45 protein-coding genes, 1 tRNA gene and 1 pseudogene (1 of these 47 running past the window's edge) are annotated in these 57,671 nt (G+C 36.5%); 15 read left to right on the top strand and 32 right to left on the bottom strand.

Features of this window, described 5'->3' with window-relative positions; translation table 11 throughout:
- On the top strand, window positions 1-150 hold the end of the coding sequence (locus AXA65_RS11915) for a nucleotidyl transferase AbiEii/AbiGii toxin family protein (protein WP_028123709.1). 834 nt of this gene lie to the left of the window's left edge; only the last 150 of its 984 coding nucleotides appear in the window; its start codon lies off the left edge, out of view; it ends in the stop codon at window positions 148-150.
- A 798-nt stretch (window positions 151-948) separates the two neighbouring features.
- Here AXA65_RS11915 and AXA65_RS11910 read toward each other — a convergent pair.
- The 12 genes from AXA65_RS11910 to AXA65_RS11855 all read right to left on the bottom strand — a co-directional run bounded on the left by AXA65_RS11910 (window position 949) and on the right by AXA65_RS11855 (window position 18,547).
- Entirely contained in the window at window positions 949-1,740 is a 792-nt protein-coding gene (locus AXA65_RS11910) for a phosphatase PAP2 family protein (protein WP_028123478.1), read from the bottom strand.
- Window positions 1,741-1,927: 187 nt separating this feature from the next.
- A complete protein-coding gene (locus AXA65_RS11905) occupies window positions 1,928-3,976 on the bottom strand; it encodes a heavy metal translocating P-type ATPase (protein WP_028123477.1) in 2,049 nt (682 codons plus the stop codon).
- Window positions 3,977-4,010: 34 nt separating this feature from the next.
- A complete protein-coding gene (locus tag AXA65_RS11900; protein WP_063970325.1) occupies window positions 4,011-4,463 on the bottom strand; it encodes an MgtC/SapB family protein in 453 nt (150 codons plus the stop codon).
- Window positions 4,464-4,474: 11 nt separating this feature from the next.
- Window positions 4,475-6,205, bottom strand: coding sequence for an LTA synthase family protein (locus AXA65_RS11895; protein WP_228391676.1), 1,731 nt, complete (start codon window positions 6,203-6,205; stop codon window positions 4,475-4,477).
- A 375-nt stretch (window positions 6,206-6,580) separates the two neighbouring features.
- Entirely contained in the window at window positions 6,581-7,477 is an 897-nt protein-coding gene (locus AXA65_RS11890) for a cation diffusion facilitator family transporter (RefSeq protein WP_063970324.1), read from the bottom strand.
- A gap of 26 nt (window positions 7,478-7,503) precedes the next feature.
- A complete protein-coding gene (locus AXA65_RS11885) occupies window positions 7,504-8,382 on the bottom strand; it encodes a bestrophin family protein (RefSeq protein ID WP_063970323.1) in 879 nt (292 codons plus the stop codon).
- A 129-nt stretch (window positions 8,383-8,511) separates the two neighbouring features.
- Window positions 8,512-9,789, bottom strand: coding sequence for an efflux RND transporter periplasmic adaptor subunit (locus AXA65_RS11880; protein ID WP_063970322.1), 1,278 nt, complete (start codon window positions 9,787-9,789; stop codon window positions 8,512-8,514).
- Between the two features lies 1 nt (window position 9,790).
- Window positions 9,791-14,155 carry a CusA/CzcA family heavy metal efflux RND transporter gene (locus AXA65_RS11875; protein ID WP_086048188.1) on the bottom strand — a complete coding sequence of 1,455 codons (4,365 nt, stop codon included), beginning with the start codon at window positions 14,153-14,155 and terminating at the stop codon, window positions 9,791-9,793.
- Between the two features lie 159 nt (window positions 14,156-14,314).
- Complete coding sequence (locus AXA65_RS20465; RefSeq protein ID WP_051259706.1) at window positions 14,315-14,644, bottom strand: DUF6660 family protein; 330 nt, start codon at window positions 14,642-14,644, stop codon at window positions 14,315-14,317.
- A 438-nt stretch (window positions 14,645-15,082) separates the two neighbouring features.
- Window positions 15,083-16,861, bottom strand: a complete 1,779-nt coding sequence (locus AXA65_RS11865) for an endonuclease (RefSeq protein WP_063970321.1) — start codon at window positions 16,859-16,861, stop codon at window positions 15,083-15,085.
- 56 nt (window positions 16,862-16,917) lie between these two features.
- Window positions 16,918-17,490, bottom strand: a complete 573-nt coding sequence (locus AXA65_RS11860) for an HD domain-containing protein (RefSeq protein WP_165596599.1) — start codon at window positions 17,488-17,490, stop codon at window positions 16,918-16,920.
- Between the two features lie 316 nt (window positions 17,491-17,806).
- Window positions 17,807-18,547 (bottom strand): methyltransferase family protein, encoded by a 741-nt coding sequence (locus AXA65_RS11855; RefSeq protein ID WP_063970319.1) that lies wholly within the window; start codon window positions 18,545-18,547, stop codon window positions 17,807-17,809.
- A 552-nt stretch (window positions 18,548-19,099) separates the two neighbouring features.
- Between AXA65_RS11855 and AXA65_RS11850 the strand changes: the two genes are divergently transcribed.
- Together AXA65_RS11850 and AXA65_RS11845 are read left to right on the top strand one after the other, a co-directional pair.
- Entirely contained in the window at window positions 19,100-19,762 is a 663-nt protein-coding gene (locus tag AXA65_RS11850; protein WP_063970318.1) for a response regulator transcription factor, read from the top strand.
- 3 nt (window positions 19,763-19,765) lie between these two features.
- Window positions 19,766-21,157, top strand: coding sequence for a sensor histidine kinase (locus tag AXA65_RS11845; protein WP_063970317.1), 1,392 nt, complete (start codon window positions 19,766-19,768; stop codon window positions 21,155-21,157).
- 273 nt (window positions 21,158-21,430) lie between these two features.
- On the opposite strand, the gene AXA65_RS11840 is transcribed toward AXA65_RS11845, so the two are convergent.
- A complete protein-coding gene (locus AXA65_RS11840; protein ID WP_063970316.1) occupies window positions 21,431-21,694 on the bottom strand; it encodes a hypothetical protein in 264 nt (87 codons plus the stop codon).
- Between the two features lie 5 nt (window positions 21,695-21,699).
- Window positions 21,700-21,870 (bottom strand): hypothetical protein, encoded by a 171-nt coding sequence (locus tag AXA65_RS19920; protein WP_165596598.1) that lies wholly within the window; start codon window positions 21,868-21,870, stop codon window positions 21,700-21,702.
- A gap of 205 nt (window positions 21,871-22,075) precedes the next feature.
- Here AXA65_RS19920 and AXA65_RS19570 point away from each other — a divergent pair, with 205 nt between their 5' ends.
- Window positions 22,076-23,650: a recombinase family protein gene (locus AXA65_RS19570; protein ID WP_086048187.1), complete on the top strand. Its 1,575-nt coding sequence runs from the start codon at window positions 22,076-22,078 to the stop codon at window positions 23,648-23,650.
- On the opposite strand, the gene AXA65_RS11830 is transcribed toward AXA65_RS19570, so the two are convergent.
- The 3 genes from AXA65_RS11830 to AXA65_RS11820 form a co-directional block, all read right to left on the bottom strand.
- Window positions 23,604-23,677, bottom strand: a tRNA-Arg gene (locus tag AXA65_RS11830). The genes AXA65_RS19570 and AXA65_RS11830 overlap by 47 nt on opposite strands.
- A gap of 66 nt (window positions 23,678-23,743) precedes the next feature.
- Window positions 23,744-25,522, bottom strand: coding sequence for a TonB-dependent receptor (locus tag AXA65_RS11825; RefSeq protein WP_063970314.1), 1,779 nt, complete (start codon window positions 25,520-25,522; stop codon window positions 23,744-23,746).
- A 91-nt stretch (window positions 25,523-25,613) separates the two neighbouring features.
- Complete coding sequence (locus AXA65_RS11820) at window positions 25,614-28,586, bottom strand: tetratricopeptide repeat protein (RefSeq protein WP_063970313.1); 2,973 nt, start codon at window positions 28,584-28,586, stop codon at window positions 25,614-25,616.
- Window positions 28,587-28,898: 312 nt separating this feature from the next.
- Between AXA65_RS11820 and AXA65_RS11815 the strand changes: the two genes are divergently transcribed.
- Genes AXA65_RS11815 through AXA65_RS11805 form a run of 3 tightly spaced genes read left to right on the top strand, consistent with a single transcriptional unit; the run spans window position 28,899 to window position 32,865 of the window.
- Window positions 28,899-30,584 carry an amino acid permease gene (locus AXA65_RS11815; protein ID WP_218281607.1) on the top strand — a complete coding sequence of 562 codons (1,686 nt, stop codon included), beginning with the start codon at window positions 28,899-28,901 and terminating at the stop codon, window positions 30,582-30,584.
- A 24-nt stretch (window positions 30,585-30,608) separates the two neighbouring features.
- Window positions 30,609-32,474, top strand: coding sequence for an ATP-binding protein (locus AXA65_RS11810; RefSeq protein WP_086048184.1), 1,866 nt, complete (start codon window positions 30,609-30,611; stop codon window positions 32,472-32,474).
- Between the two features lie 19 nt (window positions 32,475-32,493).
- Complete coding sequence (locus AXA65_RS11805) at window positions 32,494-32,865, top strand: response regulator transcription factor (protein ID WP_063970311.1); 372 nt, start codon at window positions 32,494-32,496, stop codon at window positions 32,863-32,865.
- Window positions 32,866-32,931: 66 nt separating this feature from the next.
- Here AXA65_RS11805 and AXA65_RS11800 read toward each other — a convergent pair.
- Window positions 32,932-33,675 (bottom strand): annotated as a pseudogene (locus AXA65_RS11800) (aldo/keto reductase); the annotation flags it as partial.
- Window positions 33,676-33,891: 216 nt separating this feature from the next.
- Between AXA65_RS11800 and AXA65_RS11795 the strand changes: the two are divergent.
- The gene (locus AXA65_RS11795; protein WP_063970310.1) at window positions 33,892-34,617 is read left to right on the top strand and encodes a shikimate dehydrogenase family protein; all 726 of its coding nucleotides are present in this window, start codon (window positions 33,892-33,894) and stop codon (window positions 34,615-34,617) included.
- Here the strand turns inward: AXA65_RS11795 and AXA65_RS11790 are convergent.
- Genes AXA65_RS11790 through dacB form a run of 3 tightly spaced genes read right to left on the bottom strand, consistent with a single transcriptional unit; the run spans window position 34,614 to window position 37,096 of the window.
- Window positions 34,614-35,240, bottom strand: coding sequence for a hypothetical protein (locus tag AXA65_RS11790; protein WP_063970309.1), 627 nt, complete (start codon window positions 35,238-35,240; stop codon window positions 34,614-34,616). The two genes, AXA65_RS11795 and AXA65_RS11790, sit on opposite strands and share 4 nt — an antisense overlap.
- Window positions 35,237-35,722 carry a DNA-deoxyinosine glycosylase gene (locus AXA65_RS11785; RefSeq protein WP_063970308.1) on the bottom strand — a complete coding sequence of 162 codons (486 nt, stop codon included), beginning with the start codon at window positions 35,720-35,722 and terminating at the stop codon, window positions 35,237-35,239. Before AXA65_RS11785 ends, AXA65_RS11790 begins: the two co-directional genes overlap by 4 nt.
- Window positions 35,723-37,096 carry a D-alanyl-D-alanine carboxypeptidase/D-alanyl-D-alanine-endopeptidase gene (gene dacB / locus AXA65_RS11780; RefSeq protein ID WP_063970307.1) on the bottom strand — a complete coding sequence of 458 codons (1,374 nt, stop codon included), beginning with the start codon at window positions 37,094-37,096 and terminating at the stop codon, window positions 35,723-35,725. It abuts the gene before it with no gap.
- 162 nt (window positions 37,097-37,258) lie between these two features.
- Between dacB and trhA the strand changes: the two genes are divergently transcribed.
- On the top strand, window positions 37,259-37,894 hold the full coding sequence (trhA, locus tag AXA65_RS11775) for a PAQR family membrane homeostasis protein TrhA (RefSeq protein ID WP_063970306.1): 636 nt from the start codon (window positions 37,259-37,261) through the stop codon (window positions 37,892-37,894).
- Between the two features lie 3 nt (window positions 37,895-37,897).
- On the opposite strand, the gene AXA65_RS11770 is transcribed toward trhA, so the two are convergent.
- On the bottom strand, window positions 37,898-38,806 hold the full coding sequence (locus AXA65_RS11770) for an AEC family transporter (protein WP_063970305.1): 909 nt from the start codon (window positions 38,804-38,806) through the stop codon (window positions 37,898-37,900).
- 88 nt (window positions 38,807-38,894) lie between these two features.
- Window positions 38,895-39,821, bottom strand: coding sequence for a T9SS-dependent choice-of-anchor J family protein (locus AXA65_RS11765; RefSeq protein ID WP_086048183.1), 927 nt, complete (start codon window positions 39,819-39,821; stop codon window positions 38,895-38,897).
- A 68-nt stretch (window positions 39,822-39,889) separates the two neighbouring features.
- Here AXA65_RS11765 and pruA point away from each other — a divergent pair, with 68 nt between their 5' ends.
- Together pruA and pncA are read left to right on the top strand one after the other, a co-directional pair.
- On the top strand, window positions 39,890-41,515 hold the full coding sequence (gene pruA, locus AXA65_RS11760) for an L-glutamate gamma-semialdehyde dehydrogenase (RefSeq protein ID WP_063970303.1): 1,626 nt from the start codon (window positions 39,890-39,892) through the stop codon (window positions 41,513-41,515).
- Between the two features lie 121 nt (window positions 41,516-41,636).
- On the top strand, window positions 41,637-42,242 hold the full coding sequence (gene pncA, locus AXA65_RS11755) for a bifunctional nicotinamidase/pyrazinamidase (RefSeq protein ID WP_063970302.1): 606 nt from the start codon (window positions 41,637-41,639) through the stop codon (window positions 42,240-42,242).
- A gap of 97 nt (window positions 42,243-42,339) precedes the next feature.
- Here the strand turns inward: pncA and AXA65_RS11750 are convergent, their stop codons facing one another.
- Window positions 42,340-42,858 (bottom strand): DUF421 domain-containing protein, encoded by a 519-nt coding sequence (locus AXA65_RS11750; protein ID WP_063970301.1) that lies wholly within the window; start codon window positions 42,856-42,858, stop codon window positions 42,340-42,342.
- A gap of 96 nt (window positions 42,859-42,954) precedes the next feature.
- Between AXA65_RS11750 and AXA65_RS11745 the strand changes: the two genes are divergently transcribed.
- Together AXA65_RS11745 and AXA65_RS11740 are read left to right on the top strand one after the other, a co-directional pair.
- Window positions 42,955-43,395, top strand: a complete 441-nt coding sequence (locus tag AXA65_RS11745; protein WP_063970300.1) for a nuclear transport factor 2 family protein — start codon at window positions 42,955-42,957, stop codon at window positions 43,393-43,395.
- A gap of 46 nt (window positions 43,396-43,441) precedes the next feature.
- A complete protein-coding gene (locus AXA65_RS11740) occupies window positions 43,442-44,209 on the top strand; it encodes a hypothetical protein (RefSeq protein WP_063970299.1) in 768 nt (255 codons plus the stop codon).
- Between the two features lie 58 nt (window positions 44,210-44,267).
- Here the strand turns inward: AXA65_RS11740 and AXA65_RS11735 are convergent, their stop codons facing one another.
- From AXA65_RS11735 to AXA65_RS11710, 6 genes are all read right to left on the bottom strand, one after another.
- Window positions 44,268-45,284 (bottom strand): T9SS type A sorting domain-containing protein, encoded by a 1,017-nt coding sequence (locus AXA65_RS11735; protein WP_063970298.1) that lies wholly within the window; start codon window positions 45,282-45,284, stop codon window positions 44,268-44,270.
- Between the two features lie 171 nt (window positions 45,285-45,455).
- Window positions 45,456-46,622 (bottom strand): proline dehydrogenase family protein, encoded by a 1,167-nt coding sequence (locus AXA65_RS11730; RefSeq protein ID WP_063970358.1) that lies wholly within the window; start codon window positions 46,620-46,622, stop codon window positions 45,456-45,458.
- Between the two features lie 466 nt (window positions 46,623-47,088).
- Window positions 47,089-48,606 carry a bifunctional phosphoribosylaminoimidazolecarboxamide formyltransferase/IMP cyclohydrolase gene (gene purH / locus AXA65_RS11725; protein WP_063970297.1) on the bottom strand — a complete coding sequence of 506 codons (1,518 nt, stop codon included), beginning with the start codon at window positions 48,604-48,606 and terminating at the stop codon, window positions 47,089-47,091.
- Between the two features lie 208 nt (window positions 48,607-48,814).
- Window positions 48,815-49,378 carry a phosphoribosylglycinamide formyltransferase gene (gene purN, locus AXA65_RS11720; RefSeq protein WP_063970296.1) on the bottom strand — a complete coding sequence of 188 codons (564 nt, stop codon included), beginning with the start codon at window positions 49,376-49,378 and terminating at the stop codon, window positions 48,815-48,817.
- A gap of 75 nt (window positions 49,379-49,453) precedes the next feature.
- Window positions 49,454-50,446, bottom strand: a complete 993-nt coding sequence (gene purM / locus AXA65_RS11715; protein WP_063970295.1) for a phosphoribosylformylglycinamidine cyclo-ligase — start codon at window positions 50,444-50,446, stop codon at window positions 49,454-49,456.
- 411 nt (window positions 50,447-50,857) lie between these two features.
- The gene (locus AXA65_RS11710; protein WP_063970294.1) at window positions 50,858-51,394 is read right to left on the bottom strand and encodes an NADPH-dependent FMN reductase; all 537 of its coding nucleotides are present in this window, start codon (window positions 51,392-51,394) and stop codon (window positions 50,858-50,860) included.
- A gap of 203 nt (window positions 51,395-51,597) precedes the next feature.
- On the opposite strand from AXA65_RS11710, the gene AXA65_RS11705 reads away from it, so the two are divergent.
- Window positions 51,598-51,981 (top strand): hypothetical protein, encoded by a 384-nt coding sequence (locus tag AXA65_RS11705; RefSeq protein ID WP_063970293.1) that lies wholly within the window; start codon window positions 51,598-51,600, stop codon window positions 51,979-51,981.
- A gap of 222 nt (window positions 51,982-52,203) precedes the next feature.
- On the top strand, window positions 52,204-54,465 hold the full coding sequence (locus AXA65_RS11700; RefSeq protein ID WP_063970292.1) for a glycoside hydrolase family 3 C-terminal domain-containing protein: 2,262 nt from the start codon (window positions 52,204-52,206) through the stop codon (window positions 54,463-54,465).
- Between the two features lie 689 nt (window positions 54,466-55,154).
- Here AXA65_RS11700 and AXA65_RS11690 read toward each other — a convergent pair.
- Window positions 55,155-56,909 carry an endonuclease gene (locus AXA65_RS11690; RefSeq protein WP_063970290.1) on the bottom strand — a complete coding sequence of 585 codons (1,755 nt, stop codon included), beginning with the start codon at window positions 56,907-56,909 and terminating at the stop codon, window positions 55,155-55,157.
- A 10-nt stretch (window positions 56,910-56,919) separates the two neighbouring features.
- The gene (locus AXA65_RS11685; protein WP_063970289.1) at window positions 56,920-57,465 is read right to left on the bottom strand and encodes a tRNA methyl transferase PRC-barrel domain-containing protein; all 546 of its coding nucleotides are present in this window, start codon (window positions 57,463-57,465) and stop codon (window positions 56,920-56,922) included.
- Window positions 57,466-57,671: the final 206 nt, after the last annotated feature.

Below are 57,671 nucleotides of genomic sequence, written 5' to 3'. Positions count from 1 at the left end.
ATCTGGAAAAAAGAACTAGTACCAACTTACGAAAATGATTTTGTCAACTTATTGTATGGTCAACTGCCTGATGAAAACGAAGTTCTGAATACTATAAAATTCTTAAAAGAAAGAATGGAAAAAATAGAATGGAATATTACTACTAAATAGTTATTAAATAGTTTCAAGAGCAACCCTAAAATACTCTATCAAAAGTAAGTCTTACCTTCTTCCATAATCAAAAAAGAATAATATAATATTACTTTAATTGTTATTGTATAATTTCAAAATATAAACTATTCTGCAACCTTTTTTCAAAAACATATAAAAGCCAAGCCCGGCAATGTTTTTGAAATGGGGTTGCTCCAAATTTCGCAAAAATGCATTTCCGACCACAGGGAGGAATTGCATTTTTGCCGCCCAATTTTCACCAATCATTCACTTTTTAAAACTTAAACAAAGCAACCTGCAAAGTCAATTGACCTTGCAGGTTACTAAAAATTATAATCAAAGTTATATACTCACTTCCTCCAGAACTCTCCAAAACATTTCACGGTCTCTTATTTCTTCTTCGGATTCTTAAAAGAAAACACAATTCCCCCTATCTTCTTATCAAAACGAATATAACCCTGATAAGTCTTGCCTTTTCTGCTCTCCTAAATAATATTAAATGTCCTTTTAAATACGTGATATATTAAAATTTTACTCTAAAAAAATATTATATTTATCTGTCCATAATTGGCTATTGATCCTTTTAGTAAATAGATTGATTTATTTTTTACTGTGATGATGAATGGAATTATGAAGTTTAGTGGGATGCAGATACCTGTGAACTCCATAAATTATCATAGAGAGAAACATAATAACTAAAACTATCAAACAGAATATATCTTCCCAAGAAAGTCTGTGTTTCCCCCTCCTTATTACTCTTCTATTGAATCTTCTTCTAAATCCCATTATAATGACATTTTAAAAAATGACCTGATAATTAAGTCCAAAACTTTTCTGCTGGTAACTCTGTTGGAAGTAAGGAGAAATCATAGATAATGTTTTTTCATTTTCACTTTTAAACAAAGTTTTGATCTTAGGATATAACCAATATGCTATTTCGGTGGAAAGAATTCCGATACCGGCACCAGACAGTACATCCGTAGCCCAATGCTTATTATTTATTATTCTATACACACTAGTAAAAATGGCAAACGGATATCCTGAGAGACTGATCCAATAATTGCTGTCCCTATATTCCCTGAACATAAACTGTGCATTTGAAAATGCGATCGCTGCATGACCTGAAGGAAATGACATATGATTTGACTGATCAGGCCTCTCCCTTCCTATCAATGATTTAGAAGGAATAACTATTGCTAAAGAAATAGCTTGCAATGTTGCAAAAATAATCGTGCGATCTTTAAAATTATTTTTACCTTGAACACCCGCTAAGTTTAATCCATAAACGATCGCAACAGGTACAAATAAAGTATAGTTGTCTAATGTTGAATTATTTAATCTGTGATCGCTTACTTCCCTTCTTAAATTATAATCAAATTTTTTGATTTCAGGAATTGCAAAACCAATTGCACCTGCAGATATTAAGCTAACCGGAACAATAAGTTTTTTATAATCTAAGCTATAACCTCTTTTCATTAAAGACTCCTTTTGAGAAGCTATTTGCAAAGACAAAATATCCTGAGCATGAATACTTACAGAAAATTTGAGTAAAATGATCAGTATTGTAGTTTTTTTTACAGAAGTCCACATAAAAATAATATTTCTAAGTTTTTAATGTCGTATCAAATACTAATAGTTTCCAACTTTATATCATACCATTTGATGTAAGTTACCTGTTCCCATAAAGTATGGGAACTCAATCTATTGATATGACTTGAGAAAAATCTTTCTTAGAAATGTAATATTCTAACGAGACAGAACACTACATTTTGCTCTTTTAAAATTTCATTCTTTGAATTCTAACTGCATTCAGTATTGCTATCAAAGCAACTCCCACATCAGCGAATACTGCTTCCCACATCGTAGCAAGGCCACCAGCTCCGAGTACAAGTACGATAGCTTTTACGACAAAGGCAAGAATGATATTCTGCCACACAATTCTTTTGGTCTTCTTCCCAATATTGATTGCCATAGGTATTTTTGATGGTTTATCGTCCTGGATCACAACATCGGCAGTTTCGATGGTTGCATCGCTACCAAGTCCACCCATTGCTATTCCAACATCACTTAATGCTACAACAGGCGCATCATTTACGCCGTCACCAACAAAAGCTACACTTTCATTTCTAGCTTTGATTTCTTTTACCTTGTTGACCTTATCCTCCGGAAGCAGGTCTCCAAAAGCATTGTCAATACCAATTTGTTCTGCCACATACTTTACAACAGTTGTTTTATCACCGCTTAACATAGTCGCTTTTACATTCAAACTATGAAGTTTTTCAACTGCTTGTTTTGCATCGTCCTTGATTCGGTCGGCAATGGTAATGAAACCTGCAAATTTCCCATCATAAGCAATTGCTATGACCGTGTATACAATTTTGGAAGGATCTACATCATAACTGATATTGAATTTATCCAGTAGTTTAAAATTACCAACCAGGATTTCTTTTCCATTAGCTCTAGCTTTAAGACCATGCCCTGCAATTTCTTCAGTATCCTCTAAATTGATTGAATTGTTGATTTCTCCTACAAACTCATGAACAGCAGTAGCAACAGGATGGGTACTTTTACTTTCAACAACATTGACCAATTGGAGAATCTCATCCTTATCAAATTCCTCTTCAATGGTAACGTCCTGAACTTTGAAAACACCCTCCGTCATAGTTCCGGTTTTATCCATTACCACATTCTGAATCTCAGCGATTTTATCCAAAAAGTTGCTTCCTTTAAATAGAATACCGTTGCGGCTCGCGGCTCCGATACCTCCAAAATAGCCAAGCGGAATAGAGATCACCAATGCACACGGACAAGAGATCACTAAGAATATCAATGCTCTGTACAACCAATCTCTGAAAACATAATCATCAACAAAGAAATAAGGTACAATGCAAATCAAAACAGCTAACGCTACTACGATCGGTGTATATATTCTCGCAAATTTTCTGATAAAAAGTTCAGTTGGAGCTTTTTGAGCTGTTGCATTCTGTACAAGTTCGAGGATCTTGCTGAGTTTGCTGTCCTCATAAGCCGTATTAACCTTAACCAAAGCTACACTGTTCATATTGATCATTCCGGCTAAAACTGTTTCCCCTTTATTTTTAGAATCAGGTTTGCTCTCTCCAGTTAATGCTGCGGTATTGAAAGACGCAGAATCGGAGATCAGTTCTCCATCCAATGCCAGTTTTTCACCTGATTTTAGCTGAATAGTATCCCCGATTTTTGCTTCGGCAGCTTTGATTTTTTTAGGCTGATTATTTTCAATAATCGTTACCTCATCAGGACGTTGATCTAAAAGAGCCTTAATATTGGTCTTAGCTCTCGACACAGCCAGAGTCTGAAAAACCTCTCCTACTGCATAGAACAACATAACCGCTACTCCTTCAGGAAATTCTCCGATAATGAATGCTCCAATTGTTGCAATGCTCATAAGGAAAAATTCTGAAAACACGTCACCTTGTTTGATACTCTCAAAAGCCTCTTTTAAAACAGGTAGACCTACCGGTAGATAAGCAACACCGTACCAGACAATTCGTACCCAGTCTTTAAACCATTCCGGTTTGATGTAATTGTCCAGTGCAATGCCAATTAATAAAAGTACCAATGAAATAATCGCAGGCAAGAACATCTGAAAAGCCGTTTTATCAGTTTCTCCATGATCATGTCCATCATCATCTGAATGTTGATGCTCTTCCTTTTTTTTCTTTGGAATGCGGTCTCCGTCTTCTTCAACTAATTTTTTTGCTCCGGCATTTTTATAGATTTTGCCTTCTTGCGGAGTACAGCACAATTGCTTACCATTCTCGTCGTAGGTGTGTTTATGTTCCATAATAATATTTATTTAATGATTGTAAGGTTACGTGTTATATATCTTTATCGGGTTGGCTTCCTAATTTTATAATGTTTTTGTACCAGCCAAATTTGTTAATACTTAAGATAAACAAGGTTAGAACGGTTGCTAAAAATGATAACAGAAACATATTCAGCGCAAGTGCAGATCCTATTGCCGATGCAGCCCATAAAGCTGTGGATGTTGTAAGCCCCTGCATACTTTTGGAACTATCTTTAAATGCCAGTCCTGCTCCGATAAATCCTAAACCGGCAGGTATCGCAGCCAACATTCTTGCTATTGCAGATTTGTCATCTGTTAAATGAGAGGCAACCGCCACAAATAGACAAGAAGCCATACACAGAACGCCAAAAGTACGAACTCCGGCATCTTTGTGAGCCGTTTCCCTTTCGAAACCTATTAATGCACCAAAAAAAAGTGCTAATAATAATTTTCCGGCAAGTAAAAGTTCAAATTTTATATCCATTTTACATCACGTTATCTAGTTGTGGTTATATTTACCTTTTTTATCTGCTTCTGTTTTAATCCGTCATTCTTGAAAAGATAGTAGGCTGACTGATAATTTGCTATTGCTTTTTTCACATACTGCTCAGATAGCATCTCTGGATTTTGTTTATTATTCTCCTTATCATACAAATACGTCTCTGTTTTTTGCTGCGGACCTAGAATAACCAATTTGTTGTTTTCCATATATCCGAGTTTCTGATAGGTACTTACAAATATTCTTGGAGTATAAGTTTCGCTTAAAACATTTTTACCATAAAGATTACTCTCATACGTCCATCCTAAAAGTGAGAAAAGTGTTGGATACAGGTCGATCTGAGAGCACATTTTTTCAATTCTGAATGGTTTCTTGTTGTTCAAGTTGACAATCATTGCTGGGATATGATATTTTGCAACATCGATGTCGTTTTTGCCGGCACTACTCGCACAGTGATCAGCAACAATGATCACAATCGTATTTTTGTACCAGGGTTTATTCTTTATCTTTTTAAAAAACTGCCCGATCGCATAATCCGTGTATTTCACGGCTCCTTCTCTTCCCGACCCTGAAGGTATATCAATTTTACCCTCAGGATATGTATAAGGTCGATGATTGGAAGTGTTCATTACAAAATCATAGAACGGTTTGCCTACTGCAAATTTTTTATCCGCCTGCTTGATCACCTGATCATAAAGATTTTCATCACTAATACCCCAGGCATTTTCAAAAGTAACCTCCTTGTCTTCTATTGGTATTCTTGGAGACTGATAATCTTCCCCTACAAAAGAATTTCTTTTCCGGTCTACAATTGTGTATCCATTATTACCGAAATAATTATTCATATTATCAAAATAACCATCACCACCATATAAGAAAGAAGTATCATATCCCTTTTGACTGAAGATCGATCCTACAGTGCTCAGATTATCATTTTCTTTCCTGCGGACAATACTATTCCCCGGTGTAGGCGGAACGGCAAGTGAAAGTGCCTCCATTCCTCGCACGGTTCTTGTTCCGGTAGCATACATATTGGTAAATAAAATGCTTTGATTCGCCAATGAGTCCAACGTAGGTGTCAGATTCTGATTGTTGCCAAATGTTTTCATAAAGTCTGCACTGAAACTTTCCAATGTGATCATAATAACATTGGGCTTCTCATAGGAGTCAGCTCCCTTAATGTTACGTAAGATTGAGAAATCATTTGATAAGTAATCTGAGTTAGATTCCTGGAGATCAGTTCTCACAATATTAAACGCCACCCTATTATCGATGAGTTTATAGAAGTGTTCATAATTGATCTCGTTATTTTTATATGCAGAAAAAAAAGAATAGATTCCTGATTTTGACAGCTCATTCCGATACCTGTTTTCGCTATTCTCTGCTAAACTGTTGTCAATAAAAAATGCATAAATGACTGAAATGAAAAGCAATCCGAAAAAGATAAAGAATCTTTGTAAAAAAGGTGTACTGCCCTTAAAATTATCTGTGAAGTAATGCCTTTTATAGAAAAGTAAAAACACCAAAGAAGTCATTATTAACATGGCTGTAATGAGCAATGGCAAAGGATATGATTCATTAATATTATTGATTACTTCATAGGTATAAACCAGATAATCAACTGCAATAAAATTAAACCGGCTTTCAAATTCCTGCCAGAATGTTACTTCAGCAAAAAATGAAAACAACAATATAAGCACAGCTACATTAAAGCAAAAAAAAGTCATAGCTCTATTGAAAAGCGAATTATTATATTTCTGAGGAAATAAAAGCAGGTACAGACTGTACGGTAGCACAAAAAACACCCCTACCCCTATATCAAATAAAAATCCCAGAGCAAATACATTCAGCAATGAAAGAAAACTAATCTCTGCCTTTTGAAGGCTGGCAATAGAAAATCCTATCCTGAGGACAAAGGAAAAAATTATATATAATAAGAAAAAATTAATGAGCAGGCTATAACTGCTTCGCTTAATTTTAATTAGTTTCATAAACAAGTTTTATAAGTGATTACATCATTAATTCTTTAGAAATCAATTTTATTTGATATAGAAATAATCATTTAGATTTCATTTCATTTTCAATCTATTCTGATCATTCATCTACAAGTGTATTTCAGTTTCATCATAACCTTCATATTCGATTTGAAAAGTGGTATGGGTTATTTTAAAATCTGTCGTTGCTTTATCTATTAATATTTGCAGGAGTTCATTGCGATTTTTGTTATCATCTGCAATCACATGTGCGCTCATGGCATTAACGCCTGATGTAAGCGACCAGACATGTAGATCGTGGATTTCCTTGATTCCCGAAAGTTCTTCCAGTGAAGATCGAAGCTTGCTGATATCTACATCTTTAGGTGTACCTTCCAGTAAGACATTAACCGCTTCCATAAGCAACTTTAAGGTTCTGGGAATAATCAATAGACCTATAGCCGCAGAAATGATCGGATCTGCATAATACCACTGTGTTGTCAGCATGATCACGCCCGCGATCATTACTCCTACCGATGTCAGCATATCCGACAAAACTTCAAAATAAGCACCTTTCATATTAAGACTTGCGTTGGAATCCTTTCTGATAATAAGGATACCGATGATATTCACCACAAGTCCAATTCCTGCAACAATCATCATGGAGCCACTTTGTACTTCAGGAGGATTTTTAAATCTCTGAAATGCCTCGTATAAAACAAATAATGAAATACCCAACAGAACAACAGCATTGATGACAGCAGCCAAAATTTCTGTTCGATAATACCCAAATGTCTTTTTAGGACTTGCCTTTCTTTCACCAATTTTGATGGCAATAAATGCTAAGAGTAAACCGACAACATCTGTCAGCATATGCGCGGCATCTGCTAGTAATGCAAGACTTTTTGTTGCAATACCTCCAATGACTTCAGCGATCAGATAAGTCCCACTAAGTGCCAGAACGATAAGTAAGTTTTTCTTATGCCTACTAGATGCTGATACAATCTGTTTATTTGTGTCGCTCATAATTTTATGTTTTTACTGGATTGACTCTACATTTCGAAGTAGGTATTATTTTCTTTTTTAATAGGAATATCTTTCTCTTTGATCATCTGCAGAATGTTGATTTCTATGGTTTGTGCGATAGAGGTCATTGGCGTATCTACAGGAGTATTCTCGAAGGGGTCCTGCATGATGATCGCTGTTTTCTCAATGGCTACAAATATCAGAGGAATAATGATCGTCGTAATTATTTCCAAAGTAAGCTGGGAATCTTCCAATCCGAAAGGAAGGATAAATGCAAAGACGTAAATCAAGGTGTGGATCAGAATACTATATGCCCTTGGAAACACCGTATTTTTCAATCGTTCACATTTTCCCATATTGTCACAAAGCCTCATGAGAACTTCATTGAGCTGAACTTCCTTAAAATCTGAAATCAGACCTTTTTCGGCTATCTGTCTTACGTGATAAGAATGTTCATCCAAAATCGCATTGGGTATATTGACTGCATTGATTTGATGTGTATGCAAATACTCAACTACTTTATTGGTAAAGGGCTGTTTCCTTAATGCTTCACCCAAGGCATAGACCCATACGATTTGTCTCTCTGCAAATATTTTAACGTCCGCACCATCTTGAGGTACGAATTGATTTATTAAACGGATAAAAGATCTTGAATCATTGACGATGGCTCCCCAAACAGTTCTCGCCTCCCACCACCTTTCATAAGACTGCGCCGTCCTGAATGCAAGAAGCAATGAGACAGCAGTTCCAAGAATTGCGGGAATACTTAGCGGAATGGTTATTTTAGTGAAGATAGGATGCAGATCCAGCAAACCTGTACCTACTGCTAATATAACAATAAGTAATATTTGACTTTTAATTTGATCAATAAAATACCAGATTGAGATTTTCTTGTTTAGTAACATAACTTTGATTTTATAGATTTAAAGATAACATTATGCTAGAGGTCGAATTAATGCATTGCTTTATCTCGTAGCATAATGATATTTTTATTGCAACTGAAAGTTTAAATAAAGGCTTCAGCTTTTAAAAATCTAATCCTCATGACCTCCGGCATTAGATAATTTAGCATTGACGAAGAATGCGCCTTTTACAACAATATTTGTATCAGGTGCAATTTTAGTCACTGTAGTGATAGCAGTATAACCTAAATCTGATGAACCTTTGACAATTTCTATTTTCTCAAAATTCAGGGTCTTCCCTTGATCTTTGGTATGAGCTCCTGTCTCTTTTGTAGCTTCTTCCTGCTCACCCTCCTTTTTCTCTTCGGCATGTTCTTCAGGCTTTTTAGAAGTCTGTACAAAAACATAGAATTTACCGTCAGCTTCTACGATCGCTTCATTAGGAACTGCAGCGGTGCTGGAATTTCCAAGGCTTACCATTCCGGTAACATTCATCCCATCAATCAGCCCTACTTTATTTCCTGTTACATTGGCATGTACAGATATCGTTTTACTCTCATTTTCGAATGATGAACCGATACTGAATACCGTAGCGTTATACAATGTTTCCGGATTATTGGTCAGCTTAAACTGTACAGTCTGTCCTACTTTCATCTTAGGTAGATCCTTTTCAAAAACCTGAAGATCTAAATGGATAGAACTATTATCAATAATATCAAGAACAGGAGATGAAACATCAACGTAACTTCCAATCTGCGCATTGATGCCACTAACGGTTCCACTGATCGGGGAGGTAATAACCAATCCTGATCTCAAATTCCCATTGCTTACCTTTCCTGGGCTTATGCCCATAAGCTGAAGTTGTCTCTGTAATGATGATCTTTGGGTTCTTAAACCTTTTAATTCAGAATCAGAGCTTTGCAGGTTTTTTTTTGCTCCGGCATCATTATCAAATAATTCACGTTGCCTTTTATATTCCTGTTCAGCAAATGCAATTCTGCTATTTACTGTAAGGTATTGCTCCTGAAGCTGAATATACTCAGGATTATTAATGGATGCAATGACCTGCCCTTTTCTGACATAGTCGCCTATTTGAACATTTAATGTCTTGATCACCCCACCATACAAAGAGGTTACTGTGGCTTTTCTATTGTTAGGAACACTCAAGACACCATTGGCTTTAACAAGTGAGGCCAAATCTTTCATCTCAATTTTACCTAAAGAGATTCCGACTGCTTTCATTTGTTCTTCAGTTAATGTGGCGATTGTTTGCGGTGCCTCTTCATGAGCCTCCTCTGCCTGTTCGGTTTTTGCTTTTACTTCCGTTTCCTCAGAAGCTTCTTTTTTTCCACAGCTTAAGGCTAAAAAAGAAATTAACAGCGCAGATATTATATTATATTTAATTTTCATTTTATTTGTTTATGATTGAATTAATGGTAATAACAGATTGATTAACCTGTTGAATGGATTCCAGATATTTTAATTGAATATTCGTGGAAGTCTGAAGCGCAAAAAGATACTCAACATAGGAAATTTCTCCTGTTTTATATCCTAATTGTCCGGCTTTAGCTATTTTCTCAGCATTGGGGATTGCCTGATTAACATAATAGTTGTACTGCTCTATATCCTGCTGATATTGATTCAAAGCATTTTGCAGTTGTGCTTCCAGCTGTTTTTGCTGCAATTTTGCATTGGATTGTGCAACCTGCTTTTGAAACTCCCAAGACTGGATTCTCGCTTTCGTAGCACCGAAAGTGAGAGGGATCGTAACGCCAATAGTTGCCGCATGAAATCTATTTCCAGCATTAAAATTCTGATCCATACCATTGATCGTCTGAGTACCAATTAAGGACTGATTGGTGTAACCGATACTGAAATCAGGTAGACCTAAAGACCTCTCAACATTTTTATTTTTTTCTGCTATAGCCATCTCCTGATAGTAAGATCTTACCGTTGGATGATTTGCTATCGCAGTGCTGTCAAGTACATAATTAGCTTTCAAAGGTTCATAATTTGTGTTGTAAGGAACTGAGATATCCCCCGAAGTATTCAATAATGTTTTTAGGTTTTTATATGCATTATTCAAATAAACTTCATTTTGTTTTAAGAGTAAATTGATCTCACCTTTCTGAGTTTCTGCAGTATTGATTTCAATCTTTTTTATATCTCCTGATTTAAATCTGACCGTCGCAATTCTTATAAAATCCTGATATAAACTATCCAGATTTTTTAATTTTGACTGGTTAAATTGCAGATACTCGATCTGATAGTAATACGTCCTTACCTGTCTTGCAAGTTCGTTGACAGAGATCTCTTTATTGATCTGCTTTCCTTTAATCTGTTCAGCAATGAGTTCTCTCCTCGCTTTGAACAATGTTGGGAATGGAATACTTTGAGATATAGAAAAGGACTGATCGAATTTTTTACTGTTATATTGCCCTAACTGAGCATCTACACTCATTTTTGGAAGTTCTTTAGCAGTAGGTTTCAGTGCTTCTGTTACTTTAATATCCAGATCTCTGGACCGCATTAAATTATTGTTGGTTAAAGCGATGTTCGTTGCTTCCGAAATTGTTAAAGGGGTACCCTGTTGTGCATTGAAGGTTTGTCCCAAGAAAAGGAAACCTAAAACTAAAACAGCAGTCAGGGGTTTATTACCTGAAATGTTTTTGATCTTTAATTTAGTACTGAAGATAATGTATAACATCGGTAAAACAAACAGAGTTAAGAAGGTTGCTGTTACCAGTCCCCCGATTACAACGGTAGCCAAAGGTTTCTGAACTTCTGCTCCGGCTCCAGTTGAAATTGCCATGGGTAAAAACCCTAATGAAGCAACTGTAGCGGTCATTAAAACAGGTCTTAAACGAGTTTTAGTTCCTTCCATCACACGCTTTAAAATATTGGTTTCACCTTCCTTCTCTAATTGGTTGAAAGTTCCGATTAAAACAATTCCATTAAGTACAGCTACTCCAAATAAGGCAATAAAGCCAATTCCTGCGCTGATACTAAAAGGCATTCCACGAAGCATTAATGCGAATACACCTCCGATCGTACTCATTGGAATTGCAGTAAAAATTAATGTAGCCTGCTTTAGTGAGCCAAAAGTAAAATACAACAGCATAAAAATAAGGAATAGAGATACCGGAACAGCTATGGTAAGTCGTTTACTGGCAGCTTTAAGATTCTCAAACTGTCCTCCATACGTAAAGTAATATCCTGCTGGTAATTTTACTTTATCCAACTTTTGCTGGATTTCTTCTACTACACTTTCTACATCTCTCCCCTTTACATTAAAACCAATAACAATCCTCCTTTTTCCTGCTTCACGACTGATCTGCGCCGGTCCCAATTTATAACTGATATTGGATACCTGTGAAAGCGGTATCTGCGCTCCTGTGTTCGTAGAGACCATCAGATTATTCACATCATCAATACTGGTTCGATGTAAACTATCCAAACGAACCACCAGATCAAATCTTCTTTCATTCTCAAATACCTGACCTGCTGCCTGACCTGCAAAAGCAGTACTTACGGCAGTATTTACGTCTTCAATATTAAGCCCGTAATTTGCCATTCTCGTACGGTCATATTCCACATTGATCTGCGGAAGTCCACTGACACGTTCTATCTGCGGAGCACTCGCCCCATTTACAGACTGAATAACTTTAGATGTTTTATCCGCATATATTGCTAAAGAATCTAAATTTTCACCGAAAATTTTAACTGCTACATCTTGTCTGATTCCTGTCATCAACTCATTGAAACGCATCTGTATAGGTTGATTTTTCTCGAAAAACACACCAGGAATAGCTTCGAGTTTTTCAGAGATCTCATCCGCTAATTCATCATACGATTTTTTTGTTTTCCATTCACTCTGCGGTTTTAAGATCACCATCATATCTGTTGCCTCAGGCGGCATCGGATCAGTAGGCACTTCAGCAGATCCTGTCTTTCCTACAACCATTTTAACTTCGTCAAATTGTTTGATCAGTCTTGATGCCTGCATTGAGGTTTCGATACTCTGGCTTAATGAACTTCCCTGCGGAAGAATACAGTGAAAAGCAAAATCACCTTCTTGCAACTGAGGTATAAACTCACCTCCCATCCTTCCGAATAAGAAGACAGTTAGAGCAAAAATAGCCACGGTGACACCGACTAACCAATATTTGATCCTCAATGCTTTCTCCAATAAAGGAGTGTAGATCTTTTGGATCCTGTTCATCATTTTATCTGAGAAATTCTCTTTATGGGAAATTTTCTTGGATAAAAACAAAGCACTCATCATAGGTATGTAGGTAACCGATAGAATTGTTGCCCCTATAATTGCAAAACCAACTGTTTTAGCCATAGGTGTAAACATCTTACCTTCAACACCAATCAACGTTAAAATAGGTATGTAAACAATTAAAATAATGATCTGTCCAAATATGGCACTATTCATCATTTTGGATGCGGCAGAACCTACCTCCTCATCCATTTGAGCCTGAGTGAGTTGGTTTTTATTTTTTTTATGCTGTAGGACATGTAGTGTTGCCTCGACAATAATCACTGCACCATCAACGATCAACCCAAAATCAATCGCCCCAAGACTCATCAAATTGGCACTGACTCCGAAAACATTCATCATTCCCAAAGCAAAGAGTAATGATAACGGAATGGCAGACGCTACGATCAATCCCGCCCTCAAGTTTCCTAAAAATAAAACCAAAACGAAAATAACGATCAAGGCACCTTCAATAAGATTTTTCTCTACTGTATCAATTGCTCTCCCTACAAGATCTGTTCTATCTAAGTAAGGCTCTATAATGATATCGCTAGGCAAAGATTTTTGGATGTTTGGTATCTTTTCCTTGATGCTCTGCACCACTTGATTGCTATTTGCTCCTTTCAGCATCATGACAACTCCACCCACGGCATCTACCTGACCATTAAATGTCATGGCACCATATCTTACTGCACTTCCCAAGCGAACTTCAGCAACATCTTTAACAAAAATGGGAACACTTCCAGTATCATTCTTAACAACTACATTACCAACGTCTTCAAGAGATGTCACCAGACCAATTCCACGAATAAAATAAGCATTAGGCTTTTTGTCAATGTAGGCTCCCCCTGTATTTTGGTTATTTTTTTCAAGAGCTGCAAAAATATCAGAAATACTCACTCCCATCGCTCGAAGACGATCAGGGTTAACAGCTACTTCATATTGTTTGAGTTCGCCTCCAAAGCTGTTGATCTCCGCAACACCAGGAGTACCGTTAAGCTGTCTTCTAACGATCCAATCCTGCATTGTACGCAGTTCTTTGGAATCGTACTTTTTTTCACTGCCTTTTTTTGGATGCAGGATGTATTGATATACCTCACCAAGTCCTGTACTTACCGGAGCTAACTCTGGTGTGCCAATTCCTATTGGAATTTCTTCAGCCGCCTGTTTCAGTTTTTCACTGATCAACTGACGGGCAAAATAAACATCGACCTCTTCTTTAAATACAACAGTTATTACAGACAAACCAAATCGTGAAATACTTCGGGTCTCCTCAATATCAGGAACATTGGCAATGCTCTGCTCTATAGGGAATGTTACCAGCTGTTCAACTTCCTGACCGGCCAATGTAGGACATACAGTAATTATTTGAACCTGATTGTTGGTGATGTCAGGTGTGGCATCGATCGGAAGTTTGGTTGCACTCCAAACTCCCCAAATAATCAACAACAAGGTCATTATCCCAATGACAATCTTGTTCTTGATGCTAAATCTTATGATTTTATCTAACATTAGAATATAATTTTTATTGAATGTCACGACTACTTTTTGGAACAACTATTTGTTCTAAAATTCTAGTGACAAAAATGAATAAGAATACAATGCATTACTATTGCAATGTTTCCATAACAGTTTGGACGAAAGACAATTCTTCCGTCAGATCAATAAAAATTATATTTTAGGGGGTTGCCATATCTGATCGTACACCAAATATGCAAAGTCATTCTTTTTAAAAAGAATTTTTTTAGAATAGTACTCTTTTATTTGCTTACGATATTCTAAAACAGGTTTTATTTTAATGGAAGTAACGCTGATTCTGCAGCAGTTACAATAACAAAAAGGAGAACAAGAATCTGTTTTTGAATGAGCATCGTTTTGCTCAGATTTTGTGTAGGAATATGATATATTTTCTGTTTTTGACTGCGCCTTTGCACCATCCATGCATGGCATTAATGACAATGCCATGAAATAGACTGTAAAAAGCAATCTTAGAAAATTCATGTTACAAAGATAAATAATTTACTTTAACAAATGTATTAATAAGGAATAATAATATTGGAGTTTTAGTTAAAAGATTACTAAAATTTTAAAAAACATTAGAATCGCAAGTTGACATAACATTTAAGATTGGGTTTATTTAAAATTTAAAGCTGAATGATACATACAAAGCTTTTTTTCTTTATCGAAACACAAATTAATAAGATCTGATAAATGCAGCGAAAATATTAAACCAACAACTTTTTTTAACACTTAAAATTTACTTTACATAATTTTAAGACATTTTGATCTGGGTTATTTAAAATCATGTTGATATTAGTTTTTAAGGATAACAATATATAATTTAAGACATGCTAACAGGCCAATATTGAATCTCTACAAGTGAACTATAATTGACAAAGACCGAATAAAATCGGTCTTTGTCATAAAGTAGTGAAGTTATTAATCTACAATAAATTTTGAATAATTACCATCTAATATCAACATATAAGTGCCTTTTGCAAAACCTGTGATGTCAATTTTGTTAGACGATTTAAATGGGTTAAGAATATTTAAAATTAGTTTACCTGAAAAATCATAAATCTTTGCATTTGTAAATTTCTTAAGATTTTCACCTCTTATAAATAATTCTTGATTCTTAGCTGGATTTGGATAAATAGTAAATATATTAGTTTTTGAAGATTCTTCAGCTGACAATGCTGCACAAGTCCAAGAAAGGTCATCAATTGCTACCCTATTCCCAGAAATAGGATTAATTAATTTGATAACAACAATTCCTAAAATATTAATGTTGTTAATTGTTGTTGTAGCCACTGTACTACTGTAAGGAATTGTCCCGATCAACACTCCGTTTATTTCTACATTTAGGTTATTTGCTGTTCCTGAATATTTTAATTGTGTCTTTACCGTAAGGCTTTGAATTCCTCCAGAAACTGCAGAACTTGTTAAACTGCCATCCTTAACGGTTATTGCCTTACCTGTAATCGTTTCGTCAATTCGAGCGTCGGTCGCAGTCCACATGATATTATTACTTGTCCATGTTTGTGTGGAGTATGTGGAAGTACTTGTAGATGGAATATTTGAAAAATCTTCGGTTCCACAAGTTACTGTTCCTCCAGTTGATCCTTCTAATGTTGTTCCTGTAGCTACATTACTTTGAGTTGAAAGATTACCGGCAGCATCTTTAGCAATAATATAGAAATTGTAAGTTGTTGCTGGATTTAAGTTTTGTATAGTAGTGTTAATTCCTGAAACAGTAGCTTTTAAGACTCCATTTACGTAGACATCATATCCGGTAACACTAATATTATCAGTAGATGCAGTCCAACCCAATGCTATCGTGTTAGCAGTTGGATTACTTGCCACCAAATTTAGAGGAGCTGAAGGTGCTTGGGTATCTATAGTCGTTGATCCCCAAACTAAGTTTACAAAACCGGGATTGTCAATGTATGGATTTCTATTGCCCTGATAAACATAGGATGCGTTGTTTCTTGCAATCTCAAATGATGAGACTGGATCTAAGGTATTCCACGATAGTAACTGATTTAGTTCCCAAACCTGAAGACCTGGATATGCAGAGTTTCCCAAAATATTCCCACTGGAGAATCCTGCAATTTGTGTTTCATATCTGGTCACAAAGTAAAAAATCATTCTCGCAACATCGCCCTTAAATTCATCTATAGGTTCAAAAACAGTTCCTGAATATCCTGATGAAACAGAACTTCCTAACTTAGATCCGTTTAAAGAGGTAAATGAGGCAGTGCCAACCTTTCCAAAAGGATAATTTGATCTCATCCCATTGACCTTGCCGTCTGTAGGTGTTACAAAATGTATATCAGATCTCATCGGTAAATTTTGATTGAAAAGGCTTTGCGGTATAATGTGCTCTCTATTATAACAATCTCCTTCATTTGAATAGGATCCACAAGTATTAGTTCCGTGATTAAAGTTATAAGGATCTGAACCGGTAGGATTTTCCGAATACATATCTAAAACTGTTCCGTCGTTTTCATAAAAATAATCTTTATCTGAACTTTGAAAACCATTTAATAATGAATTGTATCCTTTATCGATATGACCATTGGTTATAATTGATTTTAATTGACTTTTAAGTGCTGCCCCGGTAAGGCCCGTGGCACTGCTGTAATAATTTGGTGGTAACTGAGCAAAAATTGAAGAAAATGTGAAGCTCAAAAAGAAAGCGAAAATTGATTTTTTCATTTTAATGTAGTGTATAAATAATGAATGAGTTAATAATTATAAAATGGAGTTTTTAGTTAAATGTTTTCCTTAACAATTTGCATATTAATTTCTTTGGAGTGATTCAATACTTTTTGTCCATATTCTGTATGGTACTGATGATTTTTTAAAAACTCATAGTTCTGCACTTGCCATTCTTTATCACTTAGAGAAAAACCCTGATGAAGTTCAAGCTCTCTTCTCAATAATTCTTCGTAAATATGATAATTAGGTTTGCATAGATGATACATATCTGCGTCACGAATTATTTTTTCTGCCAACGTTGAGGGTATGTGAGAATATTTTGTAGCGTTGATACATTTGATTACCTGTTTGATAAATTCTCTATCACAGTTAAGACCAGTAAGAAAAAATTCTGCAATCCTACTACTCTCCTCTTCGTGTCCAATGTAATATTTTACATATCCGCAATCATGAAACCACGCCGCAACTATTAAAACATTGAGTTCATTTTCAGTCACATTAGAATGCTTGCAAATTTCATTTACAGCATTTACTACTTCTTTTGTATGACCCAAACTATGAAACAATAGATTTCTGCTTGCTGAATGATCAAGTAATTCGTTGACGTAATTTTCAACTTTATTCAAAATTTGGCACATGTATACTATGAATTGTGATTGTAGCTAAAACAGCAATGAAAATTGGTTGATTGTTTTTAATCTCCTACAGAATGTGAACTAAATAATATTTTCTTTTTTATAATCTTAGGTTATCTCTTAATCATAATTCTTTAAGCACTAACAAAAGCTCCAAACCGATAATATTTCCCGGAAGCAACAATAAAAAATGACTTATTAAGAAGTGTATAATCGCTTAATAGAAATGTAGTTTTAGAAGAATAACATTTGATCAGAAATACTGAACTGATCTCTTATTCTTGATGCATAACGTTTGTACTTTAAACTAATTCGATTTTATTTTATCGGTAAAGGGATTTTTTTTAATAACTTTAATTACTACATATAGTAACATAGTTACTATAAAACCTCCGATAAAAATCATATTGTAATGCTCATGTTGTTTTATCGTTTCAGAGAACAATTCAAAAACAGTAAAAATTAAAAAGATTGCGAATAATCCATTCTTTTCTTTTAAAAGAACTTTTTTAGTACTGAAAGTCAAATCATTATTTTTAAATAGAGAAAAATTAGGAATAAATGCGGGAACTTCAGTTGCCCAGTTAGTATATTGTGCTCCAAATTTTCTTTCTAAAAATTGCTCTTCCGCAAAAACAATCCTTTCATAATAAATCCAATAAAAAAGAATAAATGAGATAATAAACCAAACTTCTGTGGTCATCAGTGCTAAACCTAGCCACATGAAAAAATTCCCCAGATATAAAGGATTTCTCACTATACCATATATTCCGGATGTATTGAGCTGATCTGCGACCTGTCCTTGCTTTGTATTTCTTCCTGATGTATTGTTTGGAGTAAAACCAACTGTATATATTCTGACAGCTAAACCTAATAAACTTACTGAAAGACAAAAAATTTCATAATCAATAGTACATTGAGCCTCTTCCTGAAGTAATACAGTTTGTATAAAAACAACCAGCCCTATCAGTAAAATACCAATAGGCAAAAAACTTCTGTTTTTAAACAGCCAATTTCCCTGGTCTTCCAATTCTTGTTTTAAAGGCATGCTGAGAAAATTTTAAATAAAAAAAGTTAACAGATATGATCATTTTATGAGTTGTTTTTCTACTCAAACAAATAGAATTTTAACTTATCTAGATAAAATCCTGTACTAAATCGATTTATCTGCTGCAAAACTAACATATTCGACTCGTCCAAAATAACAAGAGTCGTATTCTTAAGGAAATCTTAAGAAAGCATGAAAATAATTCAATTGCATATTTTATTTATTCGTTCGATCAGTATAATACTTCTCATAAAATCAAAGAATCGAAAGTAATATTCCTTTTGGCTCTAAAAATAATTTTAAAATGAATAATGGAACTCATTTTATTTAATACTCTTTAAAAACTATAGATAATATCGTATGTAAGCTAAAAACATTGGATTTTAAATGGAGCTTTATATTCCAAACTCAAGATTACCTTAGATAATAATATTTTAAAAACAGACCACTAATTAACTTTGAAGTGTTAGAATTTATTATTTTTGTCATGAACGTCAAAGGAATTAGGTTTATTTCAAAAGCATATCTCTTTAATAGGCTATACATAAAGGAATGAAAATTTTGATAATAGAAGATGAGGAAAAATTGCTGCAACTTCTTAAGGAAGGTCTGTCGGAAGAAGGTCATCAGATAGAAACTGCAAAAGACGGAAATAATGGTTTAATTAAAGCAGTCAACAAAAGATTCGACCTGATCCTTTTGGATTGGATGCTTCCTGAAATTTCGGGCTTGCAGGTTTGTAAAAGAATTAGAAAAAATAATCAAAAGACACCTATCATTTTCCTGACATCTCGAGACACCTTGGGAGATATTATTGATGGTTTAGAATCTGGAGCAAACGATTACATTAAAAAACCTTTTAGTTTCGAAGAGCTCGTTGCGCGAATTAATGTGTATTCAAGAACAATAGAACAAGAAGATTATTACTTAGGTGATATAACCATCTTTTCTGAAAAGTTTCAGGTTTTCAGGAATAAAACTGAAATTCCTCTGACACAGACTGAATATGAACTCTTAAAATTTTTGGTTAAAAATAAAGGGCTTGTCAAATCACGTACAGAAATTCTCCACCATGTTTGGGGTATCAATTATGAATATGATGCCAATATTATTGATGTTTTTATTAACGGAATTAGAAAGAAACTTGGCATTACCCCAAGTGATGAGAGAATAAAAACAATAAGAGGACGAGGCTTCATTGCGAAAGACGAATAATTTATGCTGAATCTATCATTTAAAGACCGAATATCACTTTATAATCTATTTGGTGTTGCCGTTTTGACACTACTTATATTCTCTGCAATTTATATTACAGTAGCTTTTACTGTTAATTATGATATTAATGAGGAACTGACTCGTGAGGTAAATGTCCACCGGGAAAAAAGTGCGAAGGTAAACGGTAAGATAACACTCGTTCATAAAGAAGAATGGCAGCAATCAGAACACAACACGATGGATATGAATCCTGTGTTCATTCAAATATTCAATGAAAATGGTAAAAGTATTGATAAGTCTCCCAATCTTGAGCAAAAAGATCTTATACTACATCCAGAGGCTACCGAAGAAAAATTTATAGATTCTCAATTGGATTCGGTGCCAATCAGACAAATACAGATCAAACTTGAAGAGGATGGACAAAGTTTCGGACACACCGTTATTGCAATGTCGATAAAACCACAATACCGTGTTTTGAATAGTTTACAGTATATTTTAGTGATAACCTACATTCTCTTCCTGCTCATTCTATTTTTTCTGACTCGTTATATCGCCGGTCGAAGTATAAGTCCAGCCCTTGTCATTATGCAGACAACCAAAAATATCACTGCTCACAATCTTAAAGATAGAATCACTCTTCCTGCTAATAGAGATGAACTATATATATTATCTGATAATATTAACGAACTTCTCAATAGAATTGAAAACGCAGTTCTTCGTGAACAACAGTTTACAACTGATGCCTCTCATGAGCTTCGAACACCATTGGCAATTATACAGACAACACTTGAGTTGCTTGTTCGTAAACCGCGAGAAACTGAAGAATATGTCTTGAAAATAAAATCTTGTATTGAAGAAGTTAATAGAATAAATGGGATGGTGAGTCAGTTGCTGATGCTTGCAAGATTCGAAAATTTTGACACAAATTTCCAACTCCTCCCTATCGCAATCAACCAATTGATTGACAGAGCAATAACTAGGAGCAAAGAAAAAATAAATACCAAAAGCATCAAAATAAACAATTCAAACATGAAAGAATATTTTGTCTTATCACATGAATCAATGCTTTCAATTATCTTTGACAATATCATTTCAAACGCTGTTAAATATTCAAATAATAATGGTGAGATAAACATTCAGCTTGAAAATAAAGGAGATTGGATTTATTGTACGCTGAGTGACCATGGTATCGGAATTTTGTCTGATGATTTGGATAAAATCTACGATCAATTTTACAGATCCGAAGCCAATGATCATCGTCATATCAAAGGTAGCGGACTAGGACTTTCTATTGTAAAGAAGATTAGCTTATTACTAGGTATACAGATCGACGTACAATCAAATAAAGGAAAAGGCACCGACATTCATCTGAAAATTCCGCGATTTAAAATGTAATATTCTGGCCGAATTTTAATAATTTCAATAAAATATGTTTTTATAATCAAGTTCTATCTATGATAAAACTTGAGCGGAAATCGAACTATAAAAATTGTTATTAGAATAATTAGAGAAGGTTGAAGTTTATAAAAATTATTATGTTAAATTGCTTAATCCTATTGCTACAACCATCTTGATAATGGTGAGAGGAATATATTTTTTGCTTGATCTGCAAGATTAATATTTGTAAACATATGAAATAATAAATCAAGTATTTTATATATTAGAACTTTATGTTTCATCTTTAATGTAGCTCTGCTTAATTTTCATTAATTCATTTTTCTGTTCATTAATGAGGTTTTCTAATTCATCAAACATAAATTCTATTATTTTAATATTATCATCTGATAACTCAAAATTATTTAAATCCAACACTCCATTGGGAAACTTGTCACTCATAACTTCAAGAAAATTAATCGCATCCCCACTAAGAAATTTTTTATTTTCTTTTAGCCATTCTTTATCTTTACTTAATAAGTATTTGTACAAATTCATTTGAATTATTTTATCAAAAACTTCTTCTGAGTTGTTTTTACTAAGCCCGCAAAAGAAGCCCATTGATTTTTATAAGTTATGTTCCTATTTCTACCAAGCCAACGTGGTAAAACATTTAATTCTTGTTCTTTATTTAGAGCTTGTAATATTTCTATAATTGGTTTTAAATTTTCCAAAGGCTTTGTAATGCTTTGAATATGCACATAAAATTTCTATTTAAGCTAAATATATCTGTTTATAAATGGCGATATAACAAACTTGAACTAAAATATGTGTGCGATTTACTTACCAATTGGAATTATACCAAATATTAATTGGAATTTAAGATAAATTATACTATATTCACCTAAAAATCAAAACATTAATGTAAAAACTATCATTATGCTAATAGCAGATTTATATATAAGAGTATCAACCGATGAACAAGCAGACAAAGGTTATTCACAAAGAGATCAGCACGAAAGATTAGAAAAATATTGCAATCAAAATCAAATAACGATTGGGCAAATAATATTTGAAGATCATTCGGCAAAAAACTTTAACAGACCTGAGTGGACAAAATATATTAATTATCTAAAAAAAAGAGGTCTAAAATCAAATTTAGTTTTATTTACAAAGTGGGATCGCTTTAGCAGAAATGCTGGCGATGCTTACCAAATGATTAAGTTGCTGAACAAAAACAATATATCTCCTCAAGCTATTGAGCAACCTTTAGACATGTCTGTCCCAGAAAATAAGATGATGTTAGCAATTTACCTGGCCGCTCCCGAAGTTGAAAATGACCGCAGAGCTCTGAATACTTTTTACGGGATGAGAAGGGCACAGAAAGAAGGCAGATTAATGGGAACTGCGTCTTATGGCTACGTCAATAAGTGTACTGAAGACGGGAGAAAATATGTTGGACTTAAGGAACCAGAAGCATCAAATATGCTCTGGGCATTTAATGAGATTGCTAAGGGTAAATATACTACGAATCAAATCAGGTTAAAGATGAATGCTTTGGAAGGAGCAAACATTAGTAGTACATCATTTTACAGGGCAATCAAAAATCCAATGTATTGTGGCAAAATATTTATTAAAGCTTATAAAGATGAAGAAGCTTGCCTTGTAGATGCGACGCACGAAAGTTTAATTTCTGAGGCTTTATTCGACAAAGTTCAAAGAGTTCTAAGTGAAAAAACTTGGGAAGAAAGACCACAAGGAAAAGTAATTGCCAACAATCATTTTCCCTTAAGAGGTTTTTTGAAATGTCCAAAATGCGGAGGGCACATTACAGGTAGCGGATCAAAAGGAAAGAAAAATATTTATTACTATTATCATTGCAATTCTAAATGTGGTTACAGACACAATTCTGATTTAGTTAATTGTACGTTCGAAAGAGAGTTGAAAAAATTCGAATTTAATGTCGGATTTAGTAATTTAATAAAAGAAATTCTTCTAAGTAATTTTAAAAATATTGAGCAAAATCTCAATGCGCAGAAAAGAGAAATCTCTACTAAAATTACAAATTTGACTAATCGTTTAGAAAGTGCTCGTGAAAAATACTTGGAGGATAAATTAGATTTTGAAGATTATCAGATAATTAAAAACGAAAGTAAAAAAAAGATTGACGTACTAGAAATTGACTTGCAAAATCAAAAGTTAAACCGTACAAATACTGACATCAAAAACAAACTTCATCAGACCCTACAAATTTTACCAAATCTCTCTCAAATCTATACTAAAGGTGATGATGACACAAAAAAAACACTAATGTGTTCGATTTTTAGTGAAAAACTCGAATTTGCAGAAAATACGTTTCGAACACCCCAGCTCAACTCCGCACTATCATCTATCTTACTAATTAACAACATTTTACAAAGTAAAAAAAAAGGAAAAATCACTGATAAAAGTGACTTTTCCCTTAGAGTGACCGCGAAGGGATTCGAACCCCCAACCCTCAGAGCCGAAATCTGATATTCTATCCAGTTGAACTACGCAGCCTTTTTTATAAATGATAATCGCTAAGTGATGAATGATCATTTATCGATTATGATCTATCAATTATGCTTAGAACGTGATCTTCACACCACCCAAAAACTGTGCTCCCAAAACTTTGTAGCCTGCATAATTCTGATATTTAGCGCCAAGAAGATTATTTCCGAGTGCGAAAATACTGAAATTTTTATGAAGTTTGTACTCTGCGGATAAATTTAAATCTGCATAACCGCCAACTTTTACATCTCGATTCTCTGCAGACAAATATTGACCAGGCACAAAATCGTTAGGCGTTACTAAGAAAGCATTTGAGGTTCTGTCGGTTACGAAATATCCTTTGAAACCAAGTGCCAGTTTTTTCTCCAGCATAGTATATTTTGCACCAAGATTGAATTGAACCAAAGGCTTGTAATAAACTTCTTCCAGATTATCCAACTTATACTTCATAAAGTGTAAACCTGCATCCACTGTAAGATTTTCCATCGGGAACGCTTGCAGATCTCCCTTGATTTCCATCAAAGTTCCATTGTCATAGATTGAATTAAAAGTGTTTGCATAATCAAATCCTGGTCTGTCCACAGCAATTGAATTATTAAACAAACCGTTATTCACAAAAAACTGCGCGTTATTCACTTTGCTGAAACCTGCGTTCACATCGTATTTGAACATTTGGTTAATATCACCTTTCAAACCGAAATAGAAATGGTATTTATTTTCTGTTGGTGTCAAAAGCAAGTCTGATATCAGAAATGGATTTTCTTCCAAAAGATTCCCGTAAGTGTTCAGCTTCAAACCGCCGTCAATTCCTCCGTAAAACTTGAATTCATCTGCGGCAGCAACCAAAACTTCCGCTCTTGGAAACCAATAGAATTTGCTTCCTTTATTTTCTCCTGTAAAATCCGATAATTTAGAATTTAGAAAACTAAAATCCGACCCTATCAACAAATAGGATTCACCTTTGTAGAAAGTGACTTTTGGTGACAAAGTGAAATTAAGTTGATTGGAATTATTTTGATTCAGCAATTCAAATTTTGAATTGACTGTTTCCAAATCAACGCCCAGATCTGCGTTTGCCGTGATGTCGCTGCTAATTTCAAAATCGTGCTTCGACAAATTAAGTTCAATGTCAGCATAACTTTCTTTCGCATCAAAATGATCGCTTAGAAAATATGATCTCACTTTTACATTATTCAAGATCTCATTGGAATAATTGTCGTAAGAAGCATTCACACTGAATTTATTGACCTTTTGCTGTAGATCTAGATCAGAGTTTTCAGGCGTAAAAGCATAAATCCCGTAGTAATTATAATTATTGAAACCATAATTCGCGTCTAGATTAAACTTGCCTTTTTCTGCATAGATATTCGCATAAGCACCAATCTTTGCCTGACTGCTTTTGGAATCCCAATTGTAGTCTTTTTTAAGTCCTGTTGTTGATAAATAATGAACATCCGCTCCTACTTCCACATTCTCTTGAACTTTTCCCGAGATATTCGCATCTGCCAGGAATTTTCCATAATTACCGTAACCCAATCTAAAATAATTGGACTGAAAATCATTATTGAATTTCGGAGAAATATCTTCACTTTGGATCTCAGTCGTTTTGAAGTCAGAAACCGGCGGAACATTCACAATATCATATTTCAGATTAAGAGAATCCTCCTTCTTTTTATTTTCAGGTGGATAATTTTTCTCTTGGATGACAGACGTTTTTTTCTTCTCGATCTTCTTGACTTCTGGTTCACGTTTTCTGTTCAGGATCAATTGCTCTTCTTTGATCTGAGCTCCGATTTCCGAAATTCCGAAAGTTCCAAAAAATGCCAGAACGGCGATATATTTCAGTTTGTTCATTTTTTTATATTTAAAGATTAAATGATTAAAAATTAAAATATTAGCAGTAGTAATTTTTGAATCGTTTAATCATTTAATTTTTTAATTGTATTTACTTCTTGATCTGCGCTTTCACTTCCTTCGCTTCCGCCACAACTTCTGGGAAGTCACCGTAATTATTGATGATCTCGTCCAAGGTGTAACTCGCTTGGTAATTATCTTTCAAAGCCAAATAATTTTTAGCCATAATCACCAGAGCTTTTGCGCCCCAATATTCTTCTGAAGCGTAATTGTTTGCCAATTTGAAAATGGTTTCATTAGACGATTTAAAAGCTTTTCCTTTGTTTTGATAGAATGCTTTTGCGTAAAGAGCTTCCGCCGCAACTTCCGTATTTGAGGATTTTTCTAATGAAGAATAAGCCGTTTGCGCATCTTTGTCTTTCGATTGCTGCATCAGACTTCTTGCTTTGATTACTTTCGCCTGTTCCAACGTTGCTGCAGAGTTTTTCGAGTTTGAGATCACGGCATTGGCGAATTTTTCAGCTTCGGCAAAGTTCTTTTCGTCCGCATAGATTTTCATTAATTCAATCGCAGCGAAGTTTTTGATATTGACGTTTGTTGAGTTGGCAACTTGTTCCAGATATTTTTTCGCATCCGCAGTTTTGTCCTGCGAAATGTAGATCTGCGCTAATCGAACCTGCGCATCTTGCTGATAATCATTCTGGAAATCGGCAACATTCTGCAACGGCAACATTGCTTTGTCAATTTGTTTTAATTGATAATAACTTTCGCCCAACTCGTATTGAGATTTGAAGAGATTGTCGCCACTCGGATTTTGATCCAGATATTTCTCGTAGTAAATAATTGCTGTGCTATATTGCTTTTTTTCAAAAAGTTGCTGAGCATTTAATAAAATCACATTATTAAAGTCATCTTCCGATATTTTGACATTTAAACTCTTTGCAAAATTTTCATAAGCATTAATATCACCAATCTTTAGATACAATTCTTTTGAAGCAACAACAATTTTATCAGCGTAAGCCGTATTCTTGTATTGATTTGCCAAAAGCTGGAACTCCGCGATCGCTTTATCAGTTTGGTCCTGATCGATGTAATTCTGAGCTCTATAGATCTGGGAATTCGCTACCAGATCTTTGTCTGGACTTGAATTAATAACTTTATCGAAGTATGAATTTGAATTATTGAAATCGTCATTCTGCGCATAAGCTGTTCCGATTTCATAATTCGCGTCATCAACATATTCTGAGTTTGGATATTTTGAGATCAAGGTTTTCAATTCCGCAATTTTCGCAACCGTGTCGCCTTTGAAACCTAAAGCCAAAGATTTTTGATACAAAGTGTAATCACTGGCATTTTCGGTTTTGTTATAGATCTCTAAAGCCTCATTCAACTGATTGTTAGCATAATAAGTATCTGCCAAACGCAATTCCGCATCCGCCTTGAATTCCTGTTTCGGGAACCTCAGATATTCTTTAAAATATTCCTGCGCCGAAGCAAAATCCTTAGCCTTGAAATAAGCGTAACCCAAGTCGTAATCCAATTGCTCACGCTCTGGGAAACCTTCTGCCGTTTCATTTTCAAGTTTTGTGTAAGTCGCGATCGCTGATTTGTAATCGCCTTTTTGATAGTAAGTTTGACCCAACCAATATTGCGCTTTCTTGTAAAATTCTTTGTTTAAATTAGATTGAAGACTTTGCTTGAAATATTTTTCAGCCACATCAAAATTCCCTTTGTTGAATTCCTCAGAACCCAAAAGATAGGAAACCTCTTGCTCTATTTTCTTGGTCTCATTCGTTTTCTGGTCAAGCTTTCCGAGTGCTTCCAAAGTCGCTTTGTAATCTCCGGAATACAAATAGGATTTAACCAAAAGCGACCTCATTTCCTGAGTTTTTGCACCGCTCGGATATTTATCAATATATCTTTGGATCACTTTTGATGAATTCTCAAACGGATTTCCCAGCTCGTAACTCAATTTCGCATATTGTTCCAAAGCCAATTGCTGAACTTTCTGGTCATAATTCATTTGTGACGAATTACGATATGCCGACAAAGCTTCCTGCTTTTTCCCTGTTTCCAAATACGCATTTCCCAATTGGTAATAAGCGTTTTGCGCCAACGGAGAATTGCTGTTGATCAATTGGTTATAATATCCAACCGCTTCGTCATTTTTCTTCAGCTGAGCGGAAACAAATCCCATCTCGTAAAGGTCAGATTCTGAAGGCGTTTGTTCCTTATCCAAAAACAATTTCAAATGTGGATAAGCCGACTGATAATCGCCTTTCATAAAATAACTTTCGCCAACAATCTTATGGGTTTCTGTATCGTAACTTGTTGATTTTCCATTATTAAGAAGTTCATTTCCTTCCGAAATTGCCAGGTCATATTTTTTTTGATTATAGTGCATCTGAACATAATAAGGTTTCACAAGATGTGCATATTCCTCATTATTTTTAATTTGGTCAAAATAGATGAAGGCATTATCATTCTGTTTGTCAGCGTAATACAAATGTCCGAGCATATAAGATATTGCAGGTTTGCTAGTTTCATCCGCAGATTTGAAAGATTCTTCCAAAGCCTCTATTGCGCCAGCGGAATCGCCAGTCATAAACTTGGCGTAACCCAACTTCATAATATGTTGCGTGTTTTCCTCTTTGCTCAATTGGTATTGATTGACTTTCTGTAAAGTTTCCAACGCTTTCTCAAAATCTTTTTTTGCCAAATAATAATCAGCCAAAGGTCCATTCGCCTGAGCAAAATAAGCCGAATTCGGATATTCTTTCATAAAAGCGTTTAGGCCTTCTTCCGCGTATTGTTGCTGAAGGATCACGCCGATCACGTTGCTGAAAAATGCCGAAGCTTCCTTTCGGGAATTGCTGAGATTCTTGTTGTAAAAATATTGTTTGGAATATTCGTATTGCGAAGCGTTGTAGATCTTGGTCTGATAGAGATTATCTGCCAAACCGAAATGATAATCTTCGTTCTTTGTAAAATATTGAGATTGTTGCGCCTCGGAAATCCCGTAAAGAGAGATCATGGAAGCAAGTATTATTTTTTTTGAATTCATTTAAAATTGAATTTTCTTAAAATCTTAATTATAGTCTTCGAGAGCCTCAGACTGACAAAATCATAATTGAAGAATCGTCTGCAGCAAAGTCTATTCCTTTTCAACGAAAATAGCGAAAAGATATTATTTAGCGGGCATCAATTGGGAATTAATTACAATTTCAGAGCAACAAATAATCAAGAATTCAATCTTACAATTATTATGACAAACATCAGAGTCATTTGAACTAAAAACAACTTTAGTTTAACAATTTTTTAACGAAATCATCATTTTTCATTACATTTGTTTCTTTCATAAAAATCTTAAGCTTTGATAAACTCACTTTTCAGAAGAAAATCTACTAATGCGATTCTCAAACAAGGCGGCGACGGCGAACACGCTGCACTTAATAAAGTTCTTACAGTAAAGGATTTAACATTCTTTGGAATTGCGGCAATTATCGGTGGAGGAACATTTAGTGCCATTGGAAACGCTTGCTTTTCCGGTGGTCCTGGAGTTGTTATTCTTTATGTGATCTGCGCAATAGCCTGTGGATTTACAGCAATGTGTTACGCAGAGTTTGCATCACGTGTTCCTGTTTCTGGTAGTGCTTATACTTATGCATACGTCTCTTTTGGAGAAATTTTTGCGTGGATCATCGGCTGGGCTTTGATTATGGAATATTCTATTGGTAATATTTACATCGCCTTTTCCTGGAGCGGATATTTTACCAATTTGCTGGAGACATTTCACATTCACCTTCCCGAATGGCTCACAATCAACTACTTGTCTGCGAAGGAAGCTTTTGCAATGAACAAAGGTGCTGAAGGTCTTGCTGCCTGGAAAAATGCGCCAATCATTGGAAACCTTAGAATCATCTTCGATCTTCCGGCTGTTATCATCAATGTTTTAATTACTTATTTGGTTTACAGAGGTGCAAAGGAATCCAGAAACTTCAGCAACGTGATGGTTTACATCAAATTAGCAATTATTGCTTTGGTAATAGTTGTTGGAGCTTTTTATGTTGACATTGAAAATTGGACACCGTTTATGCCCAATGGTTTTGGTGGTGTGATGGGCGGCGTTTCGGCAGTATTCTTTGCGTATATTGGTTTCGATGCCGTTTCGACTTTGGCTGAAGAAAGTAAAAACCCGCAACGCGATCTACCAAAAGGGATGATATATTCCTTGGTGATATGTACCGTTGTTTACATTATCCTAGCTTTGGTATTAACCGGAATGGTCTCTTATCAATTACTAGGTGTGAGTGATCCTTTGGCAGAGATTTTCGCATTGAAAGGGGTGAAATGGATGCTTTTCATTGTTTCCATTGCAGCTGTAGTAGCGATGACAAGTGTGATGTTAGTTTTTCAACTCGGACAACCAAGGATTTGGATGACAATGGCAAGAGACGGATTGATGCCTAAAAAATTCGCAGAGATTCACCCAAAATTCAAGACACCTGGATTTGCAACCATTGTGACCGGACTTGTAGTTGGGCTTCCAATATTTTTTACGAATGAAAACTTAGTTTTAGATTTCACCAGTATTGGGACTTTGTTCGCATTTGTATTGGTCTGCGGTGGTGTTCTGATGCTCTCTCCACAGAGTGAAGCCGAATTGGCAGAACGTGCGACAAAAGGAAAATTCAGAATTCCTTATATTAATTCAAAATTCATATTTCCTGCTCTGTTAGTAATCTCCGCAGGATTGATCCAATATTTGTTTCCAACATTTTTCTCAGATACTTTCAGATTTTCCAAAGAGCATTTTGCGACCAACATTTCTATGGTAGTATTTTTCATCCTTTGTATCGTGATGTCGTTTCTTGCATTCGTGAAAAACCTGTCTTTGATTCCGTTGTTGGGATTGGTCTCTTGCTGTTATCTTCTTACCGGAATGGCAGTTTCAAACTGGAAATGGTTTGGTATTTGGCTTGTTATCGGATTGGTATTTTATTTCCTTTATGGTTACAAAAATAGCAAACTGAATAAAGAAGCTAGAAACTCAAATTCTTAAAAATTATTTTTCGAATTATCATCGATGAAAAACTTTCTTAAAAGTAATATTTCTCAGGAATCGCTGGCTCTGCTATTAACCCAAGCTCCTATTGCATTATCTATGTTGATGGGCGATGATTTTACAATCCAAGTAGCCAATCCACAGATCTTGGAACTTTGGGGCAAAAAGCCGGAGATCATAGGTCTAAAACTTCTAGACGCGCTTCCAGAGATCAAGGACCAACCCTTCATAGACTTGCTGAATAATGTAAAAAAAACAGGAACTCCTTACAAAGGCTACAAACAGCTGGCCTACATTGTCCGAAACGGAAATACCAAGGAATGCTATTTCGATTTTATCTATGCTCCGATCTATAATGATGACGAGAGTGAGATCATTGGAATAAGCGTCGTTGCAACGGAAACAACAGAACAGGTTCTGGCCGAAAGAAAAGTTGCGGAAACAGAATACAAATTAGAAAACCTTATCAAGGAATCAGATTACGCCATTGCAATTTACAAAGGAGAAGACCTCGTCATAGATATGGCGAATGACAAAATGCTGAAGACTTGGGGAAAAGATAGATCCATCATTGGAAAAAAAATAGAACAAGGCATTCCCGAATTGGTGGGACAATCATTTTTAGGACTTTTGAAAAAGGTTTATGAATCTGGAGAGACCTATGCTGCAAACGAGGATCGTGCAGATCTAGTGGTCGATGGGAAATTGCAGACTTTCTATTACAACTTTTCTTATCAACCGCTTAAAAATCACAATGGTGAAGTTTATGCTATTGCAAATGTTGCTGTAGACGTAACAGATGTTGTTCTAACAAAAAAGAGATTACAGGAGAACGAAGATAAATATAGAAATCTTGCCGACAGTCTCCCAATCATCATTTGGACCGCTGATAAAGATGGCAATATAGATTATTACAACAAAAAGTGGTATGATTATACTGGTTTTGAAGGCATTGACAATCGCAAAAATGCCTCCCAAAAGATCCTTCATCCCGATGACTTCCCAAAAGCAATGGCCATATGGAAAACCAGTCAAAAAAATAAAAGTGCCTACGAGATAGAATATCAATTTCGAGATAAAAGTAAGGAAAATTGTTACCGTTGGTTTCTTGGGAGAGCAGTTCCCATCAAAGATGAGAATGGCGAGGTCATCCAATGGATTGGAACTTGTACTGACATCGACGAATTCAAACAGTTCCAGCAACAAAAAGACAACTTCTTGGGAATTGCGAGTCACGAACTAAAAACACCATTAACAAGCCTAAAACTGTACTCTCAATTTCTGGAAAAAAATCTCCGGAAACAGGAAGATCATAAAAATGCAATGGTTGCGCTGAAAATGGATGATCAGATCAATAAACTTAATAATCTTATCAATGACCTGCTGGATGTCACAAAGATCCAGAATGGAAAGATCCTACTCAATCATTCGGAGTTTGATTTTGACGCTCTTGTACACGAAGTGGTGGCAGAACAGCAGATGAGTACCAAACAAAAAATAGACCTTGAAACCGAAAATATCGGAATAGTCTCTGGCGATAGAAATAGGATATCTCAAGTGATGAGCAACCTGATCAACAATGCAATAAAATATTCCCCAGAATCTGATAAAATACTAATAACAACCAAATTAAAAGAAAACAAAACCGTACTTTTCTCTGTAAAAGACTACGGGATCGGGATTCCTGAAAACAAAAAAGACAAAGTTTTTGAACAGTACTACAGAGTCAGCGGAAGCAAGGAACACACCTTTCCAGGTCTTGGCCTTGGACTTTATATCTCTTCTGAGATCATAAAAAGAAGCGGTGGCAAGATTTTTGTAAATTCAGTTGAAGGGAAAGGGTCTGATTTTTGTTTTGAGATTCCGAAAATTTATAACCTATTGTAATATTTACAAAACTTTACAAATGTCAAAAAAAATATATGTTGTGGATGATAGTCCAGCCATCTTAGATTCAGTTAAACTAATGCTAAACATGGAAGGCTATGAAGTTGATAATTACGAAAGAGGTTCCGAGATGTTCAACGCACTCTCCACTTCTTCGAAACCCGATGTGATACTGATGGATATGTGGCTTTCTGGCGAAGACGGTCGCGACATCTGCAAAATGATAAAGGCACATCAAGACTTCAAAAACATTCCAGTTGTGATCATGTCGGCCAGTCGCGGTTTGGGTGATACTGCAATAGAAAGTGGCGCTGTGGATTTTATACCTAAGCCATTTGATCTTGGCGAGATTGTCGAAAAAATAAGATACTATTCAGAAAAAGCTGGATAGAATTAGACATAAAAAAAGCAGTTTAGACTTTTACCAAACTGCTTTTTCATTTTAATATTCTGCTTATTAGAAATCAACTGTTTCGGGATCAAGTCCGGAAAAGCCTGTTTCTTTTAGAGTTTTCAAAGCTTTCATATCACTTTCTGAAATTTTAAATCTTTCAAAATGAAGATTATTCTTGATATTCTCAGGATTTTCAGATTTCGGCAAGACCACAACGCCAGATTGCAAACAAAACTGAATACAAAGAATCGCCGGAGAAACACCATACTGATCTGCAATAGTTTTCAGCTCATCATCTTTCAACAATCTTCCGGAACCGATTGGACTCCAGGCTTCGATGACAATTCCTTTTTCCTTGGAATAATTGACCGTTTCTTCCTGCGTATATCCGGGATGAAATTCAATTTGATTAACTGCTGGAATAACTTCTGCCGTTTCCAACAAAGCCTTTAATTGTGGCAGCATAAAATTGCTCACGCCAATTGTTTTCACAACGCCTGATCGATTCAATTCTTCCATTGCTTTCCACGTTTCAGCGTTGATCGCTTTCCAATTGTCTAATTGTTTCGAGTTTGCCGGCCAGTGGATTAAGAGCAGATCAAGATAATCCGTCTTTAGTTTTTTTAGAGACTGTTCCACAGATTGTTTTACACCAGCCGCATTTCTGTTGCTGTTCCATATCTTGGTCGTCAGATAAAGATCTTTTCTACCAATCCGAGATTCCGCAATCGCCTCTCCTATTTCAGCTTCGTTTCCATAAATGTCTGCGGTGTCAATATGCGTGTATCCAACTTCCAAAGCAGATTTTACAGTTTTCTGAACACCTTATGTCGTTTGCCACGTTCCAAAACCGATTTCAGGGATCTCGGTGCCATTATTTAGAATAACTTGTTTCATTTTATAATATTTTTGAATCTAAAAGCCAAAATTACGCCATCGAAATTGGTTGTGAAAATAATTCAACTGATAGAAGATTCAAAAAATAATGATGAACATTCTGATGATATTTTATAAATTTGACCTATGGAAAATCAGGAATTCGGCTTATTAGGAAAAAACATTTCTTATTCATTTTCGAAAAAATATTTTGAGGAGAAATTCAAAAAATTATTTTTAAAACATCATTCGTACAATTTTTTCGATATTCCTGAAATCGAAAGCCTGAACTCGATCACAGAAAATCCAAATCTTGTTGGGATGAATGTCACGATCCCTTACAAACAGGCCATTATTCCTTTCCTTGACGAATTGAGTGATGAAGCTTCTAAAATCGGAGCCGTGAATTGTGTGAGTTTCCAAAATGGCAAAAAGATCGGTTACAATACAGACGCTTTTGGATTCGAGAAAACACTTCTCATCAATAAAAAAGAATACCACAACAAAGCTTTGATCATAGGCGACGGCGGTGCTGCAAAAGCGGTAAGATATATTCTTGACAAACACAACATCCAGCACAAGACCGTTTCCCGGAAGTCAGAAATTAATTTCGAAAATCTTTCAGAAGACCTTGTAAAAGATTCATTATTGATCATCCAGACCACGCCGGTCGGCACTTTTCCGAATGTTGACGATTCTGTTCCATTTCCATTTGATGCGATCACGGACAAACATTACGTCATCGATTTGATCTACAATCCGTCAGAAACAACCTTCCTGAGAAAATCAGCAGAGAAAGGCGCAACTACTCTGAATGGTTTTTACATGCTGGAGCAACAGGCTGAGAAGGCCTGGGAAATCTGGAAATCTTAGTATTTTTCGTGCTTTGGAATTGTTATTCTAAGATTGATTTTTCTTATTTCTTGTACTTTTTGTTTAATAACAGTTCCATTTTCGCAATATAAAGTTGCCTCTTCTACAAAAACATTTTGAGAATAATCCAACTGAGTGAATCTCTCATATGGATGAAAGTTAGCAATTCTAAAGGCTGGAAAAAGATTAATTTCATAGGGCTTGATCTTCATCAGGTAACTCTGCTTAACTTTTGTCGCCTTCTTATTTCTGAAAATATCTAACCGGATATTGTTGTCATCAATTTTGATATATTTAAACGGAGGTGGATTAAAATTATGCTGAAGTGTTATTGTTGACAAATATGAAAAATCATAAAATACTTCTCCCTTTTTCATAGATTTCACAACATCAAATCCATAGATTTTGTTATTTTCAAAGGATAAAAGTTTAGCAGCATATTTTTCTCCATCATTGAGAATTCTAATATAATTCTGAGGATTTTGGGAATTTACATAATATAGTAAGTTGCGAATTTTCCCATTGCTTTCTGAACTGTAATGTACCAAATAATCGAACTCATATATCTTCTGCCCATAACCAAACGAGAAAAAAGTAATAAGAAACAATTGCAAAATTTTCATAGCTGTGTTTTAATTTGTTCCCAAGATAACAATTTCTCCCCAAACTTCACCGTATGAAGCGGACTCGTAGAAGGCAAAACTACAATTGGGATTTTGAAGTCTTTTCCTAATATTTTTACGAGGTTTTTATAAGACTTTTGACCGTTGCAGAATATGGTTTGGATGTTTGGATGATTGTCAATTAATTCGGGAATGTTATTATCAATTTCATCTTTGATCTCTGTATCCAGACTCCCCTTTCTTTCACAACTTTCGATGACGTCCCAAAGGGCAATTTTGTTTTGTTTTAGCAGATTAATTCTCGTTTCGTAATCTTCTGAAAACTCCGAATCAAAAAGGTGAAACAAAATTCTCCAGAACTGATTTTGTGGAAAAGCGTAGTATTGCTTCATTTCCAAAGACTTTGCTCCCGGAACAGAACCAAGTATCAGAATTTCTGAATCTTGATCTACAATTGGCGGAAAAGAATTGATCCTGTTCATCTATTTCAAATTATCTAAAACTTTGAACAGTGCATTGCTGATACTTCCGCCTTGGTAATTATTAAGAATGATAGAAAACACGTAGTTTTTCCCACTTTTGGAAGTATGATAACCTGCGAAAGATTTGCTGTCTTTTATCGTTCCACTTTTCATTTTGATGCCATTTTGCGTTGGAAAACCTTCATGAAAAACATTGAACCAATGCTGTTTTTTCGAGTATAATAATGCTTGAACCTGTGCTTTTGCCGAAACATAATTCTGAGGCGAAAGTCCACTTCCATCAGCAAAGTTGATCATATTCGGATGGATCCCTTTTGATTTCCAAAAATCCTTCAGAAAGTCAACACCAGAAGTGAAACTCGGATCGTTTCGCTTTTCTTTAGCCATTGTTTTGATCAAAGTTTCCCCATAAAGATTGATGCTTTTTCGCAAAAACCAGTACACAATTTTATCCAAAGTCGGCGATTTATACTCAAAGATTTGATTCTGATCTGGTGCTTTAGAAATTGATTTTCCGGCAACTTTTTCATTATAATAAGTAGTTGTTTTTCCTGAAATAGAAATTCCATTATCTTCAAGTATTTTTTTGATTTCTACCGCTAACTGCATTGGTGGATTGGGAGTTGCTCCAGAAACAGTAGTCACTTTTCCTGCAGGTAACATTCCATTGATCATTGCCGTTTCAGAATGTGGCGCTGTGAAGACGAGACTTTGGTCAGAGCTTCCGCCGGTTTTCAGTTCGTTGATCCAATTGACGTTTTGAAGTTCGTAGGAATAGCTCTTGACTTGATCTCCATTGATATTCATATCAAACTGATTCTCTCTCCAATTGACACCAAAGGTTCCAGCACCGTAATAATTCCCCAGATCGTTCCAGGGCCAACCACCAGGTGTACTCTGAAAATCAAAATAAGAATCGTCTATGACCAGATTTCCAGTGATCTTTTTGATGCCTGATCTCTTGATTGCTTCTAACAATTTTTGTTTAAAGTTTTCAGGTTTGTAGGCTTCATACCGCCAACTTCCCAATGTTGGATCACCGTTTGAAGTGATATAAAGGTCGCCATCCAGATTTCCGTTAGATATCTTCCCGGAATAAGAAGCTGTAGTTTTGAATTGATAATCTTTCCCCAAAGTTTCCAAAGCTGCCGCAGACGTGAAGATCTTCTGCGTGCTTGCTGTTGACAAACCTTTGTTCCCATTATATTCATAAACCAGATTTCCGCTTTCATCCGAAACGTAGAACGAAAGATTGGCTGCCAAAGCATTAGGAGCCGACATCATTTCCTTCACAGATTTGTCCAGATCAGCAGAAATGGATTGTGAATAGAAAGTCTGCGTGACTAGAAATGGAATTAAGAAAAAAGGTTTCATTGATATTTTTTATCAAAACTAAGGATTTTTAAGCTTGTTATCAAGTTTTAAAAATTCGAATCATACTATTTCCAACTATTAAACTTTGTTAAATATGATGACTTGCAACAATAATTAAAACTTCGAAAAAGTTAAATAATTAACTTTGTTAAAAATAAAGACATGCCGAAAAAGAACAGAAAAAAAGAAGAACTTTACAACGTCATCACACATGGTTTAGGCGTTATTCTTTCTGTTGTGGCTTTGATTCTGATGATCACCTACTCAGCTATCAGCGGAAACACAATTGCCATTGTATCTTCTTTGATCTTTGGTTTGAGTTTGATAACACTTTACTCAGCTTCCACGGTCTATCATGCCGTTTACAAATTGAGATGGAAAAAGATCTGCCAACGGATCGATCATCTTAGCATTTACATTTTGATTGCGGGAACATACACACCAATTGCTTTATTGGGACTGAAAGGTGCTTGGGGCTGGAGTATGTTCGGCGTGATCTGGGGAATGGCTCTGATCGGGTTTATCTTCAAATTTTCACCGCTGAGACAAAATGAAAAATTATCACTTTCACTTTACGCAATCATGGGCTGGACTGCCATCATTGCCATCAAGCCAATGATAGAGAACCTTTCTACCGGCGCACTGACATTCATTATCCTCGGTGGATTGTGCTACACTTTCGGAATCTATTTCTATGCGAAAGACAGGAAACCATTTTATCATCCGATCTGGCATTTGTTCGTTCTCGGCGGAAGTATCATGCATTTTTGTGCGGTCTTCTTTTTTATCCTTCCTTGATATTTAGAACAGTAACTCTATGATCTGAAACCAGATCGCACTCGTAACAAAACCAATAGTGATACTGATCCCAATGATCAAATTGATGAGTTTGGTATTGAGCCTAAACTGTTCCGCAATGATGCTCGCCGTAACCACAGTTGGCATCGCCGCTTCAAAAATACTGATCTTTGCAATATCACCTTTTACACCAAAAATAAGTGCTAATATCAAAATCATGATTGGTGCAAGAATCAATTTGTAAAGCAAGGATGTAGAGATCTGAGGAATCAGTTTCCGCCAACCATTTAATTTCAGCTGTAATCCGACCGAAAATAAAGCCAGCGGAATCACCGTAGCCGCTAGTTTATCAAACAATGGCGCTACAAACTCCAGATCTACAAACTCAGACAAAATCAAAGCGCTGATGCAGCCCAAAAATGGAGGAAATGTAAAAAGACGTTTTAAAATAAATGAGGCGCCTACTTTTCCAGACCGGCTTCCACCTTTCACAGCAGCAACAATTCCCATTGTAGATACCATAAAAAACATCGTCTGATCGCAAATGATGGCGATACTCAGATACTGTTCTCCATAAAATGCAGCAATCAACGGGAATCCGATGAAAGAGGTGTTGCTGTAGCCACTTGCCAGCTCCAGACTGCTTCTGGATCTCGCCGAATAGCTTTTTGACCTGCTGTAGATCTTCATAAAGATCCAACTTCCAAAAGCTATAAGTATTGTACTGAGAATAGGGAAAAGCATTTCAAAAGACCACTCCACTTTTGGCAGATATTTGAAAGAAACGGCGGGCAAACCCAAATAGATGATCCAGGTATTGATGCCTTTGTGCGCATCAGAATGAATGGACTTCGTCGATTTCAAAATCATGCCGGCGGCAATACATACAATGATGAGGACGAAATTTATCATTTGATAAAATTATAAATTACAATTTGATCTGAAAACAAAAAAAAACCTTTCAAATGAATGAAAGGTTTCAAAACGATATTTTATAATATTATTTTTTGATAAATTTGTGAGTGGTAGAACCCGCTTCGGTATTTACTTTAACTACGTAGTTTCCATTCTGTAAAGACTTAACATCGATTTTAGAATCAACTACAGCAGGAGAAGCCACTAATTTTCCAGAAAGATCATAAACATCAGCAGAAGTTACTTTCTGAGAGAATGTTAAATAATCTGCTGTAGGGTTTGGATAAACAGACATTGATGCTTTGCTGACATCCGATACAGCCATTACTGGTCTTGTAACTGAGAATGTATCTACTCCAATATAATCTGAGTTACTACCAGTGGTACCTCCGCCTGTAACATAGTAACGAAATGCCAAGTTGGCAGCAATATCACCACTTAATCCACTTACAGTATAACTATACTCAGTCCAAGTATGAGGATAACCTGTGGATGTCAACGTAGGATTTACACTTAAAAGCAATGTTGTGAAAGATCCAACACTACTAGCGCCTGCAGCACCAGTACCGGCAGGAGCAGTAAAAGTTGCACCTGTGCTCATTCTAAGTTCTAGTCTGTCTGGATAAACAGTTGCTCCCAAATCTGTGGTACGTGTGAAGAATTTAATGACATCTCCATTTTTCAAAGTAACATTAGGAGTGATCATCCAAGCACTTAAGACACTTGAACCTGTATTCAATGCATAATTTGCAGCAATATATTCTGTATCAGCATTTCCTAAAAACACGACTGGATTTCCCTGAAACCAATTTCCTGTTGAAGGAGACTGACTTTTATTAAGGAATGTCCAATCTGTTAGAGTCGTAATATCCTCAAACTCTTGAGAAATAATTGTCGTCTGTGCATTTGTTAATCCAAATGCTAAACTTGTAATAAAAAGTAATTTTCTAATCATAATCATTAAATTTAATTTGTTAATATTAAAAATTAATAATAATTTTTTAAATATCATTAAAAAACAAATAATTTTAACACTAATATTTTTGGTTGTAAATTTGTGAAAATTAAAAATTAAAATTTATGTCTAAAGCCATTTCTCAAGTGCCTTTTGCACAAAACGAACCCGTTAATTCTTATGTACCAGGTTCTGACGAGGTGAAAAGCCTTATTTCTACTTACAAAAAGATGTGGAAAGAAAAGATCGAAATACCAATGGTAATCGGTGGAAAAGATATCAAAACAGACAAAAAAATACAACTGAGCTCGCCTCAGGATCATCAGCACGATTTCGGATTCTATTACGAAGGTGATATGTCACATGTGGATCAAGCGATCGAATCTGCTCTTGCTGCAAAAAGCAAATGGAACGCATTAGGTTGGGAACACAGAGCTGCGATCTTCTTGAAGGCAGCTGACCTTTTAGCCGGACCTTACAGAGATGTCATCAACGCTGCAACCATGATCGGACAATCCAAAAACGTTCACCAGGCGGAAATAGATGCAGCTTGTGAGTTCATAGATTTCTTGCGTTTCAATGTAGAATTCATGACGGATCTTTATTCTGAGCAGCCAGTTTCTGATGCCGGAATCTGGAACCGCGTTGAATACAGACCTTTGGAAGGTTTCTGTTTTGCAGTGACGCCTTTCAACTTTACAGCAATCTCCGGAAATTTGCCTGCTTGTATGGCGATGATGGGAAATGTGGTTGTATGGAAACCATCTGACAAACAGATCTATTCTGCTAAGGTGATCATGGACGTTTTGAAAGAAGCTGGACTTCCAGACGGCGTTATCAATATGATTTTCACAGACGGAAAAGAAACCGCTGAGAAAGTTTTAGCGCATCCAGAATTTGCAGGTCTGCATTTCACAGGTTCTACAAAAGTGTTCCAAGGCATGTGGAAAATGATCGGTGACAATATTCACAACTATAAATCTTACCCAAGAATTGTTGGAGAAACTGGCGGAAAAGACTTCGTGATGGTACATCCATCTGCAAACATCGAAGCGGTGGCGACTGGTTTGGTGAGAGGTGCATTCGAATATCAAGGTCAGAAATGTTCTGCAGCTTCTAGAGCTTACGTCCCAAAATCCCTTTGGAATGAAGTAAAAGCGGTGATGGAAGCCCAAATGAAAACCATCAAGATCGGTTCTCCAGAAGATCCATCAAACTTTGTGAATGCAGTGATCGACAAGAATTCTTTCGAAAAATGCAAAGGTTATATCGACAGAGCTGAAGCAGCAAACGACGCAACAGTTGTAATCGGTGGAAAATATGACGATAAAAAAGGTTGGTTCGTACATCCAACCGTTATCGAAACCATCAATCCTTATTACGAAAGTATTGTTGAGGAGATCTTCGGCCCGATCCTTACCGTTTTTGTTTACGAAGATGAAAACTGGGAAGATACTCTGAAGTTGGTTGACACTTCGACTCAATATTCTTTGACTGGATCTATTTTCGCACAAGACAGATATGCAATTGATGAGGCTTACAAAGCTTTGGAAAACGCCTCTGGAAACTTCTACATCAATGACAAACCTACAGGTGCAGTCGTTGGTCAGCAACCATTCGGAGGATCTAGAGCATCAGGAACCAATGACAAAGCAGGTTCTAAAATGAACTTGACACGTTGGGTTTCCGTAAGAAGTATCAAAGAAACTTTTGTCTCTCCAAAAGATTACAAATATCCATATTTAGGATAATTTTCATATAAATTAAGTCAAATTGTCATTCCGCAGGAATCTGAACGCTAATTTCATCATTGGCAAGATTCTTTCAGAATGGCAATTTGTATTTTAAAACCTATCATCAAAAAGTAATAACATGAAGAAAGCATTAATCATAGTTGACGTGCAAAACGACTTTTGCGAAGGCGGCGCTTTGGCAGTTCCAGAAGCAAACAACATCATTCCATACATCAATGGTCTGATTGAGGACAATCAATATGACGAGATCATTCTCACCCAAGATTGGCATCCTGCAGATCATAAAAGTTTCGCGTCCAACAATGGAAAAAACGTTGGCGAGACAATCAATCTAAATGGCGTTTCCCAATTCATGTGGCCAGACCATTGTATTCAGGGAACTTTCGGAGCGGAATTTCATAAGGATTTGAACCGTGAGAAAGTGACACACGTCATCCAAAAAGGTAAAAATGTTGAAATCGACAGCTACAGCGGTTTTCAGGACAACAATCATTTTATGAAAACGGGATTGGAAGATTATTTGAAATATCACGACATCCAATTGGTTGAGATTGTTGGTTTGGCTTTGGATTATTGCGTCAAATTTACAGCAATCGATGCTTTCAATGCTGGGTTTGTCACTTGTCTGCACTTCAACGGAACGAAAGCCGTGAATGTAAAACCGGACAGTGCAAGAAACACGATTTATGATTTAGCTGAAAAAGGAATTACTATTTTAGCGTAAATTCAACCTATATTTAAAAGTCTTCGACTCTGCTCGGACTGACATTGTTAACTAAACTTTGTCACACTGAGCGGAGTCGAAGTGTTTTTAATATGCTTTATTGATTCCTAAACTTCCGCTTCATCTTAATCTTATGTCTGGAATAATGTGTCTGTTCGGTATTTTTATCAGTCGAAATCACACTAATATCTCCATCAACTTCCAGAATTGCCAGCTTCACATCAGAAACATTTTCGATGCCGTGTTCGTGAACTGCTTCTTCCAGTTCATCTTCGGAAATGGAGACTTTCTTTAAAATCTCAGGATACACTACCCCATCTTTGACCAAAATATAAGGATGATCTTCTATCAGTTCTTTGATTTTCTGATCTTTGAAAATGAATTTCTTCACTACAAAATTCGCTGCAAACAAAACCAAAGCGGCGACAATTCCGCCTTCCAAACTGCTGTTGGAACCGACCATCGCATTTTGGACTGCATTACTTATCAAAAGCAAAAGAATCACATCGCCCGCATTAAGCTGTGACAATTGATTTTTCCCGAAAACCCTTACGGCAATGACCATAAAAAAGTAAACTGCAAGTGAGCGAACAACAATATCAAGAATTGGATTCAAAATCTAAATAATTTATCAAATAAAGATAGAAAATAAGTTCAATAAGAATTCACAGGAAACTTCATTATCTTTGAATTAGAAATTAATATTATAATTATGATCAAGAAATTATTAATAGCATTCAGCTTTTTAACCGTATCAATGATGTTTGCACAGAAAAACAATGACCAACAAGCCGTTATTGACGCTTCAGAAAAATTGAGACTCGCAATGATCAGCGGCGACAAAACCATTTTAGAATCTCTAATTCTACCTGAACTAACGTACGGACATTCTAGTGCTCACATTGATAATGCAAAAGAATTCGTAGAAAAATTGGTCAGCAAACAATCCAATTTCCTGACTATCGAAAACACAAATCAATCGATTCAAATTGTTGATAAAACAGCCATTGTCCGCAATCACTTGTACGGAAAAACAGCAGACCTTGGAAAAGAACCAGCAGTTGTGAATCTTGATATTTTATACGTTTGGTCTAAGACGAAAAGTGGTTGGAAGTTGTTGGCGAGACAGGCTGTGAAGGCGGAGAAGAAATAAAATTAAAAAATAAAAACTAATAGCAATATTTCATTCAAAAAAATTTATGAAACAAATTTCGGAATTATTTTATTTAGAAAATGACATTAAAAAGGGTCCGATTAAAATCACTGATATTGGAAAGTATAATGTTCATCAAAATACATTCGTTTGGTTTGACGGATTAGAGAAATGGGAAAAAATTTCTAGCTTAAAAGATGAGTATAATTTCGGAAGCCCAATCGCTCCACAAGCACCTAAAGAAATTTCAAAATTTGAAAAAAAAGTAAAGACTGATATCTCGAATTTCACAATTCATGTACTTAAATTTTTGGGTATATTTACATTGATTGGATTCTCTATTTTTGCTTTATTATATCTTTTTATGGCAAATAATTCCAATTTTGATAATGGTTTATCATTATGTGAAGAAAATATAGAAACTCATTTAAAAGAATTTGGACATCCAACTGATAAATTTTGTCAACTATCAAGTGAGGAATATTTTTTTCTTGAGAAAAGTAATCTCCTTACCAGAGATTATGAATTAGAATTTTTCCTATCATCGAAAAATGAGATTATAGAAGAAATTAAAACATCCTTTAACTCTTATTGGGGAGATAACGAAACTAACTTTTCCAATGTTGAGTTAAATAAAATATATAATGAAATAAGATGTTTACAACACAATCGGGCAATGGATTTTTATCCTGAAATTGCGAGGATTAAAATCAGAAATGATGCAGGTCAAATTTCCTTTATCTCTACAATCTTTTTATTAGTTGTTTTTTTACTAATCAAATTTGCAAATTTTGTAAAAGCAAATAAATCTTAATTTATTTATTATTTAAAAATCCGCCTCACAGCGGATTTTTCTATTAAAATAATTAAGGTTACTCTTTTATAAGCTTCGTCACTTTCGTTGTTGCATTGCTTTTGATCTTCAACATATAAGTGCCTTTTGCAAGATCTGAAACATCAAATTGTTCTGCACCTTTCAACGTTTTCACAACTCTACCTGAAACATCTAGAACTTCAACACTAGAGATTTGAAGTTTCTCAGGATTGTTGATCCTGAATATTTCTCTTACCGGGTTTGGATAAACCTGTATTCTATTATCGTATTGCAAAGTCTCTGTCACACCTAGGGTTGTAGAAGTGTAAGTAATCACAAAAGGCATGTCTAAAGGATAATCTGGTGCTGTAGTTGGATTTCCTGCATCTACGATAGAAGTCCATGTACCTCCAATAGCATCAAATTGTTTTCCATTAAAACTAGGCAATCCTCGATTACCCACAATACTAACGGGTGGTAAAAATCCTGCGTTTGCCGTCACTACATTTTGTAATTGATACTTGATCCAATATGTACCCGCCGTTAGCGTAACTGGCGTGTTGGCTGTTACCTTCCATATTTTTCGAGTGGTACCAGGAGCCGTTGTAACAGGAACTGTGGTATTACCTGTCCTGTAGATGTTGGAATCTACACTAGAACCAAATCTATTGGTCGTATCATCTCCGAAAACACTTGTCGCTCCTGAAACTGAAGGGTCTGAGCTGAAAATATTGACTCTAACCGTATTGAATGGTGATGTGGATCCAGCATAATTTGTTTGATAGGCAAAAAAATCTATTTTACTTATTTCCCAACTCACACCGGTAGGAACGGTAAAATCATCTGCAAGAAAAAAACTTGTAGTTGCTGATGAATATGTTCCACCTAAACCCAAACTCGTATTAGACTCAGTCGCATTGCCTGTATTATTCTGCAACTCAGACCATGTATAGCCTGTTGGTGCAGCAACCCCACTTTTTGTGGTTGCTCCGGTACTTAATCCTCCATTACTTAAGGATTGTGCATAATTGTTAGCTACAATTAAAGATGCAGCAAAAAGTAAAGTTTTTCTCATAATGCATATATTTTTAAAAATTCATTAAACAAATATAATAAATTATGAATAAAATAATAATATATAAAATTTAACAATATATTAATAATTAAAACAACATTACAACGATGGTCAATAAATAAAAAAAGACCATCAACAGACAGTCTTTGTAGAATATTCGATAAATACAAATTATTTTTTTCTTCTCTTCAATTCCTTACCAATCAAACCAAGCTCTCTCCCAGTTTGTCCGGCAACAGAAGTATTTTCCTGCGCTCTTCTGGTAAGATATGGAACAACATCTTTTACAGGTCCATACGGAAGGTATTTTGCAACGTTATAATGTTGGTCTGCCAAATAATAAGTAATGTTATCACTCATCCCGTAAAGCTGTCCAAAATAAATGTGCGGATTGTCGTGCTCCAGATTGTTGGCTTGCATTTTATCCATCACCAATTCGGAGGATTTCTCGTTGTGTGTTCCGAAAAATGCTGAAACCTTATCGAGATTCGCCATCACAAAATCAATTCCTGCGTTGTAATTATCGTCGGAAGCCTGTTTGTTCGGCTGGATCGGGTCTGGGTAATTCAGTTCTTCGGCTCTTTTTCTTTCCTTCTCCATATAAGCGCCGCGAACTATCTTATAGCCAATGGAATAGCCTTTTACTTTAGCTCTTTCCAGATGCGCATTCATATATTCCAGACGGCCGGTTCTGTACATTTGGATGGTGTTCCAAACGATGGGTTTTTCCTGATTGTACTTTTCCATCATCTCCTCACAAAGTTGGTCGGCGGCGTCTTGCATCCAGGATTCTTCGGCGTCAACCATCACTTTTTTGTTGTTCTCGAAACAGAGTTTGCAAACTTCGTCGAAACGGGTCACTACTCTATTCCATTCTTCTTTTTGGCTGGTTGTGAGTTCTTTGCCTTTCCCCACTTCTTCATAAATATCGATTCTCCCAAAAGCAGTCGGTTTGAAAACGATAAACGGAATCGCCGGATTACCAACAGAAAACCTGATGATATCTTTGATTTCCTTGCAAACCGCATCAAAAACTTCCTCTTCTTCTTTTCCTTCAATCGAGTAATCGAAAATGCTTCCAACGCCACGTTTGAACATCTGTTTTACCACAGACATACTTTCCTCTCGGGTTTCGCCACCACAAAACTGCTCGAATAAAGTTTGCTTCACGATGCCGTCCACGAACGGGAAATTGTTCTTAACGGTGAAATTAAGCAGTGAAACGCCAATATTCGTCAATGCAGGCTGTTCAATTGCCTTGAACATCCAATACGCTTTTCTCAGCTGAGCATCCGTTTTATCGGCAAATGCGAGCTTTGTATCATTGAAAATACTCATATCCAGAATTTGTCCCAAAAGTAAATATTATTTCGATTTCAAAATGAATTTTTAGTCAAAATTTTATCATTAATTTAAAATTAATTGACGAGAAAATCAATATCTCAACATAATTATAAATCTATCAAACGAACGATAATTTTTTAGACTAATTTTTATTAATTATTAAAAAGAAAACCCTTTCGAAGTCAAACTTTGAAAGGGTAATTTTATTTGAAAAGGCTTCGACTCCGCTCAGCCTGACAATTATTAATTGACAATATATTTTTCATTGTCATCCTGAGCGGAGTCGAAGGACTTTTATATTTTAGCAATCTTCAAATGTTGTACAAATGTTGATTTATGTAGAATCTGCAGCCCGACTTGAGCGGAAATCCTTTTTTGCGTAAATTAAAGTTCTATTTAGACTGAAATCGCCTGCAAAAAAGATTGGGAGCGGAAGGCGGAAATAGCTGCCCAACTAATATCAATGCAAGAAATGTCTCATTCCAGTGAACAACATTGGGATATGATGCTCATTCGCCGCTTCGATAGAATCATTGTCTCTCATACTTCCACCTGGCTGAATAATCGCCTTGATGCCTTCCTGCGCGCAGAAATCCACCACATCTCGGAAAGGGAAAAACGCATCCGAAGCCAAAACCAACTCGCCATCGAATTTCTCTTTGGCTCTTTCAATCGCTTGCTGTGTTGCCCAAATTCTGTTCACTTGTCCACCACCGATTCCGATGGCCTGAACGCCGTTTGAAACCACAATTGCATTAGATTTTACATATTTCACCACTCTTTGTGAGAACAACAAAGCTTTTCTTTGTTCGTCTGTTGGAGCGGTTTCTGTTACTAATTTAATATCTTCTGAGAATTGGTCATCAGCGCTTTGAACCAACATTCCGCCATCGATTTTCACCCAAGCTTGTTTGTCTGTAACCTGGTTTTTGATTTTGATGATTCTAAGGTTTTTCTTTTTTCTAAGGATTTCCAAAGCATCTTCGTCAAAGTCCGTTGCCAACACGATTTCAAGGAAAGTTTTGTTTAATTCCTCAGCCGTTGCCGCATCTACTTTATAATTCATTCCGATGATGCCGCCGAAGATGGAAACCGGGTCGCATTCGAATGTTTTGGTATAAGTTTCCAAAGCCGAATTTCCAACCGCAACACCACAAGGTGTAGAATGTTTTACGGCGCAACAAGCCAATTCATCTTTGAACTCATTTACAACTTTCCAACACAAATCCATATCTCTCAAATTATTGAAAGACAATTCTTTACCTCCCAAAATTTCAAAATCTTTCATTGCGCCATTTTCGAAAGTCGAAGTGTAATATGCAGCCGACTGATGCGGATTTTCGCCGTATCGCAAGTCTGAAACCTTTTTATAAGATGCGTTCAGGTAAGTTGGATATTCCTCATCCAAAAGCATTCTGGAAATGGCTGCATCATAAGCAGAAGTCAGATTGAACACTTTTCCGGCCAATTTCTTTCTGGTTTCGATGGTCGAATCACCATTTTCTGACATTTCGTTTTTGATGATCTCGTAATCATTCACATCCGTCAAAACCACAACTGAATTGAAATTCTTAGCTGCAGAGCGCAACATAGAAGGGCCACCAATGTCGATGAATTCTACCTTTTCGTCAAGAGAAATCTCCTTATTCACGTTCTCGAAAAACGGATAAAGATTCACGATGACCATATCAATCAGTCCGATTTCGTACTCCTGAACGGTTTTCATATGTTCCTCGTTGGAACGAACCGCCAACAATCCGCCGTGAACTTTCGGGTGCAGGGTTTTCACTCTGCCGTCCAGCATTTCCGGAAAATCTGTGACTTCATCGATTTGAATTGGGTTCAAACCAGCGTCTTTCAAATGTTTGAATGTTCCGCCAGTGGAAATCAATTCATAGTTCTGTTCTTCGAGAAATCTTGCGAAATCCACCAAACCGCTTTTATCAGATACGCTGATAAGTGCTCTCTTTTTACTCATACCTTCTCTTTCAAATTTTACTTTTTACAGTTTTATCCAAACTGTGATTTACCGGTTCTTTCACCTCCGGATTTCTATTAATTGTTCGCTCCAACGGAGCTATTAGATTTCTTTTCCTAATTAAAGTTATTTATAAATAAAATTTATAAACTATTACATTAAAGCACTTTGTGATTCAAAATGTAATTTTAACTTTGACTCAATATTTTCATTTATTCAAGACTATATCAATGGCTTTCGGGAAAATGTCGTATTCAACTAGATGAACTTTTTCAGCTACTTTTTCGGCTGTATCAGATTCATTAATCTCAAATTTTCCTTGCAGAATTACTTCGCCTTCATCGATTCCCGAAGTAACAAAATGAACGCTTGCTCCACTTTCTTTTTCTCCAGCTTCAATGACCGCATTGTGAACGTGATGTCCCCACATTCCTTTTCCACCAAATTTTGGTAACAGCGCTGGATGAATATTAATGATTTTTCCTTCCCATTTCTCACAGAATTCCGGTTTTAAAATAGACAGAAAACCTGCCAAAACAATCAAGTCTGTATTCTCCGGAATAGTTTGTTCAAGATTCTCTGAGAAGTCTTTTCCGCGTTTGATTAATTCATTCGGGATTTGATGTTTCTGAGCTCTTTCCAGTCCGTAGCATTCTCTATCTGCAATAACTTGGATGATTCTTGCATTTCGGATTTCTCCGTTGTCAATGCAATCGATGATCCGTTGAAGATTGGTTCCTGAACCTGAAATTAAAATGGTGATGTTCTTCATTATTTTGTAAAATGTAAAAAGTATTAATGTATTAATGATTCTTTAAAATCGTGCATACTTTTTACGTGAATACATTTATACAATTAGATTGATTTTCTCGCTTCCTTCCGTAATTTCTCCCACTACATAAGCGTCTTCCAAAAGGTCGAGGATTTTATCAACGTGATTTTCGTCGGTCACGAGAACCATTCCAACGCCCATATTGAAAGTTCCAAACATCTCTTCTCTTGCAATATTGCCTCGTTTTTCAAGTTCCAACATCACAGATGGCACTTTGATATTCGATGCATCGATTGTTGCGCAAAGACCTTCAGGGATGATCCTTGGAACATTCTCGTACAATCCGCCACCAGTGATGTGCGCGATACCACAAACAGGCACCTCTTCCAATACTTTGTGAATATCTTGATAGTACAATCTCGTAGGGACCAAAAGCGTCTCATACAAAGGTTTTCCTTCAAATTGCTCTTCGAAATCCGGGAATATTTTTCTCACCAATGAAAATCCATTGGAATGAAATCCTGAACTTGGAATCACAATGATTTTGTTTCCTGTTCTGATTTTGGAACCATCAATGATTTGGTCTTTTTCTACAATTCCGACACAGAATCCTGCAACGTCGTAATCGCCTGGCTGGTACATTCCTGGCATTTCCGCAGTTTCACCACCGATCAATGCACAATTGTTGTCTTTACAAGCTTTTACCATTCCGAGAACAATCTCTGCTGCAATCTCAGAATCGAGTTTTCCACAAGCTAGATAATCCAGGAAAAACAATGGTTTTGCACCGTGACAAAGAATATCGTTCGCACACATTGCGAAACAGTCGATGCCGATAGAGGCATATTGTTTGGTGTCCAAAGCGATCTTCAGCTTTGTCCCAACACCATCGGTTCCGGAAACCAACACCGGGTTTTTATAACCAGCGATCTCGTAGAAAGCACCAAAGCTTCCAAGATTGTTTAGAACATTTTTGTTATGGGTTTCGGCAACGGCAGATTTGATCTTATCTACGGTTTTGTAGCCTTCTTCTTTATCGACTCCGGCGGATTTATAGGTATTGCTCATTTTTTATTTTTTTTCATTGGGTTGAAACCCAACGTTAATAAATCGGTCGCCACGATGTGGCTTGTATTATTTTTTTTAATTCATTGGATTGAAATCCAATGCTGATAAATCGGTCGCCACGCTGTGGCTTGTTTGACTTTTTTTCCTTCTTCATCAACTCTTTCAGGTTTTGAGGCCTGAAAGAATATCAGAATTTACTAGATTTATTTCAAACTTACTTTTTCAAAATTGCAAAACAAAAAAGCCGACAATCTTTTAGATCGTCGGCCGCTATTTTAGTCCACAAGTTCAGAGGTGTTTTTGTAATTCTCTTGGCAAGAATTAGGATATTTCTCGAAATGAACTTGTTGAATTTTCATTGTCCTTATTTGATGGCAAAGTTACGCATTCTTAATATGATTTTCCAAAATGTTAAGCGAAAAAGTTTTTAACAGCCGTCAATTTTTCCTCGAACTCTGCCTTTTTCTCCTCATTTACAATGCCTTTTTCTGCATCGAAGTTGTCTTTGAATTTTGGTAAAGTGAAACTTTGAAGGACGCTTGCTCCACTGAAAGGTGCTCTAGCTTCGAAGGCTGCCACCACATTCTTTCCACCACCAGGTCCAGTCGCAGTTGCTAAAAGGAAAACTGGTTTTTCTCCAAAATGCTTGCGGTCTTTGATCCTTGATATCCAATCGAAGACGTTTTTAAAAGCTACTGTATAAGTGCTGTTGTGTTCAGCTAAAGAAATGATCAGCAGGTCTGCTGCATCCACTTTTTCAGCAAATGTCAAAGCTAAAGCTGGGATTCCGTCCTGATTTTGTCTGTCTGTGCTGAAGATGGGCATTTCGTAATCGTTCAAATCCAGAACTTCTACTTCTGCGCCAGCAAATTGATTGGCCGCATAGCCTGCTAATGTTTTATTGATCGAATCTTTGGCATTGCTTCCACCAAATGCTAATATTTTCATTGTTTAATTTTAAAGGCACAAATGTATTGACTTTAAACTTGAAATGAATTGATTTATGATATTAATTAAAAGCAATCTTCACAATGATCTCCAACATCCTATTTTCACAATATTATTGACGAAAAATACAGTTGGTCTTAAAATTGATAATGAAAATTCAAACCAAATTCATTATTGATTGATAATTCTAAATCTGCAAAGCCATGATCTTCGACAAAAATTTTATTAAGCCAAGTAACGAGAGTACCTATCACGTTTATCAAGAAGAATCTGGAAATTCAGATTTTGTCAATCCCTACAATGACAGCCCTTACCTGATCAGTTCGCTTCAGAAACTGCGAAACAAGGTGGTTTGTAAAAGAAAACGCAAAGCCATTAACGAGTGTCTCAACGACTACAAAGATGATATGGTCACAAATCCAGAGATCAATGTCTTTAAAAGCGTAGACGATATGAATCCCACGGCATCATTTGCAGATTACGCCCGATCATCTTATCAAAAAGTACTAAAAGACCTGGAAAACACCCAAAAACTGATTGACAAATTGGATATCAATGAACCAGATAGTATTAGGATCATCCAATAGTTCAATTCACATTTAAACTTCAAATCGATATATTTTATAGAGAGACCTGAGTAATTTCAGGTCTTTTTTCGTACAATATGAATGAACTTAATATGAACAAATCATACTTTTGTGAAATCAGAATCACATGCAGATTATTGATCTAATTCAAAAATCTCTATTTTCCCATAGTGAGATAATAAAGATTTTATTACATTTGTCAACAACCACTAAATAAATTTTATGTTAAAGAAAATTGTCTTTCTTAGTCTTTTAACACTGACATATGCGGCTTCCACAGCCCAGACCAAAACAACTCCGATCTACCTTGATGATTCCAAACCAGTAGCAGAAAGGGTGAAAGATGCCCTTTCCAGAATGACCTTGGAGGAAAAAGTGGGAATGCTCCATGCGCAGTCGAAGTTCAGTTCGGCAGGTGTCCCAAGATTGGGAATCCCAGAATTCTGGACCACAGATGGGCCTCACGGCGTACGTGCCGAAGTGAAGTGGGACGAATGGGACCAGGCCGGATGGACCAACGACTCTATCGTTGCCTACCCTGCCCTTACTGCCTTATCCGCAACTTGGAACAAGAAAATGTCATGGAACTACGGAAAAGCTTTAGGCGAAGAAGCGAGATATAGAAAAAAGGATATCCTACTAGGACCTGGTGTTAATATCTATAGAACGCCACTTAACGGAAGAAACTTCGAATACATGGGAGAAGATCCTTTCTTAACTTCCAAAATGGTGGTGCCGTACATCCAAGGGGTGCAATCCAACGGTGTAGCGACCTCGGTAAAACATTACGCATTGAACAATCAGGAGATGTTCCGCCACACAAGCAATGTGAAAGTGGACGACAGAGCTTTGTATGAGCTGTATCTTCCACCTTTTAAAGCAGCTGTAACAGAAGGAGATTCTTGGACCATTATGGGTGCGTATGACATGTACAAAGGACAATATGCCAGTCAAAATCAATATCTTTTGAATGACATCTTGAAAGGCGAATGGAACTATAAAGGTGTTGTAGTCTCCGATTGGGGCGCCGTAAACAATACCGAGCAGGCTATCAAAAACGGCTTGGACCTGGAATTTGGAAGTTGGACCAATGGTCTTTCTGCAGGGACCAAGAATGCTTATGACAACTATTATTTAGCTCAACCTTATCTTGACCTGATCAAATCTGGAAAAGTAGGAACCAAAGAACTGGACGACAAAGTGACCAGACTTTTGAACTTGGCCTATAAGACCACGATGAACAAGAACAAACCGTTCGGAAATGTAGCGTCTGAAGACCACAGAGCAGTGGCAAAACAAGTGGGTGAAGAAGGGATCGTATTATTGAAAAATCAAAACAACGTTCTTCCAATCAACCTTACAAAGGTTAAGACCATTGCAGTGATCGGTGAAAATGCCATCAAGATGATGACCGTTGGTGGTGGATCCTCTTCCCTGAAAGCGAAATACGAAACTTTACCATTGGAAGGTATTAAATCCAGATTCGGGAAAGAAGCGGAAGTATCTTATGCAAGAGGTTATGTAGGTGACCCAGGCGGCGAATACAACGGCGTGAAATCCGGACAGGACCTGAAAGACGACCGTTCTGCTGATGTCATTCTGAATGAAGCAGTAGAATTGGCCAAGAGATCCGACTTCGTGATCTTTGTTGGTGGACTGAACAAAGCGGATCACCAAGATGCAGAAGGCGTCGACAGAACAAGCTACGGATTGCCTTACAATCAAGATAATGTGATCGCGGCTTTGGCTAAAGCGAATAAAAATCTAGCCGTTGTTTTAGTTTCCGGAAACGCTGTGGCAATGCCTTGGATCAAAGATGTGCCAGCGATTGTAGAGTCTTGGTATTTGGGTTCTGAAGCAGGAAATTCATTAGCATCAGTTTTGGCTGGTGATGCGAATCCTTCCGGGAAATTACCTTTCACATTCCCTGTGAAATTGGAAGACAACTCGGCGCACCAACTAGGAGAATATCCTGGAAACAAAGAAGAATTGGCCGCTGGAAAAGGCAAAGACCAGAAAAACCCGATTAACATCACTTACAATGAAGGGATCTTCGTAGGTTACCGTTGGCATGACACCAAGAAGATCAAACCACTTTTCAGTTTTGGTCACGGTTTGAGTTATACGACTTTTGAGATTGGAAAAGCTAAGGCTGATAAAACAACGATCGGTCAGGATGATAAAATCACTTTCACTTTTACTGTGAAAAATACAGGTAAGAAAGCCGGTGCCGAGGTTGCTCAGCTATATATCTCCGATCTGAAATCTTCTCTTCCAAGACCAACCAAGGAACTGAAAGGCTTCGAAAAAGTATTCCTAAATCCTGGCGAGGAGAAAGAAGTAAGCATCACTGTTGATAAAGCAGCTTTAAGTTTCTTCGATGCCGATAAACATGCTTGGGTAGCTGAGCCTGGAGACTTCGAAGCTTTGATCGGGAATTCTTCCGATAACATCAAAACTAAAGTGAAGTTTACTTTGAAATAAACGATTCTTAAATGAATAAAACTAAAAAGCCTGAGAGATTCTCAGGCTTTTTTTGTTGGAAACATTACCATTGTATTACCATGGTTTGAGCTAGAGTCAAAAACAAATTAGACACAAAAATCCTCGTTCCATAGGTTTCACCTACGGCTAGTGATATTGAACCCTTTGGCTTCTCTGGAAAAGCAACCAACCTCAAACTCTTTAACTCTAAAACACTTAAACCCACCCTATCAGGCTGAGGCTCTCGAAGCCTAACTGAAAATAAAATTCCTTGCTCCATAGGTTTCATCTGTGGCTCCAACACAATTCAAAACCAAATCCTCGTTCCATAGGTTTCACCTACGGCTAGTGATATTGAACCCTTTGGCTTCTCTGGAAAAGCAACCAACCCTCCAACTCTCTAACACTCAAACTTACCCTATCAGGCTGAGGCTCTCGAAGCTTAACTGAAAATAAAATTCCTTTTGAATTTTCGATAGAAGGAATCAACATTGATCTCACACCGAACCTGTGTTTTGAAACCAAGACCCGCAGCCCGACCTGAGTGGAGCTCTTTTTTGCAGCTGGTAATGCTTAGGCAAAAAAAGCGGGAATGGAGGGCGGATAAAGCTGCCCTGAAAATCTTAACAAACAAAAACCCCAGAAGCATGAACTTCCGGGGTTATATGATAGATGATCGTCTTTAATGATTACTCAACAATGATCTTAGAGGATTGGTTTTTGGTTTTCACCACATAAACACCTTTTGGCAATTTGTGGATGCTCACTTTACCTTTGTCCTCTACTTTATCAATGGTTTGTACCAATTGTCCATTTGCGCTATAGATCTTCACAGATTCGTTCTTAGCGATTCCGCTGATGTAGAATTCGTGGTTCTTCACAGGGTTTGGATAGATGGAAAGCTTCTGGTTTTTAGCATCGATATCATTCGTTGCCAATCTTGAGTAACAAGTCCAAGACAGGTTATCAAAAGAAACACGGTTGTTGCTGGTCTCATCCACCAATTCGATCACGACATTTCCTTCCACGTTGATGTTGCTCACTGTGAAAGTACCTGCTGTTTTGGAGTAAGGGATCTGACCTTTCACTTCGCCGTTCACTTTTAGGGTATAATTTCCGTTTGAGTCCGCGAAAGGCAAATAAGTTTTCACAGTCAATGATCCGATTCCACCTGAGATCGTAGAAGATCTCAAAGAACCTTGTCTGATACAGATCGCTTTGTTGTTGTCCCCATCGATGTAGATCTGCTTGTCTGTTCTTGCTTTTGTAGCTGTCCAAACAATCCCTTGATTGGACCATTCTCTCTCTGCGTAAGAAGAATTGGCAGCTGGTAAGCTTTCGAAATCCTCGGTCCCACAAGTTGTTCCTGTTCCTGGTGTATCGCCATTGTCTGTCGTCCCTTGTACTGTTACGCTATTTGCAGACTTGTTTCCAGCTGCATCTCTTGCGGTCACATAGAAAGAATACGTTGTTGCTGCATTCAATCCGGAAACTGTTCCGCTATTTGTACTAACGTTGGTTTTGAAAACGTCGTTCACATAGATATCATAACCGCTTACCGCGATATTGTCTGTAGAAGCCGTCCAAGCTAAAGAAATACTTGAAGTAGTTTTTCCTGAAACGCTAAGGTCAAGTGGCGTAGAAGGCGCTTCTGTATCGGTAGTTGTTCCACCGTTGAAGGTATCTGGCCAAGTATTCTGAGCCGCTGGTCCACCCCATATCACTGTTGCCAAATAAGCATTGTCAATGAAAGGGTTTCTGTTCTTTTGGATGCCTGCAACCACATTGTTTCTTTGTCTTTCGAAATCAGAAACGGGATCTTCCACATTCCATTTCAGAAGGATATCTGGGAAGTCCGAAGAATAAGTTGATGGATTCATCGTGATATTCAATGGAAGACATCTCGTATTGTATCTCACGTACATGTACATCAAGATCCTAGCAACATCGCCTTTCCATTCATCACCTGGGTACCATCCGCCACGGCTTGTTTTGTAAGCAGTTGCTCCGGTTCCGTCATCAAAAAGAAGACTTCCTCTGGTGCTGTTCAATGTGTTGTCTGTCGGACGAAGGTGGTGACCATCTGCTCCTGGACCAGAAGTTCCCAAGTTAGGTGTCCCTTTGGATTTGGCATAGACGTGCTCACGGTTCCATTGCCCCGTGTAAGGTCTACTTCTCTGGTGTGTTCCGGAACTTTGAGAGCCATACATCAACAAGAGGTTGGATGGATTTTGAGGATCTGCATCACTCGTTTTGAAAAGTGAGGCCAATCCCGTAGAATAAGAGATCGTTTGCGTCTGAGTGGTCGTGATAAGTGTAGCAAGGTCATTTTTCAATTCGTTCTTCGTCTTATTGAAGTTGACACCAGAATAATACGAAGGCGCTGATTGTGAAAAAGCGACGAAGGAAATGATACTTGCAAAAAAAGAAAATTTTAATTTCATGCGATATGATTTAATTAATTGTAATAGTTGCTGTAGAATGTTTATTGAAATAGATCTCCAATGGATGGTCTTGGATAGCGACCAAAACAGGTGCCTCAAATTCCAGATAGAGAATACCATCAAAGAGATAAAGCGTGGCGATGACATCAATGTCCATCACCGCTGAATGGAGGCTGACCTCGATGCCTTGTTCCAATTCTTCATTATTGATGTTCAAATCCTGAAACTGGATCAAGTTTCCGGCAAAAGAAAGGACATCTGCCCAAAGACCTGGATGCTTCTCGCCTGCGCCTACAAAGAGTTGGTTGGTTGTCTCGTTGACCCCAATGACGTACAATGGTTCTTTCTTCCCGCCTACATTGATCCCTTTGCGCTGACCCAATTTGAAATCCTGCACACCCTGATGTTCGCCTACCAAAAAACCATCAAAGAGACCGTAATTCCTCTTCGACACCTTTCGGGTCAGCTCATCTCTCTTATTAGAGAAAACAACCTCATCTGCTGCATAGATTGCAGAGCTTGCTGGTATTTCGACGATTTGACCTTTAGTCATCATTAATAATGGGTTATTGATTATCTCTAATTCCGAAATAGTCCATTATTTTTAATTAATAGACAACGGGGGCGCTAAAGTAATTAATTTTATTTATATGAAGCATGTATTGCATAAAGATTTACAAAAAGATAACAATCGCTCGTTTTATCCGCCTTGCAGCCGTTTGTTCGAATAGTGAAGCGTATGGAGAACCGTGATGTAGGGAA

Source organism: Chryseobacterium sp. FP211-J200 (genome assembly GCF_001643375.1).
Taxonomy (GTDB): Bacteria; Bacteroidota; Bacteroidia; order Flavobacteriales; family Weeksellaceae; genus Epilithonimonas; species Epilithonimonas ginsengisoli.
Note: the sequence above shows the minus strand (reverse complement) of the source record. Positions and strands in the feature narration are given on the sequence as shown.

Bases quoted from the DNA above. Each gene is read 5' to 3' on its own strand.
- AXA65_RS11895 (WP_228391676.1), bottom strand. From the start codon at position 6,205: ATGACTTTTTTTTGCTTTAATGTAGCTGTGCTTATATTGTTGTTTTCA.
- AXA65_RS11825 (WP_063970314.1), bottom strand. From the start codon at position 25,522: ATGAACAAACTGAAATATATCGCCGTTCTGGCATTTTTTGGAACTTTC.
- AXA65_RS11735 (WP_063970298.1), bottom strand. From the start codon at position 45,284: ATGAGAAAAACTTTACTTTTTGCTGCATCTTTAATTGTAGCTAACAAT.
- AXA65_RS11905 (WP_028123477.1), bottom strand. From the start codon at position 3,976: ATGGAACATAAACACACCTACGACGAGAATGGTAAGCAATTGTGCTGT.
- AXA65_RS11795 (WP_063970310.1), top strand. From the start codon at position 33,892: ATGGAAAATCAGGAATTCGGCTTATTAGGAAAAAACATTTCTTATTCA.
- AXA65_RS11805 (WP_063970311.1), top strand. From the start codon at position 32,494: ATGTCAAAAAAAATATATGTTGTGGATGATAGTCCAGCCATCTTAGAT.
- AXA65_RS19570 (WP_086048187.1), top strand. From the start codon at position 22,076: ATGCTAATAGCAGATTTATATATAAGAGTATCAACCGATGAACAAGCA.
- AXA65_RS11765 (WP_086048183.1), bottom strand. From the start codon at position 39,821: ATGATATTTAAAAAATTATTATTAATTTTTAATATTAACAAATTAAAT.
- AXA65_RS11865 (WP_063970321.1), bottom strand. From the start codon at position 16,861: ATGAAAAAATCAATTTTCGCTTTCTTTTTGAGCTTCACATTTTCTTCA.
- purH (WP_063970297.1), bottom strand. From the start codon at position 48,606: ATGAGTAAAAAGAGAGCACTTATCAGCGTATCTGATAAAAGCGGTTTG.
- pruA (WP_063970303.1), top strand. From the start codon at position 39,890: ATGTCTAAAGCCATTTCTCAAGTGCCTTTTGCACAAAACGAACCCGTT.
- AXA65_RS11790 (WP_063970309.1), bottom strand. From the start codon at position 35,240: ATGAAAATTTTGCAATTGTTTCTTATTACTTTTTTCTCGTTTGGTTAT.
- AXA65_RS11700 (WP_063970292.1), top strand. From the start codon at position 52,204: ATGTTAAAGAAAATTGTCTTTCTTAGTCTTTTAACACTGACATATGCG.
- AXA65_RS11880 (WP_063970322.1), bottom strand. From the start codon at position 9,789: ATGAAAATTAAATATAATATAATATCTGCGCTGTTAATTTCTTTTTTA.
- AXA65_RS11745 (WP_063970300.1), top strand. From the start codon at position 42,955: ATGATCAAGAAATTATTAATAGCATTCAGCTTTTTAACCGTATCAATG.
- AXA65_RS11710 (WP_063970294.1), bottom strand. From the start codon at position 51,394: ATGAAAATATTAGCATTTGGTGGAAGCAATGCCAAAGATTCGATCAAT.
- AXA65_RS11840 (WP_063970316.1), bottom strand. From the start codon at position 21,694: ATGAATTTGTACAAATACTTATTAAGTAAAGATAAAGAATGGCTAAAA.
- AXA65_RS11770 (WP_063970305.1), bottom strand. From the start codon at position 38,806: ATGATAAATTTCGTCCTCATCATTGTATGTATTGCCGCCGGCATGATT.
- dacB (WP_063970307.1), bottom strand. From the start codon at position 37,096: ATGAAACCTTTTTTCTTAATTCCATTTCTAGTCACGCAGACTTTCTAT.
- AXA65_RS20465 (WP_051259706.1), bottom strand. From the start codon at position 14,644: ATGAATTTTCTAAGATTGCTTTTTACAGTCTATTTCATGGCATTGTCA.
- AXA65_RS11785 (WP_063970308.1), bottom strand. From the start codon at position 35,722: ATGAACAGGATCAATTCTTTTCCGCCAATTGTAGATCAAGATTCAGAA.
- purM (WP_063970295.1), bottom strand. From the start codon at position 50,446: ATGAGCAATACCTATAAATCCGCCGGAGTCGATAAAGAAGAAGGCTAC.
- AXA65_RS11810 (WP_086048184.1), top strand. From the start codon at position 30,609: ATGAAAAACTTTCTTAAAAGTAATATTTCTCAGGAATCGCTGGCTCTG.
- AXA65_RS11900 (WP_063970325.1), bottom strand. From the start codon at position 4,463: ATGGATATAAAATTTGAACTTTTACTTGCCGGAAAATTATTATTAGCA.
- AXA65_RS11875 (WP_086048188.1), bottom strand. From the start codon at position 14,155: ATGTTAGATAAAATCATAAGATTTAGCATCAAGAACAAGATTGTCATT.
- trhA (WP_063970306.1), top strand. From the start codon at position 37,259: ATGCCGAAAAAGAACAGAAAAAAAGAAGAACTTTACAACGTCATCACA.
- AXA65_RS11820 (WP_063970313.1), bottom strand. From the start codon at position 28,586: ATGAATTCAAAAAAAATAATACTTGCTTCCATGATCTCTCTTTACGGG.
- AXA65_RS11740 (WP_063970299.1), top strand. From the start codon at position 43,442: ATGAAACAAATTTCGGAATTATTTTATTTAGAAAATGACATTAAAAAG.
- AXA65_RS11705 (WP_063970293.1), top strand. From the start codon at position 51,598: ATGATCTTCGACAAAAATTTTATTAAGCCAAGTAACGAGAGTACCTAT.
- purN (WP_063970296.1), bottom strand. From the start codon at position 49,378: ATGAAGAACATCACCATTTTAATTTCAGGTTCAGGAACCAATCTTCAA.
- AXA65_RS11845 (WP_063970317.1), top strand. From the start codon at position 19,766: ATGCTGAATCTATCATTTAAAGACCGAATATCACTTTATAATCTATTT.
- AXA65_RS11730 (WP_063970358.1), bottom strand. From the start codon at position 46,622: ATGAGTATTTTCAATGATACAAAGCTCGCATTTGCCGATAAAACGGAT.
- pncA (WP_063970302.1), top strand. From the start codon at position 41,637: ATGAAGAAAGCATTAATCATAGTTGACGTGCAAAACGACTTTTGCGAA.
- AXA65_RS11890 (WP_063970324.1), bottom strand. From the start codon at position 7,477: ATGAGCGACACAAATAAACAGATTGTATCAGCATCTAGTAGGCATAAG.
- AXA65_RS11690 (WP_063970290.1), bottom strand. From the start codon at position 56,909: ATGAAATTAAAATTTTCTTTTTTTGCAAGTATCATTTCCTTCGTCGCT.
- AXA65_RS11855 (WP_063970319.1), bottom strand. From the start codon at position 18,547: ATGCCTTTAAAACAAGAATTGGAAGACCAGGGAAATTGGCTGTTTAAA.
- AXA65_RS11885 (WP_063970323.1), bottom strand. From the start codon at position 8,382: ATGTTACTAAACAAGAAAATCTCAATCTGGTATTTTATTGATCAAATT.
- AXA65_RS11685 (WP_063970289.1), bottom strand. From the start codon at position 57,465: ATGATGACTAAAGGTCAAATCGTCGAAATACCAGCAAGCTCTGCAATC.
- AXA65_RS11850 (WP_063970318.1), top strand. From the start codon at position 19,100: ATGAAAATTTTGATAATAGAAGATGAGGAAAAATTGCTGCAACTTCTT.
- AXA65_RS11910 (WP_028123478.1), bottom strand. From the start codon at position 1,740: ATGTGGACTTCTGTAAAAAAAACTACAATACTGATCATTTTACTCAAA.